Annotated in this window: 47 protein-coding genes and 1 pseudogene (1 of these 48 running past the window's edge); 16 read left to right on the plus strand and 32 right to left on the minus strand. The window is 66.9% G+C overall.

The window, feature by feature from the left end:
* Positions 1–81: 81 nt before the first annotated feature.
* The 3 genes from ABZ293_RS36595 to ABZ293_RS36605 form a co-directional block, all read right to left on the minus strand.
* A complete protein-coding gene (locus ABZ293_RS36595) occupies positions 82–996 on the minus strand; it encodes an arylamine N-acetyltransferase (protein ID WP_355188365.1) in 915 nt (304 codons plus the stop codon).
* A 69-nt stretch (positions 997–1,065) separates the two neighbouring features.
* Positions 1,066–2,067, minus strand: coding sequence for a prolyl oligopeptidase family serine peptidase (locus ABZ293_RS36600; protein ID WP_355188367.1), 1,002 nt, complete (start codon positions 2,065–2,067; stop codon positions 1,066–1,068).
* Positions 2,068–2,087: 20 nt separating this feature from the next.
* Positions 2,088–3,299, minus strand: coding sequence for an MFS transporter (locus tag ABZ293_RS36605; protein WP_355188369.1), 1,212 nt, complete (start codon positions 3,297–3,299; stop codon positions 2,088–2,090).
* A gap of 111 nt (positions 3,300–3,410) precedes the next feature.
* On the opposite strand from ABZ293_RS36605, the gene ABZ293_RS36610 reads away from it, so the two are divergent.
* Both ABZ293_RS36610 and ABZ293_RS36615 read left to right on the plus strand, forming a co-directional pair.
* Positions 3,411–3,746, plus strand: a complete 336-nt coding sequence (locus tag ABZ293_RS36610) for a helix-turn-helix domain-containing protein (protein WP_355188371.1) — start codon at positions 3,411–3,413, stop codon at positions 3,744–3,746.
* A 34-nt stretch (positions 3,747–3,780) separates the two neighbouring features.
* Positions 3,781–4,959, plus strand: coding sequence for a winged helix DNA-binding domain-containing protein (locus tag ABZ293_RS36615; protein WP_355188373.1), 1,179 nt, complete (start codon positions 3,781–3,783; stop codon positions 4,957–4,959).
* Positions 4,960–5,065: 106 nt separating this feature from the next.
* Here ABZ293_RS36615 and nadC read toward each other — a convergent pair whose 3' ends face one another.
* From nadC to nadA, 3 genes are all read right to left on the minus strand, one after another.
* The gene (gene nadC, locus ABZ293_RS36620; RefSeq protein ID WP_355188375.1) at positions 5,066–5,926 is read right to left on the minus strand and encodes a carboxylating nicotinate-nucleotide diphosphorylase; all 861 of its coding nucleotides are present in this window, start codon (positions 5,924–5,926) and stop codon (positions 5,066–5,068) included.
* Between the two features lie 142 nt (positions 5,927–6,068).
* Complete coding sequence (locus ABZ293_RS36625; RefSeq protein WP_355188454.1) at positions 6,069–7,871, minus strand: L-aspartate oxidase; 1,803 nt, start codon at positions 7,869–7,871, stop codon at positions 6,069–6,071.
* An 87-nt stretch (positions 7,872–7,958) separates the two neighbouring features.
* Complete coding sequence (gene nadA / locus ABZ293_RS36630) at positions 7,959–9,035, minus strand: quinolinate synthase NadA (RefSeq protein ID WP_355188376.1); 1,077 nt, start codon at positions 9,033–9,035, stop codon at positions 7,959–7,961.
* A 93-nt stretch (positions 9,036–9,128) separates the two neighbouring features.
* On the opposite strand from nadA, the gene ABZ293_RS36635 reads away from it, so the two are divergent.
* Positions 9,129–9,887 carry an NUDIX domain-containing protein gene (locus ABZ293_RS36635; RefSeq protein ID WP_355188377.1) on the plus strand — a complete coding sequence of 253 codons (759 nt, stop codon included), beginning with the start codon at positions 9,129–9,131 and terminating at the stop codon, positions 9,885–9,887.
* 733 nt (positions 9,888–10,620) lie between these two features.
* On the opposite strand, the gene ABZ293_RS36640 is transcribed toward ABZ293_RS36635, so the two are convergent.
* The 7 genes from ABZ293_RS36640 to bioB all read right to left on the minus strand — a co-directional run bounded on the left by ABZ293_RS36640 (position 10,621) and on the right by bioB (position 18,978).
* The gene (locus tag ABZ293_RS36640) at positions 10,621–10,806 is read right to left on the minus strand and encodes a hypothetical protein (protein WP_355188379.1); all 186 of its coding nucleotides are present in this window, start codon (positions 10,804–10,806) and stop codon (positions 10,621–10,623) included.
* A 76-nt stretch (positions 10,807–10,882) separates the two neighbouring features.
* A complete protein-coding gene (locus tag ABZ293_RS36645; protein WP_355188381.1) occupies positions 10,883–14,983 on the minus strand; it encodes a WD40 repeat domain-containing protein in 4,101 nt (1,366 codons plus the stop codon).
* A 350-nt stretch (positions 14,984–15,333) separates the two neighbouring features.
* Positions 15,334–15,936 carry a putative immunity protein gene (locus tag ABZ293_RS36650; protein WP_355188455.1) on the minus strand — a complete coding sequence of 201 codons (603 nt, stop codon included), beginning with the start codon at positions 15,934–15,936 and terminating at the stop codon, positions 15,334–15,336.
* 382 nt (positions 15,937–16,318) lie between these two features.
* Complete coding sequence (locus ABZ293_RS36655; protein WP_355188383.1) at positions 16,319–16,852, minus strand: DUF1353 domain-containing protein; 534 nt, start codon at positions 16,850–16,852, stop codon at positions 16,319–16,321.
* A gap of 94 nt (positions 16,853–16,946) precedes the next feature.
* Complete coding sequence (locus tag ABZ293_RS36660) at positions 16,947–17,684, minus strand: DUF2567 domain-containing protein (RefSeq protein WP_355188385.1); 738 nt, start codon at positions 17,682–17,684, stop codon at positions 16,947–16,949.
* A 2-nt stretch (positions 17,685–17,686) separates the two neighbouring features.
* The gene (locus ABZ293_RS36665) at positions 17,687–17,902 is read right to left on the minus strand and encodes a hypothetical protein (RefSeq protein WP_354957084.1); all 216 of its coding nucleotides are present in this window, start codon (positions 17,900–17,902) and stop codon (positions 17,687–17,689) included.
* Between the two features lie 62 nt (positions 17,903–17,964).
* Positions 17,965–18,978: a biotin synthase BioB gene (gene bioB, locus ABZ293_RS36670; protein WP_355188387.1), complete on the minus strand. Its 1,014-nt coding sequence runs from the start codon at positions 18,976–18,978 to the stop codon at positions 17,965–17,967.
* Positions 18,979–19,129: 151 nt separating this feature from the next.
* On the opposite strand from bioB, the gene ABZ293_RS36675 reads away from it, so the two are divergent.
* A complete protein-coding gene (locus tag ABZ293_RS36675; protein ID WP_355188389.1) occupies positions 19,130–19,714 on the plus strand; it encodes a TetR/AcrR family transcriptional regulator C-terminal domain-containing protein in 585 nt (194 codons plus the stop codon).
* 148 nt (positions 19,715–19,862) lie between these two features.
* Here ABZ293_RS36675 and ABZ293_RS36680 read toward each other — a convergent pair whose 3' ends face one another.
* A complete protein-coding gene (locus tag ABZ293_RS36680; RefSeq protein WP_355188391.1) occupies positions 19,863–21,284 on the minus strand; it encodes a DHA2 family efflux MFS transporter permease subunit in 1,422 nt (473 codons plus the stop codon).
* Positions 21,285–21,462: 178 nt separating this feature from the next.
* Between ABZ293_RS36680 and ABZ293_RS36685 the strand changes: the two genes are divergently transcribed.
* Positions 21,463–22,440, plus strand: coding sequence for a sigma-70 family RNA polymerase sigma factor (locus ABZ293_RS36685; RefSeq protein WP_355188393.1), 978 nt, complete (start codon positions 21,463–21,465; stop codon positions 22,438–22,440).
* The gene (locus ABZ293_RS36690; protein ID WP_355188395.1) at positions 22,437–22,985 is read left to right on the plus strand and encodes a hypothetical protein; all 549 of its coding nucleotides are present in this window, start codon (positions 22,437–22,439) and stop codon (positions 22,983–22,985) included. The genes ABZ293_RS36685 and ABZ293_RS36690 overlap by 4 nt, the downstream gene beginning before the upstream one ends.
* A gap of 211 nt (positions 22,986–23,196) precedes the next feature.
* Here ABZ293_RS36690 and ABZ293_RS36695 read toward each other — a convergent pair whose 3' ends face one another.
* The 10 genes from ABZ293_RS36695 to ABZ293_RS36740 form a co-directional block, all read right to left on the minus strand.
* Entirely contained in the window at positions 23,197–24,429 is a 1,233-nt protein-coding gene (locus tag ABZ293_RS36695) for an MFS transporter (RefSeq protein ID WP_355188397.1), read from the minus strand.
* 223 nt (positions 24,430–24,652) lie between these two features.
* Positions 24,653–25,996 (minus strand): LLM class flavin-dependent oxidoreductase, encoded by a 1,344-nt coding sequence (locus ABZ293_RS36700; RefSeq protein WP_355188399.1) that lies wholly within the window; start codon positions 25,994–25,996, stop codon positions 24,653–24,655.
* The gene (locus ABZ293_RS36705; RefSeq protein ID WP_355188401.1) at positions 25,993–26,742 is read right to left on the minus strand and encodes an ABC transporter ATP-binding protein; all 750 of its coding nucleotides are present in this window, start codon (positions 26,740–26,742) and stop codon (positions 25,993–25,995) included. The genes ABZ293_RS36700 and ABZ293_RS36705 overlap by 4 nt, the downstream gene beginning before the upstream one ends.
* Positions 26,718–27,584 carry an ABC transporter permease gene (locus ABZ293_RS36710; protein ID WP_354957068.1) on the minus strand — a complete coding sequence of 289 codons (867 nt, stop codon included), beginning with the start codon at positions 27,582–27,584 and terminating at the stop codon, positions 26,718–26,720. The genes ABZ293_RS36705 and ABZ293_RS36710 overlap by 25 nt, the downstream gene beginning before the upstream one ends.
* 2 nt (positions 27,585–27,586) lie before the next feature.
* A complete protein-coding gene (locus ABZ293_RS36715) occupies positions 27,587–28,675 on the minus strand; it encodes an ABC transporter substrate-binding protein (RefSeq protein WP_355188403.1) in 1,089 nt (362 codons plus the stop codon).
* A gap of 74 nt (positions 28,676–28,749) precedes the next feature.
* On the minus strand, positions 28,750–29,916 hold the full coding sequence (locus ABZ293_RS36720; protein ID WP_355188405.1) for an alpha/beta hydrolase: 1,167 nt from the start codon (positions 29,914–29,916) through the stop codon (positions 28,750–28,752).
* A 159-nt stretch (positions 29,917–30,075) separates the two neighbouring features.
* Positions 30,076–30,543: an SRPBCC family protein gene (locus ABZ293_RS36725; protein ID WP_355188407.1), complete on the minus strand. Its 468-nt coding sequence runs from the start codon at positions 30,541–30,543 to the stop codon at positions 30,076–30,078.
* Between the two features lie 43 nt (positions 30,544–30,586).
* Positions 30,587–31,261, minus strand: coding sequence for a dethiobiotin synthase (gene bioD / locus ABZ293_RS36730; protein WP_355188409.1), 675 nt, complete (start codon positions 31,259–31,261; stop codon positions 30,587–30,589).
* Between the two features lie 61 nt (positions 31,262–31,322).
* Positions 31,323–32,477 carry an 8-amino-7-oxononanoate synthase gene (locus ABZ293_RS36735; protein ID WP_355188411.1) on the minus strand — a complete coding sequence of 385 codons (1,155 nt, stop codon included), beginning with the start codon at positions 32,475–32,477 and terminating at the stop codon, positions 31,323–31,325.
* A 184-nt stretch (positions 32,478–32,661) separates the two neighbouring features.
* Positions 32,662–33,930, minus strand: a complete 1,269-nt coding sequence (locus tag ABZ293_RS36740) for an adenosylmethionine--8-amino-7-oxononanoate transaminase (protein WP_355188457.1) — start codon at positions 33,928–33,930, stop codon at positions 32,662–32,664.
* Between the two features lie 250 nt (positions 33,931–34,180).
* Here ABZ293_RS36740 and ABZ293_RS36745 point away from each other — a divergent pair, with 250 nt between their 5' ends.
* Complete coding sequence (locus ABZ293_RS36745; protein WP_355188413.1) at positions 34,181–35,113, plus strand: helix-turn-helix domain-containing GNAT family N-acetyltransferase; 933 nt, start codon at positions 34,181–34,183, stop codon at positions 35,111–35,113.
* Positions 35,114–35,116: 3 nt separating this feature from the next.
* Here ABZ293_RS36745 and ABZ293_RS36750 read toward each other — a convergent pair whose 3' ends face one another.
* Positions 35,117–35,554, minus strand: a complete 438-nt coding sequence (locus ABZ293_RS36750) for a MarR family transcriptional regulator (protein WP_355188415.1) — start codon at positions 35,552–35,554, stop codon at positions 35,117–35,119.
* Positions 35,555–35,584: 30 nt separating this feature from the next.
* Here ABZ293_RS36750 and ABZ293_RS36755 point away from each other — a divergent pair, with 30 nt between their 5' ends.
* The 3 genes and pseudogenes from ABZ293_RS36755 (at position 35,585) to treY (ending at position 40,760) form a co-directional block, all read left to right on the plus strand.
* On the plus strand, positions 35,585–36,130 hold the full coding sequence (locus tag ABZ293_RS36755) for a cupin domain-containing protein (RefSeq protein ID WP_355188417.1): 546 nt from the start codon (positions 35,585–35,587) through the stop codon (positions 36,128–36,130).
* A 104-nt stretch (positions 36,131–36,234) separates the two neighbouring features.
* A pseudogene (gene glgX, locus ABZ293_RS36760) lies at positions 36,235–38,310 on the plus strand (glycogen debranching protein GlgX); the annotation flags it as partial.
* 11 nt (positions 38,311–38,321) lie between these two features.
* A complete protein-coding gene (treY, locus tag ABZ293_RS36765; RefSeq protein WP_355188419.1) occupies positions 38,322–40,760 on the plus strand; it encodes a malto-oligosyltrehalose synthase in 2,439 nt (812 codons plus the stop codon).
* Here the strand turns inward: treY and ABZ293_RS36770 are convergent.
* Complete coding sequence (locus ABZ293_RS36770; protein WP_355188421.1) at positions 40,746–41,927, minus strand: DUF2235 domain-containing protein; 1,182 nt, start codon at positions 41,925–41,927, stop codon at positions 40,746–40,748. The two genes, treY and ABZ293_RS36770, sit on opposite strands and share 15 nt — an antisense overlap.
* Positions 41,928–42,077: 150 nt before the next feature.
* Complete coding sequence (locus ABZ293_RS36775) at positions 42,078–43,268, minus strand: MspA family porin (RefSeq protein ID WP_355188423.1); 1,191 nt, start codon at positions 43,266–43,268, stop codon at positions 42,078–42,080.
* A 38-nt stretch (positions 43,269–43,306) separates the two neighbouring features.
* On the opposite strand from ABZ293_RS36775, the gene ABZ293_RS36780 reads away from it, so the two are divergent.
* Positions 43,307–46,060 carry an AAA family ATPase gene (locus tag ABZ293_RS36780; RefSeq protein ID WP_355188425.1) on the plus strand — a complete coding sequence of 918 codons (2,754 nt, stop codon included), beginning with the start codon at positions 43,307–43,309 and terminating at the stop codon, positions 46,058–46,060.
* A 531-nt stretch (positions 46,061–46,591) separates the two neighbouring features.
* On the opposite strand, the gene ABZ293_RS36785 is transcribed toward ABZ293_RS36780, so the two are convergent.
* On the minus strand, positions 46,592–46,819 hold the full coding sequence (locus ABZ293_RS36785) for a hypothetical protein (protein WP_354961576.1): 228 nt from the start codon (positions 46,817–46,819) through the stop codon (positions 46,592–46,594).
* 85 nt (positions 46,820–46,904) lie between these two features.
* Here ABZ293_RS36785 and ABZ293_RS36790 point away from each other — a divergent pair, with 85 nt between their 5' ends.
* Together ABZ293_RS36790 and ilvA are read left to right on the plus strand one after the other, a co-directional pair.
* Complete coding sequence (locus tag ABZ293_RS36790; protein WP_355188427.1) at positions 46,905–47,339, plus strand: nitroreductase family deazaflavin-dependent oxidoreductase; 435 nt, start codon at positions 46,905–46,907, stop codon at positions 47,337–47,339.
* Between the two features lie 97 nt (positions 47,340–47,436).
* Positions 47,437–48,795, plus strand: coding sequence for a threonine ammonia-lyase IlvA (gene ilvA, locus ABZ293_RS36795; protein ID WP_355188429.1), 1,359 nt, complete (start codon positions 47,437–47,439; stop codon positions 48,793–48,795).
* Between the two features lie 73 nt (positions 48,796–48,868).
* Here ilvA and ABZ293_RS36800 read toward each other — a convergent pair whose 3' ends face one another.
* Positions 48,869–50,119, minus strand: coding sequence for a serine hydrolase (locus tag ABZ293_RS36800; protein ID WP_355188431.1), 1,251 nt, complete (start codon positions 50,117–50,119; stop codon positions 48,869–48,871).
* 100 nt (positions 50,120–50,219) lie between these two features.
* Positions 50,220–51,944: a malto-oligosyltrehalose trehalohydrolase gene (treZ, locus tag ABZ293_RS36805; RefSeq protein WP_355188432.1), complete on the minus strand. Its 1,725-nt coding sequence runs from the start codon at positions 51,942–51,944 to the stop codon at positions 50,220–50,222.
* Between the two features lie 96 nt (positions 51,945–52,040).
* Between treZ and ABZ293_RS36810 the strand changes: the two genes are divergently transcribed.
* Together ABZ293_RS36810 and ABZ293_RS36815 are read left to right on the plus strand one after the other, a co-directional pair.
* Positions 52,041–52,655, plus strand: a complete 615-nt coding sequence (locus ABZ293_RS36810; RefSeq protein ID WP_355188434.1) for a class I SAM-dependent methyltransferase — start codon at positions 52,041–52,043, stop codon at positions 52,653–52,655.
* Between the two features lie 24 nt (positions 52,656–52,679).
* On the plus strand, positions 52,680–52,829 hold the full coding sequence (locus tag ABZ293_RS36815) for a hypothetical protein (RefSeq protein ID WP_355188436.1): 150 nt from the start codon (positions 52,680–52,682) through the stop codon (positions 52,827–52,829).
* 54 nt (positions 52,830–52,883) lie between these two features.
* On the opposite strand, the gene dnaE is transcribed toward ABZ293_RS36815, so the two are convergent.
* Together dnaE and ABZ293_RS36825 are read right to left on the minus strand one after the other, a co-directional pair.
* Positions 52,884–56,435, minus strand: a complete 3,552-nt coding sequence (gene dnaE, locus ABZ293_RS36820; protein WP_355188438.1) for a DNA polymerase III subunit alpha — start codon at positions 56,433–56,435, stop codon at positions 52,884–52,886.
* Between the two features lie 215 nt (positions 56,436–56,650).
* Entirely contained in the window at positions 56,651–57,049 is a 399-nt protein-coding gene (locus tag ABZ293_RS36825; RefSeq protein ID WP_355188440.1) for a DUF3052 domain-containing protein, read from the minus strand.
* Between the two features lie 207 nt (positions 57,050–57,256).
* Between ABZ293_RS36825 and ABZ293_RS36830 the strand changes: the two genes are divergently transcribed.
* Positions 57,257–57,671 carry the start of a histidine kinase gene (locus tag ABZ293_RS36830; RefSeq protein ID WP_355188442.1) on the plus strand. 794 nt of this gene lie beyond the right edge of the window, so only the first 415 of its 1,209 coding nucleotides appear in the window; the start codon lies at positions 57,257–57,259; the stop codon falls past the right edge of the window.

Raw genomic sequence — 57,671 nt, forward strand, 5'->3', positions numbered from 1 at the left:
TTGGCCGGCCCCGAGGGCAGTGCGGAGAGTTCGGCGTGCGGGCCTTCGCACTGGGAGTGCGAAGGCCGACAAGAGTGCAGATCAGGCGAGCCAGGAAGCCTCGGCGAGCACGGCGGCGTCAGGTTCGGCCAGGTCGATATCGAAGACTTCAGCGAGGAGCTTCGGCAGTTCGGCGGGTTCGAGTTCGCGGGTTTCGCTGGAGCCGTCGGGGCGTTCGGTGCTGAGGGTGAGACCGTCCAGGACGTAGTGGACGTCCGGGAGGAATCGCTGCACGAACGGGCGCGTGGTGAACGGCGAGCGCGGGGATGTCGAGACGAAATGGCTGCCGATGGCGAAATCCATGCGGTACTGCGGGTTCAGCGTGAAGGTGTAGCGGTCGATCCAACCCTCGCGACCGAATTGGTGCAGCACCCACAGATCGCTGTCGAGTTCGCCGGTGGTGTGTTCGAGCCGGAATCGCCACTCGCCGAGCGCGAATTCGCCGCCCTCGACCAGTTCGTAGGGTGCGAGCGGGCCGGAGCCGAAACCTACATCGCAGAGCCAAACCCGGTCGTCGTCGCTGGTGATGACGCGCAGCAGAGCATGTGTCGCCGGACGCAGACCGCCCCGCGCACCCATGGTGACCCGGCCGCTGAGACCGGTGACGCCGAACCCGAGCCGTTCCAGTGCGGCGGCGAACAGGCCGACGTTCTCATAGCAGTAGCCGCCGCGACGCTGCCGGATCATCTTGTCCTGCAACGCCTCCAGGTCGAGCAGCACCGGGCGGCCGAGGATGGTCTCCAGGTTCTCGAACGGGATCGTCGTGGTGTGCGCGTAGACCAGGGCTCGCAGGGTGGCCAGTGTCGGCGAGCGGTCGCCCTCGTAGCCGATGCGGGCAAGGTAGGCGTCGAGGTCCAATTCCGCACTGTTCCAGTGGTATGCGGGGTCGTCCGGCTTATGCGGACCCTTCCCTAGGCCACTGTTGCCCATCGAATCGCTTCGCGATCCCGTCTCCATCGCACCTCTCCTCGTCTCGGTCTGCTCGAATGAACCACACCTGCCCGACGAGTGTTCCCATGGCCTGTTTCAGGCGGCGCATTTGGCGTACGGCGGGGCCGCGGGGGCGGTGTTTATGCCGCGAGCGACATCGACGAGATAGTCGCGGTCGGGTCCGTCGACGGGTTCGGTGCCGATGAGCAACCGCTCGACGACGCAGCCGCCCTCGAAGTACGCGGGCCCGATGCTGTGATCGCCGGGGACCACCGCACCGTACAGGTCGCGACCGCTGACGATGGTGTACATCGAGGTGGGTTTGCCCGCGGCGAGCAGTCCGGCTCGCATTTCCAGGGTCGACGAATACGGCACCACATCGTCGCTGGTGCCGTGGATGAGGAAGGCGCGTTTGATGCCCATCCGGGCGGCCAGCAGGGCGGGTGAGCGTTCGGCGTAGGCCTGCGGACACACCGTCGGGGCACAGCCGCCCGCGTCGCGTTCGATCTGAGCAGGTAGCGCGGGATCGATACCTGCCGAGGTGTGCCAGATCGCGAAATCGTCCGCGGGACCGTAGTTGTCGACCCAGTAATCGAACGCTCCCGGTGGGCCGTATGCCGCCGCGAGGCCGCTCATGGTGCCGCCCTGACTCCAGCCCCACAGCACGGTGCGGCCGATCGCGGGGTGTTCGTTCTTGTACCACTGCGTGGCGGTGACGATATCGCGCCAGCCCGCCCACAGATTCCAGTCGCCGGTCCGCCACACGCTGGTCTCGCTGCGTGCGTCCATCAACAGGATCGGGGTCGCGGTGCGGCTGGCGATCGAGGTCATATATCCGGCGAAGTCGGCGGAGCTGCCGCCGTGGCCGTGTACCGCGACGACCAGATCGTGCGGTGTCAGGTCGCCCGCCGCACAGCGGTACGGCTCGTATACGCGGCCGGTGGCGTCCTCACTGTCCACTGTCAGAGTCACCGGCCTGACTTCCACCTGGACCGCGCACTCGGGCTCGGCCGAAGCGGCCGGTGCGACCGGGCTTGTCGTCGACGCCCCGGTGAGCAGGGCACAGCAGGCCATCAGCAGTAGGTATCCGCGCCTCATGCTGGAATGATGGCATGCGGCTATCGCGGTCCGGTGGCAGCGGCGGCGCGCGTCGCGACGAATATCGCACCGGCCACCGCGGCGGCGCCGACCACACCCGCGAAGGTCGTCGAGCCTGCCGGTAAACCGATTGCGTCACTGAGGAATCCGGCCGACAGCGGGAGTACGGCGGCGGGCAGGTAGCCGCCGACATTCTGGGCGGCATTGGCCTCGGCGAGCCGATCGGCGGCCACATTCGTGCTGATGGCGGTGAGACCGCCGAACTGCCCCATGCCCTGACCGATTCCGGCGAGTATCGCGGCCGCGGCGAACAGCGCGATCGATGACAGTCGCAGCGCCGAGGCCAGGGCGACCATGCTGAGCAGGGTGGCCGCGGCGCTACCGAGCAGAATTGCGCGCAGCCGCAGCCGTCGCACCGCGAATTGAATTCCGGTGGCGCCGAGGAACATGACGAATGCCAGACCGCCCGCGAGCACTCGATTGGTGGCGCCCAACAGGTTCGACAGCAGCGAGGGTCCGAGCGAGAGCACGAACGACGTGGCGGTGATGCCCGGCGCGAAGACCGCGATGCCGAGCAGTACCGCGGTCCGGCCACCCGGTGCGACCGCCGGGATGCGAATCCACGGGCCGCGCCCGCCGGCACCCTTGGGCAGGTCCAGCCGAACCACCACCACGAATGCCGAGGCGAGCAGGACGATCTCGACGACGAAGATGGTTACGGTCGGGCCGGGAACGGTCTGCGACAGCACACCCGCCAGCAGCGGACCGAAGCCAGCGCCGAGCACCATGGCCGATGACGCCGCCAGTGCGGCAAGGCGTTTGCGGTGGCGGCCGCCGATATCGGTCACCGCCGCCATACCCGCCGATACGGCGGCACCGACCGCGATCCCGGTGAGCAGGCGCGCGATCGCCAGCACCGCGACCGAATTCGCGGTGGCGAACAGTACACAGGCGAGCATCGCGAGTATCACCGCGGGCAGCAGCACCGGTTTGCGCCCGACGCGATCCGAGACCACGCCCGCGACCAGCAGTGCGCCGAGCAAACCGGCTATGTAGCAGGCGAATACGGCGGTCAAGACGCCGGAGGAGAAGCCGAGTTGATGCTGCCACACCACATACAGCGGCGTCGGCGCGTTCGAGAGCACGAAGACCGCGAGCACGGGCCAGGCCGCCAGCCATACCGCGCCGTTGCGCTCGGTTATCTCGGCTTCGGACGCTACGAGTGTCGACATACCCAACCTCCATAAGTTCGAAATTTCTCGTACTAGTACGACGAGAGTCGAACTTAACATCTAGTACGATAGAAGTCGAACTAACGAATTCGAGATCCACAGGAGACCCTGATGCCCGCCACCGACACCGTCGCGACCACGCTGCCCGAGCCCGCGCGCGCGGAGTTGCGGCTGGAAGAGGTGCTCGGCGTGCTCAGCGATCCGCTGCGGCTGAGCATGGTGCAGAAGCTGCTGCTGGAATCCCCCGATACCGATCGCTCCTGCGGCTGGTTCGACATCGATCGGCCGAAATCGACACTGACGCACCACTTCCGGGTGCTGCGCGAGGCCGGTGTCACCCGCCAGCGGCAGTACGGACTCGAGCGGCGCAGCCGGGTCCGGATCGAGGACCTGGAAGCGCGCTTTCCCGGCCTGCTCGATCTGGTGCGCGCCTGGCAACCGGCATAACTCTGGATCGCCGGGCGCACGCTAATATTCGCCTATGCGTTCGATTGATGCGGCGGAGCGGCGAGCACGACTGGGGGTGCGGCATCGGCTGGCGCCATCGAATCGCACCGATGACGTGGCCGAGATCGTGCAATCGCTGGTAGTGCTGCATGCGACCGATCCGGCGACGGTGTACCTTTCCGTCGGCGCGCGCAGTCATGCCGCCGAGCCCGCGCATGTCGAGAAGGCGCTGTACGACGATCGGACGCTGCTGCGCATGCTGGCGATGCGGCGCACCATGTTCGTCGCGCCGATCGGATTGGTCCCGGTATTGCAGGCATCCTGCGCGGATGCGTTGGCGCACAAACAACGTCGCACCTACGGCCGATTCATCGAGCAGGCGGGTGTAGTGGACGGCGATGTGCGCACCTGGCTCGCCGAGGTCGAGGACGCCACGCACAAGGCGCTGCTGGCCAGGGGCGCGGCCACCGGCGCACAGCTGAGCAAGGATGTGCCGCTACTGCGTACCCAGGTGAATCCCGCTCCGGATAAGGCCTATTCGCGTCCGACCTCCATCACCACGTGGGTACTGGTGATCCTCGGCGTCGAGGGCCGCATCGTGCGTGGCCGTCCCAATGGCAGTTGGACCAGTAGCCAATACACCTGGGCGCCCGTGGAATCGTGGCTACCGCAAGGTGTTCCGACCATCCCCGCCGACGAAGCCCGCGCCGAACTCGTCCGGCAGTGGCTCTACGCCTTCGGACCCGCCCCCATTGCCGATATCAAGTGGTGGACGGGCTGGCCCCTCGGCGAGGTCCGCAAGGCCCTCGCCCAACTCGATGTGGTCGAGGTCGATCTGGACGGCGGCACCGGCCTGCTGCTCGCCGATGATCAGGACCCGACCCCCGAGCCCGAACCCTGGGCCGCCCTGCTCCCCGCGCTCGACCCCACCCCCATGGGCTGGCAATCTCGCGACTGGTATCTGGGCCCGCACGCCCCGAACCTGTTCGACCGCAACGGAAACGTCGGACCGACCATCTGGTGGAACGGCCGCATCGTCGGTGGCTGGGCCCAGCGCAAAGACGGCGAAATCGCCTACCGGCTACTGGAAGACGTCGGTTCGGATGCCGAAACCATGATCGCCGCCGAGGCCGCCCGCACCTCCGAATGGTTCGGCGAAGTCCGCGCCATCCCCCGCTTCCGCACGCCCCTGGAACGCGAACTCACCGCCTGATCGACACAAAGCCGCCGGAAGCTGCACAGCTTCCGGCCAGCGCACGGCACTGTCACCGACCCGCTCGCCGTTGGGAGATGCTGCTGGCGCAGTAGCGCTGACGGTCCTACATGTCGAGGCCGAGGTCGAGGACGCGGACGGAGTGGGTCAGGGCGCCGACGGCGAGGTAGTCGACGCCGGTGCGGGCGTAGTCGGCGGCTTTGTCGAGGGTGAGGCCGCCGGAGGATTCGAGTTTGGTATCGGGGGCGGTATTGTCGCGGCGTTGGACGGCGGCCTGGGTTTGCCAGAGGGGGAAGTTGTCCAGCAGGACGAGTTCGACGTGTTCGGCAAGGACGGCGTCGAGTTGTTCGAGACTGTCGACTTCCACCTCGCAGGCGATATCGGGCGCCAGGTCGCGGACGGCGCGCAGTGCGGCGACCACCGAACCGGCAGCGACAACGTGGTTGTCCTTGATCAACGCGGCGTCGCCGAGGCCCATGCGGTGGTTGACGCCGCCGCCGACGCGGACCGCGTACTTCTGCAGGGCGCGCAGGCCGGGCAGGGTTTTGCGGCTGTCGCGGATGCGGCAGTTGGTACCCGCCACCGCGTCGACCCAGGCCGAGGTGGCGGTGGCGATGCCGGAGAGGTGGCAGACCAGGTTGAGCATGGTGCGTTCGGCGGTGAGCAGGCCGCGCGTCGGTGCGACCAGCTCGAGCACGCTCTGTCCCGGCTCGACCCGGGTGCCGTCGGCGACTCGATCCGTGATTTCGTAGTTGCCCGCGCCGATCACCTCATCGAGAACGAGCAGTCCGACGTCAAGTCCGGCGACGGTGCCCGGCTGGCGCGAGACCACCGATGCCTTGACCGCCGCGTCGGCGGGAACCGTTGCGGCGGTGGTGATATCGGGGCCGTAGCGCAGATCTTCATCCAGCGCGGTGCGGATCAGCGCCAGCACCTCGTCACGATCCAGGCCGGTATCCAGACCCATCAGTGCACTCCTCGTCCTACTGCCCGCATTGTCGGCGAGCAAATCTCAAATCGCCGGGCCATCGTGTCGCCCGGACCTGGTCGCCCACCGAAAGCTCGTATCCTGCGTTGCCGCAGCGATGTCCCACCCGCCGATTCGGGCGTCATGAGGCGCTCGGAATGGCGTCTTGGTTCCAGTCACCGAGGTCGAGACCGTCGGGTGCCGGGACGGGATGGCCTTCGGGCCCCAGACGCACTGCGCGGCTGTGGCGTTGCTGCTCATCGGAGGTCGGGTGATCGGAGCGGGCATGGCAGCCGCGGCTTTCGGTGCGGGCCGCGGCGGAGAGCAGCAGCACCTGCGCGGTGAGGGTGAGCGCGGCATCCTCGAATGCGGTGATGCGCTGTGCCGCAGCAGTGCTGTTCAAGTCCCCGGTGCCGTCCGGCGCTCCGGTCCCATTCGGCGCTTCAGCGCCGTGCAGCGTGGCGATATCGCTGACCGCCGTGCCCGTCGTTCCAGCGATCCGATGCGCGGCACCGGTCAATTCGGCACGTAGCCGGGTCGCGGCGCTGTGTGACACCGCGTCTCGCAATCGCATCGCCGCATCCGCAAGCCCGGCGGCATCGCGAACGACCGAGGCATGCGATGTCATCGACTGCTGCACCAGGGCGCGCGCGGCACGCGGCACGGTGTGGAAGGACACCTCCGTCACATGCGCGTCCTCGCCGAGCCGTTCGGCCGCGGCCACCCCGGCCCGTCCGCCGACCACCAGACCCTCGAGCAGGCTGTTCGATCCCAGCCGGTTGGCGCCGTGCAGGCCGGTGCGCGCCACCTCACCCGCGGCGTACAAACCCGGAACCGCGGTCCGGCCGTGGGTATCGGTGACGATCCCGCCGCATTGATAGTGCGCGGCGGGCGCGACCGGGATGAGATCGGCGCGCGGGTCGATCCCCGCGGCCAGGCAGGACGCGGTGATCGTCGGAAAACGTTGCGGAAAGCCGTCGATCGCGCGGGCATCGAGGTAGACGTGATCGGTGCCGAGCGCACGCATCCGTGCGGCAATGGCACGCGACACCACATCGCGGGGTGCCAGATCGCCACGGGGGTGCACGCCCGCGGTTACCGAATTCCCTTCGGAATCCACCAGTGCCGCGCCCTCGCCGCGCACCGCCTCGCTGATCAGCGGCCTGCGGCCGAGCCCACCCGGGGTGTAGAGCACCGTCGGATGGAATTGCACGAATTCCAGATCGGCCACCGTCGCTCCGGCCCACAGCGCCAGCGCGATGCCGTCGGCGGTCGCACCCGGCGGATTCGTACTCAACGCGTACAGCTGGCCGAGCCCGCCGGTGGCCAGCAGCACCGCCGGTGCGTGCACGACCCCGAATCCGTTCTCCGACACCGTGATAACACCCTGCACACCGGTCCGGCCGGTGACGATCTCCAATGCTGCGGCACCGAACAGAACCGGCAGTCCGGCCGCATTCAGCGCGCGCTGCACCTCCGCGCCGGTGGCATCACCTCCGGCATGGATGATCCGCCGCGTACTGTGCCCGCCCTCGCGGGTGCGCGAAATCTGGCCGTCCCGACCGAGATCGAAGACCGCGCCGAGATCGGTCAGCGCGGCCACGGCCGCTTGACCGCCCGCCACGATCGATCGCACCGCCGACTCATCGCACAGCCCGGCACCGGCCTCGACCGTGTCGCGCACATGCGATTCGACCGAATCCTCATGTGGCGCCACGACGGCGATACCGCCCTGGGCGTACTGGGTTGCGGTATCCGTCGGCCCGCCTTTGCTGAGGATCAGCACCCGCAACCCGCGCAGCGATGCCGTACGCGCCGCGGTCAACCCGGCGACGCCGCCGCCGAGCACCACCAGATCGGCCTCGGCTTCCCAATCGATCCGCGGCGCGATACTCATGCGCCCCTGCCCTTCTCGATGAGCAACGGCGTCCGGATGATGCCGCAGGCGGCGCTATCGGCCGCCCTGGCGGTCATTCCGCACCGCCACTCCGGACGAGTGCACATATCGCACTCCGTTCACACCCGGGCGCGCTCATTCGCCACCGCCCGGGTTGCCGATTTCGATCATCCGCTGCACCGAATTGCGGGCCAGCGCAGCCGTTTCCAGGTCGACGTGCACCTCATCGGTGTTCTCGACGAGCGAGCGCAGCAGCGCCGCCGGGGTGATCATCTTCATGTACTTGCAGGACGCGCGGTCGTTGACGGCCTGGAAGTCGATGCCGGGGGCGGCCTTTCGCAGCTGGTGCAGCATGCCGACCTCGGTGGCGACCAGCACCTGGTTCGACGGCGCCTTCGGGTCACTGCGCAGGCTCCGCTCCCGCACGGCCCGCGCGGCATCGATCATGCCGCCGGTGGACAGAATGTGCACCCGGTCGGCCGGGAACGAGCCCTCGCCCGCGAGGTACAACGCCGAAGTGGCGCAACCGCATTCGGGGTGCACGAACAGTTCGGCATCCGGATGGGTGCGGGCCTGCTCGGTGAGCTCATCGCCGTTGATCCCGGCGTGGACATGGCATTCGCCCGCCCAGATGTGCATATTCTCGCGGCCGGTGACGCGCTTGACGTGTGCGCCGAGGAACTGGTCCGGCAGGAACAGCACCTCACGGTCGGGATCGATGGAGGCGACGACATCGACGGCATTCGACGAGGTGCAGCAGATATCGGTAAGCGCCTTCACCGCAGCCGTGGTGTTCACGTACGAGACGACCACCGCATTCGGGAATTCGGACTTCCAGGCCCGCAATTCGTCGGCGGTGATGGAATCGGCCAGCGAACAACCGGCCCGCTGATCCGGGATGAGCACCGTCTTCTCGGGGCTGAGGATCTTGGCCGTCTCGGCCATGAAGTGCACGCCACAGAACACGATGGTGTCCTCGGGGGCCTCGGCCGCGATGCGGGACAGCGCCAGCGAATCACCGACGTGGTCGGCGACATCCTGGATCTCGGGCAACTGATAGTTGTGCGCAAGAATCGTCGCGTTGCGCTCCCTGGCAAGTCGCTTGATCTCGGCCGCCCACTCCGGCGTGGCCTCGACACCGGCGAATCCGGTCGGACCGTCGAACACCTGCCCCATCAGCGGGGGCGCCAGCTTCGCACCCATCGTCGCCATGATGGCTCCTCTCCTCGTGCGATCGGAGCTTGTGCCTGTTCACATGGCAGCCGATTCACACCCAAACCAGGTTTTCGACTTATAATCGAAAACGTGCCCCATAGTAACACCATCCACGAAACGCTCACCGCGGTGTTCCAGGTTCGGCGCTTCCCCGAAGACATCAGCGCAGGTAGCAGCCCTGCATGGGTGACCGACGAGTTGATTCGCCCCTGTCCGCCCGGTCAGCGGACCGAACTGGCGGTGCTGCTGTGGGAGCGCGCCCTTGACCCGCAGATGGGCACCTGGTCGCTGCCCGGCGGCCGCCTGCGCGACGACGAGGACCTCAATATCTCGGCCCGCCGTCAGCTCGCCGAAAAGGTCGACGTGCGCGAGCTGGCACATCTGGAGCAGCTGTCGGTATTCAGCAATCCGGACCGAGTACCCGCGCCGCGCCGGATCGCCTCGGCCTATCTCGGCCTGGTGCCGCTGACCGCCGACCCGCGGCTGCCGTCCGACACCGCGTGGCATCCGGTATCGATGCTGCCGCTGATGTCGTTCGATCACGGCACCGTTGTCGAGCATGCGCGCACCCGACTCGCGGCGAAGCTGTCCTACACGAATATCGCCTTCGCGCTGGCACCGGAGCGGTTCACCATGTCGACGCTGCGCGAAATCTACTGCGCCGCACTGGGTTATGAGGTCGATACGACGAATCTGCAGCGAGTTCTCACACGCCGCAAGGTGATCACGCCGACCGGTGCGACCGCCTCCCCCGGCCGGGCGGGTGGACGGCCCGCGGCGGTCTATCGGTTCACCGACTCCGAACTCCGAGTCACCGACGAATTCGCCGCATTCCGCCCACCCACCTGACCCACTCGATCGCCTCCCCGCGATCGGCCCCCATTCGATGACCGGCCCCCGAACCGGTCGCCCAGCACAAAGTGGACTGTGCCGCGGCCACTGCCATAGGGGCCACTACATCCCGAGCGTGTCCCGATCACCGATGACCGGGACACTCCCCTTTTACTCGGACAGCCCGCCGGGCATACCCAGATGCCCGGAGCACAGGATCCATACGACCCAGTTGGACGGGACGCCGGTCTCGACCAGAGCCGCCCCTGCTGTAACCGATTTCCAGAACATTTGCCGCCCTCCCTATTCGGCTGCCGCTCCATCGGCGCTGCGCATTGGCGAAATCGACTGTCCGCCTCCGCTGTTCGATCGCTCGAACGATTTCGACGATAAGGGTCAGTGCGCCGCGACGGAACGGCCGAGCGTTCAGAGTCGCCGAATATGGCTGGTCACAGTCGGATACGAGTTATCCGGACCGGAAGCGGCAGTGCGCTCGATCGCCTGTCCGGCTTTCCGGACCGGACAGAAATGCGGTCCGATGCCTAGCGATCGCCGTGCGGCAGGCCAATATCCGGCATGGTCGACGAGGCCGCCGGACACTAGTTGCCCGGTGGCTGCTGGGTGCGGTAACCGAGTGCCATTGCGCCAGCCAGTAACCAACGTGCATGTCGAACCGGAGCATGGAAAAACCCCGCCTCCGCATACTTCACATGCGAAAACGGGGTCAACCCATAGCACTACCGGATCGGCGTCAATCCCCCACCCGACCCTTATGTTTCTCATTCCGCCGATACCGCCGCTTACTGGGAATCGGCTGCGCGGCACTGGACCGCCGCAGCGCATTCCGCCGCCGCCACGCCACCAGATCCGGTCGCTCCTGTTCCCCGGACGGAATCAATACCGCCTGCCCATGCCTGGTCAACATATCCTCGCTCATCGCCACCTCCTTCCATTCCGCGGCTCCACATGCGCGTCAACCGTAGCCACGCGACCGCACATGCGGCCACCGATTTTCATCCGCACGGCGGCGCGTATGCGAGCTGCGGCAGGTGTTCCCGCCACACCGTCGGGTTCAGTACGCCCTGAGCGATATCGCAGATGCGGGCGACGGCGTGCTGCGGGTCCAGATCCCACCATCGGATGCCACCCGGCGCACTCGCGGTCATCAGAAATCCGCCAGCCGGGTGGAATACCATCGCTCGCCCGTGATTCGGCACCGCGGTGGCGAGCGGATATCGCACCGGGGCAGCGGGAATGCCATTGCTGAAGTCCCATAAACGCAATTCCGAGTCGAGGTTCGCGGACGCGAGCAGGCGCCCATCGGGGCTGAAGGCCAACGAGGTCACCTCAACCGTGTTCCCCGCCAACGGCTCACCGGCGGAAACCGGAGCCGCCGGATCGCTGACGTCCCAGACTCGAATAGTCCAATCGTCGCTGGAGCTCGCCAGGAAACGTCCGTCCGGGCTGAACGCGGCGCGGGTCAATCTCTCAGCCCGACCGGTTGACAAGCGCCCGAGTCGGATCGGCAACGATGGGTTCGAGATATCCCAGAGCGTCACATCTTCGCCGATTGCGGCCAGCACCCGACCGTTCGGGCTCAGCATCAGATCTCGGCCGCCGGGAACGTCGACAGGCTCGCCGGCAGCGCGCGGTTTCGCTCGGTCACCCAGATCCCATATCCGAATTCGCGCCTCCGACAACGTCATATCCAGACTGAGCACGAATCTCGAATCAGGCGTGAAGGCCGCGGCGTTCGTCCCGTATGGAGTCCTCGGCAATTCGGCTAGGCGCTCCGGCGTCGACGGATCGGAGATGTCGTACAACGTCGCGCCCTCCTTCATTCCTCTGACAAATACGGTGCGTCCATCAGGGCTTATTACGGCGTCTGGGTACGGGCCGTCTGCCTGGATTCGGCCCACTGGATGTATCGCGTGTGGATTATCGGCACGCAGGATCTCGACGGTGCCGGACTCGGTGCCGAAGACCAGCAAATCCCCGGTGGCATCGGTTTTCAGCCCCGTAATGTGATCGGCAAAGCCCGGCATACCGGAGTGCAGATCGGGCAGTGACCATACTCTGATCACACCGTCCAGCCCCCCGGTCAGTAGTCGTCCCGCGGGGCCGAACGCGAGAGCGCGGACAACACCGATGCCCTTCATCGTCGGAGAACTCAGAACGACGGGCTTCTCCGGATTGTCGAGAGCCAGCATGGTTATCTTCGCGTCGGCGAACCCGATCGCCAGCTGTCTGCCATCTGGGCTGAATGCCTTTGGCGCGCCCACCAATGACGAACCCAGGACGATGGGTTTTCCGATCTGCCGCGGCGCCGCGGGGTCGGACAGGTCCCACAGCACGAGAGTTTGATCTTCGCCGCCACCTAGAGCGAGGGTTCGCCCATCGGGACTGAAGAGCGCGGAGCCCTCACCAGGCAGTCGACCGAGCGGTCGAACCTGGTTCAGGTCGGCAATGCTCCACAGCTGCACACTCCCTTGGCCATCGAAGGTGGTCATGAGCCGCCAATCCTGGCTGAACGCCCCAGGCTGAAATGTGCTGGCGAAGTCCGGAAGTCGCGTCTGGATGGGACGCGGGTCCATGGGATTCGCTATGTCCCAGACGACAACCGCATGATCGCGACCGGACGTCGCCAGCCTCTTCCCATCGGGACTGAAGGCGAGAACGCCACTGAATCCCGTCGGCAGCGGTGCGCCGACCGCCGTTGGATTCGCCGGTGTCCGCACATCCCACAAGCGCACCGTTCGGTCGCTACTCGCCGACGCGAGCAGGCCGCCATCCGGACTGAACGCAACCGAGCCAAAGTCGGACTGATGTCCGACCAGCGGTTGGCCCAACTCGACCGGGTGCCGCAGATCGGATGAGTCCCACAGGCGAACGGTCTTGTCACTGCCCACGGAGGCAAAGACCTGGCCGTCCGGTCGGAGGGCTAAGTCCCACACGACGCCCAGGTGTCCGACGAGCGAGGTCGCCAACGGCAGTGTCTGCGTATCGAGCAGGCGTGCCCGGGCTTCGAGATCATCCGGTCGAAGCTTGTTCGCCACCAGGACAAGCTGAGCCGAGAGCGCGGGATCTCGATCGTGTAGCCGGTCGGCCTCAGCGAGTACACCGAGGAAGATCGCATTGTCCCGTTGGGTTTTCGCGGTGCCACTCTGCACGAAAGCCACACCCGCGAGTACCAGCGCGATCACGCCGAGCAGGGCCAGGACGGCCACTCTGGCCGAGTAACGACGTTGGCTACGTCGCCGCGCAACCTGCGACGCCGCCAAGAACTCTTCGGCCACCGCGCCGATCGCGCCTTTGTCCGCATGCTCCTGCATGGTGATCAGTCGCGCGCCGCGATAGAGCAGGGCGGAGTCGCGCCCCTGAGTCGCCCAATCCGACGCATCCGCCTGCAGCCGTTGGCGTTCCAGATACCCGACGCGGTCCTCATCGATCCAGGTGCGCAAGCGGGGCCAGGCGTCCAGGACGATTTCGTGGGTGAGGTAGGCGGATTCGGCGTCGAGGGTGATCAATCGGGTGCGGGCCAGGACCTCCAGGGCAGTGTCGGCGGCGTCGACGGTCTGTTGGATAAGTTCGGTGCGGGTGACTTTGCGGCGGGTGTCGCGGGAGTCGTCGCCGACGGCGACCAGGCCGAGCAGGACCTGTTTGCCGATGCTCTGTTGGAAGTCGGTCAGTTCGCCCCAGGCTTTTTCGGCGGTCGCGGCAACCGAGCCGATCACACCACCCGCAGCTCGGTAGCCGTCGATGGTTAGGCGGGTGCCGTCGCGGCGTTGCCATACGGCCGCCATCACATGCGATACCAGGGGCAGTGCGCCGGGGTCATAAACTCGGCGGTCGCCGCCGAGTCCGCACAGCTCGCTGATGACGAGTTCTTCCAGCCCCGATTCCAGTTTGTAGCCGGCCAGTTCGGCGGGGCGGTTGATGGCTTCGGCGAGTTCGTCCAGGCGCATCGGGCCCAGGAGGTAGCTGCGGTGTTTGAGGGCGTCCTCCAGGACGGGGATGTCGAGGCAGCGGGCGTAGAAGTCGGCGCGGACGGCGACGACGACGGCGGTCGGTTCGCGTTCACCGCGGATGGCGAGGTGTTCAAGGGTGGCGAGGAAGTGCGCGCGCTCGTCTTCGTTGCGGCACAGCGTGAACAGTTCCTCGAGCTGGTCGATGATCAGGAGTCGACGCTTGCCCGCACCCCATGCCGCCAGCGCCACGGCGGTGGCTTCCGCAGCGCCGCCGGTCTTCTCGGATCTGAATTCGCGGCTGGGCCCAGCCGCGGATCCAGCGCTGTCTTCCAGCGCCGCACCGCTGCGGTCCGCAGGCTCCGTCGAACGAGATTCGGGTTCGGCGGGCTTCCGGTCGGATCCGGCGCAGACGGCGGCCAGCAATGCCTCGTCCGCGGGCCCGGTTACGTCCGTCGAAAGAGATCCGGGTTCAACGGGCTTCGTATCGAAATCCGCTCGGACAGCGGCCAGCAATGCCTCGACAGGCGCGCTGCCCGGAGTCATGGACGCGACCGCCCATTCCTCGACCGGATCCGCGAGCGCCGGAAGCAGCCCCGCGGCGAGCAGCGAGGATTTGCCCGCACCGGAGGCACCGACCAGCATCACAATGCCGCCGTGTCCCTCGGGACCCACTGTGGTGCAGACCAATTCGGCCAGCTCGGCCGTCGACCTGCTCCTGCCGAAGAACAACTCGGCGTCGTCACGGCCGTAGGAGGTCAGCCCGAGATACGGGCACTCGGTCGCATCGGCGGCCGGATCCCACGCATTCGACGCGGCCCACAACCGTTGCCACTCTTGCACATCCAGCAGTGCGGGCGGCACCGGCGCACTCGACTTGCGCGCCTCCTCGATCAGCGTAAGCAGCACGGGCAGCAAGGATTCGAACCGTGCCGGCACATTCCGTCCGGCCTTCCAGTCGCTGATGCGCTGAACCGATGCGCCGCCCTTCTGCCCGGGCGCCCGTGCCGCGCGCATCCGCGCCTGCGCCGCGGCCGCCACCCGACGCAATGTGGGATTGCCCGCGGATTCGAAGAGCGCGGCGAACTGTTGCGAGAAAATGGTTCGCGGCGAAGGTCGCAGCCGCGGTTCCCGGTGATCCGAATCCATCTGTCCTCCTGCACGTTCCGATGGCGGGAGCGACACCCCCCGGCGTGCAACGAGATTAGGACGGGCCAGCGCACACAGGCACCGACCGCATGCGAACATGCAGCTAGCAGGCCTGAAAAGAGCGTCCGGACCGGAACTTTCGAAGGGACCGCCGCACTCAGGCCGTCTTCATCTGCGGCTCGGGCGGCGGCGCCGGCCGTTCGGCGGGCCAGCCGCCCGAACCCCCAGAACACCAACTCCACCATCCAGAACAGCAGCAGGAATACCGTCAAGCTGCGGCAGGTGTTCCCACCACACCGTCGAAGCGACAACGCAGATGCGGGCAGCGGCGTCCTGCGGGTCCAGATCCCTCAATGCGAATCGTCGATGCCACGCTCCCGCTGGACAGGGCAACTACCGGTCGCCAACCGTCGCAATGATGCGTCCAGTTCCCGCCACAGCTCTCCCACACGACCGCGACCACCCGGGGCGGGTGGGTAACGCGTCAGGACGCTGACCACGATGGAGCTGGCCAGACCTGTTGCCTTCTCGACATAGCCGGCGCCGACGTTGCGGTCGGTGCCGGCATCGATTTCGAGTGCTCGAGCAGCGTGGGCGGCCGACATGAGGATGTGTCCGCCTTGGGTCGCCTTTGCCAGCGGGTGCAGGTATGCGGCTGCTCCCGCGTTACCGGCGGCGCGCGCCGCGTTCTCTGCGGCTGCATGTTCCATCTCCCCGGCAGCCCGTGCGGCCCTGTGCGCATCCAGTGCGGTCACGCGGAGCGCTTTCGTTCGCCTGCCCCCAGCGGCGAACCTGCGCGCCTCGTCGAGCACAGCCCGGGGACGCGAGTCATCGGGACAGTCACGCTCGAAAATCGCCAAAACAGGTTCAGCGCAGGCCACGGCATAGCGGGTAACCTCACGCAGTTCTGCCATGCTGAGTTCGATAACCAGATTCTCGTCAGCAGCATTCATGGCATGAACAGTATCGTTGAACCTTCGGTTGGAACTTCCCTGCAATGTCAGCAGGACATTGGGGCGAAACCTTCAAACTATGGTCCGCTCAGTCCGGTTGACTCGGCGCGCGAGCACAGTCGCTCACAAAGGCACCCCGGCTCGGCGGTCGGTCTGCTCCTGCCGAAGAACAACTCGGCGTCGTCACGGCCGTAGGAGATCAGCCCGAGATACGAGGACTCGGTCGCAGCCGCGGTTCCCGGTGATCCGAATCCATCTGTCCTCCTGCACGTTCCGATAGCTGGAGCGACACCCCCGGCGTGCAACGAGATCAGGACGGGCCAGCGCACCTGGCAGGCTGAAAAGAGCATCCGGACCGGAACTTTCGAAGGGACCGCCGCGCTCAGGCCGTCTTCATCTGCGGCTTGGGCGGCGGCGCGGCCGTTCGGCGGGCCAGCCGCCCGAACCCCCAGAACACCAACTCCACCAACCAGAACAGCAGCAGGAATACCGTCACCACGGTCACCGGGATCGCGAGGAAGACCAACGACGGGATGGCGATAACCACGACCAGTGCGATATCGCCGAGGTTCGCGCCGCGCAGCCGACTGCCCAAACGCACTGCGGCCCACATCATGTAGCGGCGCGGTATCGAGACACGGAACTCGCGCAGGCAGCGCCGGAAGATGCCGTCGGCGTCGGCCACACTCACCACATTCGAACTGCGCAGGTAGTCGTGCAGGATGGCGGCTCGGGTGTAGATGCCGTAACGGGGCACCAGCCAGACCAGCGCCCTCGGCACCGATGCGAAGTCGGTGCGGAAGCCGGCGGGGATGACGAATTCCGCTGTCGCACCGTGATAGACGAGCGGTTCGAGCACCCGCCAGAACTGTGCGTCGAGCTCCTCGACGACCGGCCCGCTACCGACGAACGCCACGATCCGTTCCTCTCTGAACGCACAGCGTATCCCATAATTCTAGGGTGTTCCGATACGGCTGTGCCGTCGCGCGGGCAACGGTTCGGACAATAGTTCAGCGAGTGCGACCCGAACCGGCCTCGCCGGGCGGTCCGAAGCCGTTGTAGGGCACACCGTAGGGCACCTGCCCACCGTTCGCAGCGCGGCCATCGGGCCCGGCGCCGTCGACCGACTCGAATGTGCTTGTCGCGAAAGAGGATCGCCGTCGATTGCCGAACGGCCCGCGAGATCCGGTGCCGAGATCCTCCGAAGGGCTCAGGGCCGCAAGGAACAGTACGGTCAGCGAGGCGAGCAGCGGCTGCACGATCAATGCCACCCAGCTGCCGACCTCCACCGGCAACTGCACGATCTGCCCGACCGGCGGGTCGTACGGCTTCGGATGCTGCCACCGCACGATCTGCTCGCCGACCTTCGACATGACATAGGCGCCCGCCACCGCGCCGATCAGCAGACCGATTTGCAGCAGCGGCCCGCGCGCGCGACGCCAGCGCCACGCGCCGACCGCGGTGAGCACCCCGAGCACCGCGCCGATGCATACGAAGATCGCCAACGCATCGAACTGATGCACGCTCTCCCCGGTCAGGGTCGCGCCCTTGGCCGGTTCCGCACCGGCGCGCGCCTTGACCACCAGATACTGCTGGGTGGGCGCCACAAAGGCCCACACCACACCGCCCAGCGCACTGAGCACCAACACGCCGACCGCGATCAGCGCCGCGGCCCGCAGCTCGCGGCGCACACCGAGCCGCCACGCCGATCTGGGCGGCGCGATGTGGATATCGCCGTATTCGGCCACCACTAGCGGTGTTCCAGATTCTTGGAGTCCAGGACACCGTGCCGCGAGCACTTCGCCCACCAGCCATCGGGGCTGACCTGCACGATCATCCGACGGCCGCACTGCTCACAGAAGCGCGGCGGTTCCAGTCCGAGCACCGCCGCGGCGGGGACCGGATCATCGAGCCCCGGCACAATGCGTTTGCCGGTGAACGGGTTGTAGCGCTCGTCCATATCCATGACAGTACTCACGGCGCCAGCCTCTTTCGTGATGCTTGCGTACTCAGTGTTTCGGCAGCGGATCAGAGCGTTTCGTTGAGGGCCTTGATCGGCATCTTGAGCTCGCCGAGCAAGTCCAGATCGGCTTCGGCGGGCCGACCGAGGGTGGTCAGGTAATTCCCGACGATGACGGCATTGATGCCGCCGAGAATGCCCTGCTTGGCGCCGAGGTCGCCGAGGGTGATCTCGCGGCCGCCCGCAAAGCGCAGCATGGTGCGCGGCAGTGCGAGCCGGAACGCGGCGACGGCGCGCAGTGCGTCGGCGGCGGGCAGCACCTCGAGGTCGCCGAAGGGGGTACCGGGGCGCGGGTTGAGGAAGTTCAACGGCACCTCGTCCGGTTCGAGCTCGGCCAGATCGGCCGCGAATTCCGCACGCTGTTCCAGGGTTTCGCCCATGCCGAGGATGCCGCCGCAGCAGACCTCCATGCCCGCCTCGCGGACCATGCGCAGGGTGTCCCAGCGCTCCTCCCAGGTGTGCGTGGTGACAACATTCGGGAAGTGCGAACGGGAGGTCTCCAGGTTGTGGTTGTAGCGGTGCACGCCCATGGCGGCCAGCTGGTCGACCTGCTCCTGGGTGAGCATGCCGAGCGAACACGCGACCTGGATGTCGACCTCATTGCGGATGGCCTCGACACCGGCGGCGACCTGCGCCATCAGCCGCTCGTCCGGACCGCGCACCGCGGCGACGATGCAGAATTCGGTGGCGCCGGTCTTGGCGGTCTGCTTGGCGGCCTCGACCAGGCTGGGGATATCGAGCCAGGCGGCGCGCACGGGCGACTGGAACAGGCCCGACTGCGAGCAGAAGTGGCAGTCCTCGGGGCAGCCGCCGGTCTTGAGGCTGATGATGCCCTCGACCTCGACCTCGGGACCGCACCACTTCATGCGCACCTCGTGCGCCAGGGCCAGCAGCTCCTCTAGCCGGTCGTCGCCGAGCCGCAAGACCTCGAGGGTCTGCTCCTGGGTCAGGCCTTCGCCGCGCTCGAGCACCTGCTCGCGGGCGGTCGCCAGAATATCGGTGTGGACGGGTGCCTGGGTCACTGCACGAATCCCTTCGTCCGGCCGAGGTGGCCGTGCAACTTGAACGGTGTTCAGGCTAGGGTAGCGGTAACAGTGAGTCAAAACACGCGCGGCATGAGCGACGGGCCGGCAGGCGGGAACGCCGCAATCGAATACAGCGGAGGAGAACCTCGTGCAACTGCACCGGGCGGACGTGGTCGACGGCGCCATCGCCATTCTCGACCAGTACGGTCTCGCCGACCTGACCATGCGCCGGCTCGCCGGGTCACTCCAGGTCCAGCCGGGCGCGCTGTACTGGCACTTCCCCAATAAACAGGCGCTGCTGGGCGCGGTCGCCGACCGGATACTGGCGCCGATGGAGGATCCCATCGAGGCCGAGGATTGGTCCGGCCAGATCACCGAATTGGCGCATCGGCTGCGCAGTTGTCTGCTCGCATATCGCGATGGGGCCGAATTGGTCTCGGCGACATACGCCTCCCGACTCACCACGAGCAAGGGCCGGGAACGACTCGTGGTGGCCGCGATCCGCGCCGGAATGCCGCGGTCGGAGGCCGAACTCGCGGCGTACACGCTGCTGTACTACGTGCTCGGGCAGACGGTGGACGAACAGTCCAGGATGCAGATGGATTCGGCCGGGGCGCTGACCGAGGACACCTCACCGCTCAACGACACCCCGGACGCGACCGCACGCTTCGACTTCGGGTTGCAGCTTTTCGTCGGCGGTGTGCGTCATCTGCTCGGCTCCCGCGTGCGCTGAGTCCGGCACGTCCGGCGTTCGGCGCATCAGCCCGTCCGGTCTTGCCCGGCGGCCGCACAGACCTGTGCCCCTCATATCAGGTGTGCAGCTGAGATGAGGGGTGCGCAGTGTCGCCTCTGCGGCCCGTTCGGGGGCGACAGGTCCGGACTCAGACGGATGCCGCCGTCGCCTCGAGATCAGAAGTCGCAACGCTCGCCCGACGCCCGGGCAGCGCGAGTGCCACCACCGCGCCCAAGAGCGCAAGTGCCGCACCGACTTCGATCGCCGGGCCGAATCCGGCGGTGAACTCCTCCACCGAGCCGTAGCCACCCGATCCGGCGAAAACCGCTACCGCGACGGCGATTCCGAAGACTCCGCCGAGTTCACGCATCATGCTGTTGGCACCGGCGGCCTTGCCGAGCATCGCGTGTTCCACCGCGCCGACCACCGAACTCTGCGCCGACGGCAGCACCATCGAGGTGCCGACGCCGGAGACGATGAACGGAATCACCAAGGAGCCGTAGGCCATTGCCGGATCGGCGACCATCGCGATCCAGAACATGCCGCCCGCCATCAATCCCAGGCCGGTCACCATCAGCGGCCGCTCCCCGATCCGGTCGGCCAGCGCACCGGCGAGCGGGGCGCAGAAGAACAGCGTGAGAGTCCATGGCAGCAGCCGCAATCCGGCGCCGAGCGGGCCGTAGTGCAGCACCGACTGCAGGAACTGTGCATAGAAGAACACCGCGCCGAACAGGGCGGCGAAGGTCAGAAAGATCGCGGTATTGCCCGCAGCGAAGCCGCGATTCATGAACAGCCGCATCGGAAACATCGGCTCGCGCGCCCGTGCCTCCCAGACCGCGAAGGCGATCAGCAGGGCGATCCCGCCGATCAACGCGATCAACACCTCCGAACTCGACCAGCTCGCGATATTGCCGCGCACCAGGCCCCACACCACACCGAACGCACCACCGGTGACCAGCGCCAATCCGATGCCGTCGAGCGCATTGTCGGGGCCGAAGCCTTCCGGAACCCGAGTCGCCACCAGCGGAATCGCGACCAGCCCGATCGGCACGTTCAGCCAGAAGATCCACTGCCAGGACAACCCCTCCGCGACGGCACCGCCGACCAGCGGACCGCAGGCGACCGCAAGGCCGGTTATGCCCTGCAGCAGACCCATCGCCATGCCCCGCCGCTCCGGCGGAAACGCCGCGCTGACCAGGGCCAGCGCCAGACTCATGATCAATGCCGCGCCGACCCCCTGCGCCACCCGCGCGACGATCAGGGTCGTGACGGAGGTCGATACCGCGCACGCGGCCGAGGCGACGACGAAAATGCCGAGCCCGACCGTGAACATCCGCTTGCGTCCGAAGCGGTCGCCGAGCACGGCCGCGGTCATCAAGAGGACGGCGAAGCTGAGGTTGTATCCGTTGACGGTCCATTCGAGCGTCTCGAGCGACGCCCCGAGGTCGTGGCGAATGGTGCTGAGCGCCGTGCTGACGACCAGGGTGTCCAATGCCGCCATCAGCGAGGCGACCGCGCCGAGTGCGAGCACCCAGCGCTGGGTCACCGCCGAAACAATCGGTGTGCTCACGATGGTCCTTCCTATGGGGTTTCGGCAGGTCCGGTGGTTTCGAACCCGCACAGATACCGACCGGCCCCGGACCGAAACTCATCGACTGCCTTGATTTCGCCGCGGACCGATGAATTCCGGGCGGTTCGGCGGTCGGTATTCGCAAGGACATGTTTCGGGGCACCCGGAAGGACAGCAGATGACCGACAGCGACGAATTCGTGGCCCGCACGACGCCGTATCGGCGCGAATTGCTCGCCCACTGCTATCGGATGCTCGGTTCGGTCGACGACGCCGAGGATCTGGTGCAGGAGACGATGTTGCGGGCCTGGCGCGCCTACGGCGACTTCGAAGGACGTGCTTCGATGCGGACCTGGCTCTACCGGATCGCCACGAACGCCTGTCTCAACGCACTCGAGCACAGCAGTCGACGTGTGCTACCCGCCGGATTGTCCGGCCCGACGGGCGATCCGAGACAGGACGTGCGCTTCGCCCCCGAAATCCCCTGGCTGCAGCCGATGCCGGATGTGCTCATCGCACCCGAGGCATCGGATCCGGCCGCCATTGTCGCGGCCCGTGACGATATGCGGCTGGCGCTCATCGCCGCGTGGCAGTATCTACCGCCGCGCCAGCGCGCGGTGCTGATTTTGCGGGATGTGCTGCACTGGAAGGCCGCCGAGGTCGCGGACCTGATCGGGACCAGTGTGGCGGCGGTCAACAGCATGCTGCAACGCGCCCACGCCACCCTCGATGAACTGGGTCCGGACAAGCCGGTGGCCCAGCCCGACGATCCCGAAATCCGTGCGCTGTTGGACCGATACGCGGCGGCGTTCGAGGCCGCCGACATGGATACGCTCATCACACTGTTGCGGTCGGATGCGGTCTGGGAGATGCCGCCGATGGCCGAATGGTTCCGCGGCGACAGCACGATCGTCGAACTGATCGCAGCGAAGTGCCCATATGCGCCGGGCGAGGCCCGCATGGTGCCGATCGCGGCGAACGGTCAGCCCGGATTCGCGTTCTATCTGCATGGTCATGCGCAGTCACTGCAGGTGCTCACGGTCACACCGGAAGGGATCTCGCAAGTCGTCTCCTACCACGACGCCGCGCTGTTCGAGGCATTCGGCCTGCCCACGTCCTTGGTCGAGACCGCGCCGCGCGAGCCGGTCCTGCCATGACCGACGATCTACTCGAGCGGGCGGTCGCCTATCTGCTGGCGGTCCTGCCCGCTATCGGCCCGGATCTGTCGGCCCCTACACCGTGCCGACTCTGGAATACGCGCATGCTGCTCGCGCACATCGACGAGTCGATCGCCGCATTGCGCGACGGCCTCGCGAACGGTCACGTTCGCCTGACACCTGGCGCACCGGTGGCGACCTGTGCGGGTACCGTACACATTCGCAGTCGCGCCGAAGCCCTGCTCGACGATTGGGCGAACGAGCATCCGGAATCGGTCGTGGTTTTCGACAAACCCGTATCAACCCGCGTCCTCGGCACGGTCGGCGCCCTCGAACTAACAATCCACGCATGGGATCTCACCGCCACCGCCCCAACCGCCCCGCCGATCCCAGATCACCTCGCCCGCGAACTACTCACCGTGGCCCCGAACCTGGTCCCCGCCGCAGACCGCTGGCCCCTCTTCGCTCCCCCGATCGAACCACCGACCACCACCCCAACCGACCGCCTACTCGCCTACCTCGGCCGCCTCCAACCACCCCCCTGACCGCCCCAGATCCACCCCTGTGCAATCCCGCACACTCAGCGAGCGCGTCGCACAAGGTGCAGAGCCTGTTGCCGAATTGGGGTGGTTGGTGGTTGTGGTGTGTCGTGGTCGGGGCAACAGCCTCTGCAACCTATGCGACGCACTCGTCAGATATGCAGCAGACGCAATCACCATCCGATGTCAGCCGACATCGGGCTCCCGAGTGCGGTGCTCAGGCCATCTTGGGAGAGTGGTCGCCGCTGCGCCGAGCGTGGTTGGCCCCTGGGAACCAGCGGTACATAGCGGCCGCGCCCGCGGAAGCGGCTGCGGCCAGGGTGAGTGCCGCGGCGCCGAGAACGGTTGCGGCGCTGATCAAGCCGATTGCGATGGGACCGGTGAACATACCCACGTCGTGGGTCAGGCGCCACGCGCCGAGGAATTCGGCGCGTTGCCCAGGGGGTGCGACATCGGCGCCGACGGTCATGATGATGCCGTTGCTGACGCCATTTGCGAGGCCGAGTAGCACCGCGACACCGGCAAGTTCGAGTGCCGAATTGGTGAGTGGCAGGGCCGCGAAACCCGTGGCGAACAGCAGCATGGACGGGATGCCGGTGGCGCGGCTGCCGTAGCGATCGAGCAGAATGCCGCCCGGGTAGGACAGCAGTACGTCCACTGCACCGGTAACGCCGAAAACCAGGCTCGTGGTGGCGGCACTCACGCCGATATGCGCGGCCCACAGCGGGAGCAGTGCGGTGCGCGCTGCCCGCGCACCGCCCATCAGCAGTGCCGCCACCCCGAGTGTGCCGAGCACCCTGCGGTTTTCGACGATCACCGAGCGCAGTGTGTGGTCGCTGGAGTCCGCGTCATCGCCGTCGGCCGAACGGATGGCGAGCATCGCCCCGCCCGCGAGCACGGTCGTGGCGAACTGCAGCCACAACGCGCCGCTCGGCCCCATCGCGTAGACCAATCCGGCACCGACGAACGGCCCGCAAAAGGATCCCAGCCGCGACGCACCCGCCAACGTCGAGAACGCGCGCCCACGCTCGGCCTGCGGCACCACTGCCACGATGTAGGACTGCCGCGCCAAACCCCATACCGCACTGGCGGTTCCATTGAGCAGCAGGCCCACCGCCAGCACCTCGGGATTCGGCGCGGAGATCGCGCACAGCACCCCGCCGAGCCCGATGCCCGAGCCCAGCGCGATCGCCCAGCGCTCCCCGATCCGCGCGATGATCCGCCCGGCAGGGAGATCGGCCAACACCATGCCCAACCCACTCAGCGCGACGACGATCCCCGCCACCCCGGCCGACGCACCCAGATCCAACGCCCGCAGCGCGTACATCGGTGCCGCGGCACCCGACCCGATGCCGTACAGCACCACCGGCACGAACACCGTCCACACCAACGCCCGCAGGCGAACCGATGGTGTTGCGGCGCGGTCGATGTCGAAAAGCTGCTCACTCACAACGCGAGCGCCGTGCGGCGGGCCAGTTCGTCCTTCGGCTTCGGCCACGAACTTCCACTGCGCAGGGGCGCGGATTCTCGACGATCTGTGGCTGCGCGATCTGCCCGAACGCGTTCGGCGACCACAGTTCGCCGCGATGGACGATCGGGCAGCGGGGCCATCGAATACCGCGCCGACCGACGGCTCGCAGCTCGACGACAGTCCGGCTCGGCGACCGCCGCGCTCACTGGGTGAGGGCCGGTCGGCGGGCGAACCGACTCTCGGGGCGCGAGAGGCCGAAGTGGTCGCGCAGGGTGGTGCCGGTGTATTCGGTCCGGAACAGTCCGCGCTCTTGCAGAATCGGCACCACGGTTTCGGCGAAGACCTCCAGCCCGCCCGGATAGTACGGCGGCATCACGTTGAAACCGTCGGCGGCGCCATTGCGGAACCATTCCTCGATCGTGTCGGCGATCTGCTCCGGAGTACCGGCGAAGACCCGATGCCCACGCGCACCGGCAAGGCGGTGCAGCAGCCCGCGCACGGTGGGCCGTTCCCGCTGCACGATCCCGGCCACCACCTGCCGACGGCTGCGGTCGTTATCGGTGACATCGCCCGCGTCGCTGAACAATTCGAGCGGTACCGGCTCATCCAGCGGCAGATGCCCCAGACGCTGACCTGCGATGCCCTCCAACTGCTTCAGACCGTACTCGGGCACGGTGAGCTCGTTGAACTCCCGCTCGAGTCGTTTGGCCGCCGCCTCGGTATCGCCGATGAACGGGCTGATACCCGGCAGAATCTTGACCTGGTCGGCGTCGCGGCCGAATTCGCCGGCCTTGGCCTTGATATCGGCGTAGAACGCCTGCGCGTCCTCGAGCCGCTGATGCGCGGTGAAGATGGCCTCGGCGTACTTGCCCGCGAATGCCCGGCCGTCATTGGACGCACCCGCCTGCACGAGCACCGGATGCCCCTGTGGGGTGCGCGGCGCATTGAACGGCCCACGCACACTGAGGTATTCGCCGACGAAGTCGATCGGGTGGATTTTGTCCGGATCGGCGTATACGCCCGCCTGCTGGTCGAGCACGATCGCATCGTCTTCCCAGCTGTCCCACAGCGCGACGACCGCGTCGACGAACTCTCTGGCCCGCGCGTACCGGGTCGGGTGATCGGGATGTTTGTCGAGCCCGAAATTGGCCGCGGCGAGGTCGGTTCCGGTGGTGACGATATTCCAGCCCGCCCGGCCGCCGGAGATGTGATCCAGTGTGGAGAACAGCCTGGCCAGGTTGTAGGGCTCGTAGTAGGTGGTGGACGCGGTGGCGATCAGGCCGAGATGGGTTGTGGCCGTGGCGATCGCGGTGAGCAGCGTGATCGGTTCCAGGCCCGATGCCGCGTTGTGCTCGACATTGGTGCGCAGCGCGGGCCCGTCGGCGAAGAACACCGCATCGAGTTTGGCGGCCTCGGCGGTGCGGCCGATCTCCTGGTAGTAGGCGACATCGTAGATCCGGTCGGGTCGGCTCTGCGGATGCCGCCAGGCCGCCTCATGGTGTCCGGAGGGGTAGATGAACGCATTGAGACTGAGTTGGCGGGTCATGAGGCCTTCTTCTCATCGGGTAGGGCCGCGACATCGACGCCGAGGCTGGCCAGCAGCAGTTCGCGCAGGCGGTTGAAGTCCGGATCGATATGGCGGCGTGGACGTTCCAGGTCGATGCGCTGATCGACGGCGATGCGCCCTTCGTCGAGGACGAGCACGCGGTCGGCGAGCAGCACCGCCTCGTCGACATCGTGGGTCACCAGCAGGACGGCAGGCTTATGTCGGGCGCACAGATCCTGTAGCAGCACATGCATTTTGATGCGGGTCAGGGCGTCCAGCGCGCCGAAGGGTTCGTCGGCCAGCAGCAGCTCCGGCTCCCGGACCAGCGAGCGTGCCAGTGCAACGCGCTGCTGCTCACCGCCGGAAAGCTCCTTGGGCCAGGCCCTTTCCCGCCCCGCCAGGCCGACCTCGGCCAGTGCGGTGCGGCCACGCTCGGCGGCGTCGGCACCCTTCAACCCGAGAGTCACATTGTCCAGCACCCGATGCCACGGCAGCAGTCGCGAATCCTGGAACACCACGGCACGTTCCGTGGGCACCCGCAGTTCCCCGGAGCCCGGCACGTCACGATCCAGCTCGGCCAGCGCACGCAACAGGGTGCTCTTGCCCGAACCGCTGCGCCCGAGCAGGGCGACGAATTCACCGCGCGCGATATCGAGGTCGATACCGTGCAGCACCACCCGATCGCCGAAACCCCGGCGCAACGCGCGGGTTCGGACCACGCTCAGTCCGCGATCGTCTGCCGCCATGACAGCGCCCTCCGTTCCGTCGCCCGCACGGCGATATCGCCGAACAGTCCGAGCAGGCCATAGATCACCAGGCCGACGACGATGACATCGATCTGGCCGTAGGTACGCGCCTGCGTCATCAGATAGCCGATGCCGCTGGTGGCATTGACCTGTTCGACCACGACCAGCGCCAGCCAGGAAATGGTGACCGCCAGCCGCAGCCCGGTGAAGAATCCGGGCAATGAACCGGGCAGCGCGATCCGGCGGATAAAGCCCCAGCGCGAAAGCCCCACCGTCGCGGCCAATTCCACATATCTGCTGTCGACGCCGCGCAGTTGCGCGTGGGTATTGATGTAGATCGGAATCGCGACACTGGTCGTAATGACGATGAGCTTCATCTCCTCGCCGATGCCGAACCACACGATGAACAGCGGAATCAGCGCCAGCGTCGGAATCGAGCGTTTGATCTGAATCGGGCCGTCCAGCAGGGCTTCCCCGATCCGGCTCAGCCCGGCGATCAAAGCCAGCACCACACCGATCACGACACCGAGTCCGAGACCCCAGGCGGCCCGCTTCAGGGAGGTGAGCAGATTCGATTGCAGTCTGCCGTCGGCCAGGAGATCACGTGCGGTCTCGGCGACCGTCCACGGCGCGGGCAGCGTCTGCTCATCCAGTGCGCCCGTGGCGGATCCGAGCACCCACGCCGCGATCAGCAGTACGGGTCCGATGGCGATGCCGAATGGGATCGGGCGGCCGGGGCCGAGCCGGGGTCGGGTCTGCCTGCGCCGGGCCAGCACCGGTTCGGGCGTGGTGGGTGAATTTCGACCGATCCGGCCGAGTACGCCGACTTCCAAGGTGGCCATTGCTATTTCGCCTTCGGTTCGAACGACGCGCCGCTTTCGGCGACGGCCTGGGTGATGACGGCGTCGAAGCGCAGATCGAAACCGTCTGCGGCGTGCACCTTCTTGGGCAGCTCACCCGCCTGGTCGATGGCGTCGATGGTGCCTTGCTGGCGATCGACGAGCTGCTGGTCCAGATGCGGGAAGGTGTAGGTGCCCAGCGAGTCGACAATGCGCTTGGCATCGTCGGCACTTACCTTCTGGCTCTCGATGTAATACTTGCGCGCCCACTCGTCCTGGTGGGTATTGGCCCACTGGAAGGCCCGCACGTAGGCGGCGGCCAGCGCCCTGGTGGCAGCCGCCTTGGCCGGATCCGTGACGGTGGCGCGACGCGCGTACAGGTAGGCGAGGCCGCCGTAGATGCCGGTGGTCTCCGAATCCGGAATCAGTGACGCGCCCTGGGTCCGCTGCAGCCGGGTGACATTCGGTTCGATCAGCGGCGCGATATCGACCTGGCCGGTTCGCACCGCGTCCAGAAACTCGGCGAGCTGCAGCCGAATCAGTTGCACATCACTGGGTTTCAGCCCCGCCCTGGCCAACGCTCGCAGTACGGCGGCCTGCTGTGCGGTGCCCTCGGCATAGGCGATCTTCTTACCCTTCAGATCGGCCAGGGTGGTGACGGTCTTGCCCGGCGCGACCGCGAGTTTCAGTGCGCTGGCGCTGGTTTGCGAGGCCGCGACGATCGGCACGTCCTGCCCGGCGACCAGCGCGTGAATCGGCGGGACATCGCCCACGGTCGCGACATCGGCGGCACCCGCCCGGAAGGCCTCCAGAATCGCCGGACCGCCGACGAAGTTGGCGAACTCCACCTTGAACGGCAGCTTGTCGAGCTCACCGGAGAACTGGAGCACCGCCTTCAACCGCTCGGCTTGGTCGCCGACCACGAGTTTGGTGCCCGCGGGGATTTCGGTGGGCAACGGTGCGTTGGCATTGCCGACCGGCTTGTCGTCGCTCGCGCAGCCGGTGAGTCCCAGACTCGCAACGGCCGCCACGGCGAGCAAACTGGCGGTTGTGCGGCCGAGCAGGCCGGTCAGGAGCGTACGTGGTCGAAGCATGCTGGCATTGAAGCAAGACAAAACCGGCGCGAATACGGTTTGTCTTAGCCTGATTCCAACTCCGGAGTCGGGTATCAGGGTGGCGAAGCCGACGAGACCGACTCCCGCACCTGCTGCTGGTACCGCTCGATGAACGGCAGGATCTGCTGGTCGATGATCTGGTTGTAGGCCTCGGGCCGCTGCATCGGATTGGCGTGCCCGGTATTTCGCGGCATGACGACCAGCAGCGAGCCGTCCACCCCGCCGACCCGCTCGATGAGCACCTGATGGGAGTATTCGACATCGACCACCCGATCGTCATCCGAATCCCGGGGACGGATGAACACGATGGCCGGACGTGGTTTGCCAGTGGCGGGATGCGATAGCGCGCGCAGGTCGTTGATCGCACCGCCCGCCACGATCGCCAGGAACTGTGTCTCGATCAGACCGTTGCTGGCCACATCGCGGGAAAAGACCTTCTCGCGCAACACTTCCGCGACCACATCGCGCAACGGCTCGAGCCGGACGCCGGGCAATCCGTTGCGCCCGCGATCGACGAATCGGTCGCGGCGCGCATAGGTTTCGACGGCCAGCCGCAACGTGCGGCTCTCGCGTGCACCGGGGAGCCAGCCCATCCAGCGCACCATATCCTCGCCAGCGCCGCGGCTCTCCGGGCGCACCGCGTTCAAATCCACCGGCGTGCAATCCAGGAGCACCCCCACCAGCCGCCGGTCGCTGCCGAGATGAATATGCCGGGCGACCTCGAGTGCAATGACCCCGCCCATGCTGTGCCCGACCAGCACGATGTTCTTCAGGCCCGACATCTGCGCGGCGCGGATGATCAGCTCGGCGATCACCTTGGTATCAATGCCTTGATTGTCGTATTTGATCGCCCAGACCACGCCCATCTCGCTGAGCGCGGGCAGCGCGGCCGCGGTATTGCTGGCATTCAGACCACCGAGACCGACCATATCGACGACGACGGTGTCCCAATCGCGCTCGTGCGCGGGCGTGGCGATCGGCAGCACCGCGGGTTCGGTGCGCGCGAGCCGATCGCGTTCCGGGGTCACGTCGTACTCCCAGTACTGGGCGAATACGGTCAGCCCAGCGAGCAACACCACGGCGACCCGCAGCAGCGCCTGTCTGGTCCGGCGCAACGTCTGCCATCCGTGCCCGAGACGAGTCTCCCGGAGCCGGGCTTTCCGTCGCGCGTCGTCCCAGTCCGAGACGGTGGACGGGTGCCGATCGTCCAACGGCGACATCTTCCCCAGGGTAGGTACGGTTCGCCGGTACTGCCAGACAACTCAGCGGATCCCGGCGCGTCCTGGAGCGGACCCCGATCGGATCGAACGGTGGAATCCGGTGCCCAGCTTCATCATTGAGCCGCGCCGATCAGGTGGTGCGCTGGCTCGATCAGCGCGTCAGGGCAGTTCGCCGGTCTCGGCGAGTGCGGCGAGCTTGCCCAGTGAGATGCGCCAGCCGAGTTCGTTGTCCTCGAGGGAAACCCCGTCGGGCAGCCCGTCGTGTACGGCACTGATCCGGGTGCCGCCATCGGCGTCGGCGAGGTCGATGGTGATGGTCATCTCGCCGGTCACCGCCGGATCGTCGGTTTCGAATTCGACGACCTCGACCACCTGCGCATCGGGGACCAGCCGCACGAAGCGACCGTGAAAGGTATCGGTCTGCGCGGTGGTCTTGCCGGTATCGGTCGGCTCGTCATAGGTGAGCGAAATCCGAAAGGCCCCGCCCTCGCGCGGATCGAACTCGTGCACCTGGCTGGTCATCCCGGTCGGCACCTGCCAGCGCGCCACCGCGTCGGCATCGAGCAGCAGCCGATAGACGGTCGCGCGCGGCGCTTTCACATGCCGTCCGATCCGAGTGGAAGCCACGGAGCAACGATACTCGAGCCACCGATCCGATCGGTCCCAACGCTCAGCCGAGCGGGGACCACCCCGGAGTGAACCAGCCGGGAGCGGCCGCGACGAAGCGATCGCGATCCCAGCCGCCCGCACCCGCTGGCACCGAACCGACCACGTCGACACCGGTAACCCGGGGCAGATCCGTGCGATTGCATTCGGCGGCCAGATCCGGTTCGGCGGGCCAGGAGCCGATCACCAGACCCGCACAGCGGACTCCAGCCGAAGACAGTGCGCGCGTGGTCAATTCGCTGTGGTTGAGGGTGCCGAGTCCGGCCGCGGCAACGAGCAGCACGGGCGCGTCGAGCTGCTGCGCCAGGTCGAGCAGCGTGAACTCGCCCAAACGGACCAGCAGTCCGCCGGCGCCCTCCACCAATGTCAGGTCGGCATCGGCGAGCGAGTCGATGGCGGCGGCGGTTTCGCTCAATGTCAGCTGCGGCTGCCCGCAGCGGCGCGCGGCGGTATCCGGTGCCAGCGGTTCGGGATAGCGAGCCAGCTCAATGGTTCGCGTAACCCCGGTCAGACGTTCGATTTCGGCGAGATCGCCGGGTTCCCCCGGGCCAACTCCGGTTTGGCCCGGTTTGCACACGGCCACGGTCCGACCGTCGGCCAGGGCGGCCGCGGCAAGTGCGGCAGTCACCACGGTCTTGCCGACCTCCGTCGACGTCCCGGTAACAAAGAGCACGCTCATGCCTGCGCCTCGCTGGCGCTCGCCAGCCTGCGCGTCGCGCACTGTGACACGATTCGCTCGCTCATGCGCCCACCACCTCCAGTCCACGCGCTCGCGCCAGTACCTCGGTGAGAACCGTTGCGATGGTGTCGATTTCAATAGAAGTCAAATTCGCCCGCGCGGTCAGCCGCAATCGCGACGTACCCTCGGGCACCGAAGGCGGACGGAAGCATCCGACATCCAGCCCGCGCTCGCGACAGGCCTGCGCGGCGTCGAATGCGACCTGCGCCTCGCCCAGCACGACCGAGACAACCGCCGAATCCGGTTCCGCCACACCGGCAATGCGCGCGATCTCGGCGGCCCGCTCCAGCACCCGCCCCGCCATCTCGGGTTCGCGACGCAACAATCGCAGCGCCGCCCGCGCCGCGCCGACCGCGGCCGGTGCGAGCCCGGTATCGAAGATGAACGTGCGCGCCGCATCGATCAAATGCGCACGCACGCGCGCGCTGGCCAGGACCACACCACCTTGCGCGGCAAGGGCTTTCGACAGAGTCGCGGTGATCACCAGATCCGGCTCCCCGGCCAGACCGACCTCGTGCACCAGCCCGCGTCCCCCCGTACCACGCACGCCGAGCCCGTGCGCCTCATCCACGATCAACACCGCACCGTTGGCCCTGGTGACCCGGTGCAATTCGGCCAGCGGAGCCAGATCACCGTCGGCACTGAATACCGAATCGGTGAGTACCAGCGCCCGCTCCTCGGTGCGCTCACCGAGCAGCCGCTCGACCGCAGCAATATCGCAGTGCGGGGCAATCGCCACCCGCGACCGCGAGAGTCGGCAGGCGTCCACCAGCGAGGCATGGCTGCCCGCATCGGAGACGACCAGCGCACCCCGCCCGGCGAGCGCGGTCACCACGCCGAGATTGGCCGCGTAACCGGAAGCGAAGACCAAACCGGCTTCGGCGCCGACGAATTCGGCGAGTTCGGTCTCGAGCTGTTCGTGTTCGGCGGTGGTCCCGGTGACGAGCCGGGACCCGGTCGATCCGGCACCCCAGCGTCGCACGGCATCGATCGCGCCCTCGATCACCTCGGGGTGGCGCACCAGCCCGAGGTAATCGTTGGAGGCCAGGTCGATCGACGGCGACTGTGGTGTGCGGGGCCGCAGCTCGCGACGCAACCCAGCGCTCACGCGCTCGGCGGCGCGTTCATCCAACCAGCCCAACGGATCGGTAGTCACAGCTCCGCAGCATACTTGAACACTGTTCAGGCCGCCTGCCCAGGGGCCGGTGCGGTGCCGTTGGGCCCATCGTTGAAGGGTCGCCACCGCCCAACGCTGGCGCGGCATTTCCGCCGGCGGGAGCAGGGCCGAATGCCACGGTGGGCGATGGTCGTCGAAACCGGAAAACACCGGCCAGCAGCGATCAGGCTTGGGCGGCGGCGACCATTGCGGCGGCGATGCGCTCGACGTCCTCGGTCGTGCTGATGAATGGGGGCATGGTGTAGATCAGATCGCGGAAGGGGCGCAACCACACTCCGGCCTCGACGGCCGCGTGAGTGGCCTTGCGCATATCCACCGGATGATCGAGCTGGACGACACCGATCGCGCCGAGCACCCGCACATCCACCACACCGGGCAGCGAAAGAGCCGGAGCCAGACCGGTCTTCAACTCCGATTCGATCCGGGTCACCTCACCGCGCCAATCCCGTTGCAGCAGCAGTTCGATCGAGGCCACCGCGACGGCGCAGGCCAGCGGGTTGCCCATGAAGGTCGGCCCGTGCATCAGCCCGCCATGTCCGGCGCTGATGGTTTCGGCGATGCGGGTGGTGCACAGTGCGGCAGCCAAGGTCAGATAGCCGCCGGTGAGCGCCTTGCCGACGCACATCACATCCGGGCTCACCCCGACGTGATCGGCCGCGAAAAGCGTTCCGGTGCGGCCGAATCCGGTCGCGATCTCGTCGAAGGCCAGCAGCACATCGTATTCATCGCACAGGCGGCGCAGATCGGTCAGATACCGCGGATCGTGCCAGCGCATGCCGCCCGCGCCCTGCACGACCGGTTCCACTATCACGGCGGCGATTTCGTCCGCATGCGCGGCCAACAGTCGCTCGAGTCCGGCCACATATTCCGCCGAGTACTCGCGCGGCGGCACCGGGGCGAAGATCTGCTCGGCGAGCACATCGGTCCACAGCGAATGCATACCGCCCTGCGGATCACACACGCTCATCGGCGTGAAGGTGTCACCGTGGTACCCGCCGCGCCAGGTGAGCAGCCGCCGCTTGTCCGGTCGCCCCGCCGCGCGCCAGTACTGCAGGCACATCTTCACCGCGACCTCGACCGATACCGATCCGGAGTCACACAGGAACACCTTGTCCAGGCCGGCGGGCGTCAGCTCGACGAGCAGTTCGGACAGCCGGGCCGCCGGTGCATGGGTCAGCCCGCCGAACATCACATGGCTCATCCGCTGCGACTGCGCCACCAGCGCGGCATCCAGCACCGGGTGCCGATATCCGTGGATGGCGGCCCACCAGGAGCTCATCCCGTCGACCAATTCCCGGCCATCGGCCAGTGTGAGCCGGGTGCCGCGAGCACCGGAAACCACCAGCGGTTCGGTTGTCGCGGGGAAGCCGCCGTAGGGATGCCAGACATGCTCGGCATCGATGGCGGTGATCTCTTCCTGGGTCAGGGGGATGGCAGCCGACGGAGTCGGCGGGGTGGGTGAACACAAGGGGATGGCAGCCGACGGAGTCGGCGGGGTGGGTGAACTCGGTGCCACAGCAATCCTCGGGGTCGCGCGACGGCCCCGGCCTCCCCGAGGCGCGCTTGAACGGTGTTCAAGTTACCACCCGAGCAGCGTGCGCACGATCCCGCATCGGCGAATTCTGCACCGACCCGACCGGCGCGGCGTATCCTTTGACTCAGTCAAAGATTGGGAAGCCGCCATGACCACCGTTGCCGCCACCGATATCGACGCCGTCCGCGAATTCAACCGCCGCTACACCCGAGTCATCGGCGTGTTGCGCGAGGGCCTGCTCGATAGCGAATACTCACTGACCGAAGTGCGAATCATGTTCGAACTGGCCAACTCCGGCTCCACCGAGGTCGTCACGCTGCGCCGCACGCTCGACCTCGATCCCGGATATCTGAGCCGCATTCTGACCCGCTTCGAGAAGGACCGACTGGTCCAGCGCAACCGCAGCGAGAGCGATGGGCGACGCCAGGAGGTCCGGCTGACCGCGCGCGGCCAGGAGATTTTCGCGGTACTCAACCAGCGCTCGAACAGCGAGGTCGGCCATCTGCTCAATGCGCACGCACCGGCCGAGCGCGCCCGGCTGGTCACCTCCATGCGCACCATCCAGCGCATTCTCGACGGCCAGGGATCGCGTGAGTTGGCGATCCGCGCCCCGCGCCCCGGCGACTACGGCTGGGTGATCCAGCGCAATGCCGCGCTCTACGCGGCCGAATACGGGTGGGACACCAGTTATGAAGCGCTCGTGGCCCGCATCGTCGCCGACTATCTGGACGCACACGACACCCGCCGCGAGCGCGCCTGGATCGCCGAATACGACGGTGAACCGGTGGGCTGTGTGTTCTGCGTGGCAGAGAACGAAACAACGGCCCGGCTGCGGCTGCTGCTGGTGGAGCCGAGCGCCCGCGGACTCGGGGTCGGCTCGGCACTGGTCGACCAGTGTCTGCGATTCGCCACCGAAGTGGGCTACCGCGAGATGGTGCTGTGGACCAATGACGTTCTCACCTCGGCGCGGCACATCTATCAACGCGCGGGTTTCGAACTGGTGGAATCGAATCCGCACCACAGCTTCGGCCACGATCTGGTGGGCCAGACCTGGCGACTGACCTTGCCGACGCGAGAGTGACCGCTAGTCGGCCAGCGCCTCGGGCACCCGCCCCAACCACTGCCGCAGCTCAGCCGACCCACGCTCGCCCAGACTCGTCGCGAGCCTGTGCTCGATCCGACGGATCTGCTCCGCCGCAATGCCGAGCGCCGCGCGCCCCTCGCTGGTCAGCACCACGAGCCGCGCCCGCCGATCGCTCGGATCGACCGTCCGCTCCACATATCCGCACCGCTCCATATGCGCGACCAACTCCCCCATCGACTGCTGAGTCATCCCGGCCTCCTGCGCCAATTCACTGATGCGTGAACCTTCCGGAGCCAGATAGCGGAACACCGCGTAGTGGGCGGGGCGTAGATCGTCGCGCAGTGCGGCCCGCAATTCCCGGTTCAGCTCCCGCTCGAAGGCGTGCGTCGCCTGGCCGAGCAGCTTCAGCAATGTGGTGTGCGGATCAACCATTGACATATTATGAAGGTTACCTTTATATCTGAAAATATGGGAGAAACGCTCACCTTTCGCAACGGACACCGCATCACCTTCATCGCACAAGATGAAGACGAACACGGCCCATACCTGCGCCTGGAACATCAACTGCCCGAGGCGGACCGGCAGGCGGGCCCGCACTGGCACCCCGAACTCAGCGAATCATGGACCGTGCGCCGCGGCCGACTGCGCTTCAGGATCGACGGCACGGAAACCGTTGTCGGCCCGGGCGACTCGCTCACCGCGCCCCCGCGCGTGGTACACGAATTCTGGAGCGAGGCGCCCGATACGGTCTTCGATCACGAGATCCGCCCGCCGCTACGGCACTGGGAGATGTTCCAGCTGTGGCACGCACTGGACGCCGCGGGCAAGACCACCGTCCGGTCCCGAATGCCACGCAACCCGTTGGCCCTGGCATTGCTGTGGGATTACCAGGACGGCTATATCGCGGGCATCCCGGTCCGACCGCAGCGCGCGATACTCGGCGGACTCGCCCGGCTGGCCACCCGAATCGGCTACCGGCGGCGCTACTTGGCAACCGGCCCCGACCTGGACTGACTCGCCCAGCCGCAACCACCCACACGGAGCGCGCTCCGGCTGACGCTAGTGTCGTTGACATGGCTCAGCCCGACGCAGCGACCGGTGAGGTGACACCCCTCGGTGTCTGGCCCGGCACGGCCTACCCCCTCGGCGCGACCTACGACGGCGCCGGAACCAATTTCTCGGTGTTCTCCGAGGTTGCCGACGCGGTCGAACTGTGCCTGATCGCCAGGGACGGCACCGAAACCCGGGTGCCGCTGGAAGAGGTCGACACCTACGTCTGGCATGCGTATCTCCCGACCATCGGACCGGGGCAGCGCTACGGCTTCCGGGTGCACGGACCCTACGATCCCGAGCACGGATTGCGCTGCGATCCAAGCAAATTGCTGCTCGATCCGTACGGTAAGGCCTTCGACGGCGAATTCGACAACGACTCCTCGCTCTACACCTACGGCCAGGATTCGCTGGGGCACACCATGACCGGTGTGGTGATCAACCCGTTCTTCGACTGGGGCGCCGACCGCCCGCCGAATCGTCCCTACCACGAGACGGTCATCTACGAGGCGCACGTCAAGGGCATGACCATGACGCATCCAGATATTCCGGAGGAACTGCGCGGCACCTACGCCGGTATCGCGCACCCGGCGATCGTGGAACATCTGAAGGCCCTCGGCATTACCGCGATCGAACTGATGCCCGTGCACCAATTCCTGCACGACCGCGTCCTTTTGGATCAGGGACTGCGAAACTACTGGGGCTACAACAGTTTCGGCTACCTGGCCCCACACAACGAATACGCCGCCAGCCCGCGCGGCGGTGCCGCGGTCACCGAATTCAAGGCCATGGTGCGGGCCCTGCACGCGGAGGGCATCGAGGTAATCCTCGACGTCGTCTACAACCACACCGGCGAGGGCAATCACCTCGGGCCGACCCTGGCCTTCCGCGGTATCGACAACGCCGCCTACTATCGCCTGATCGATGACGACCCGTCGCACTACATGGATTACACCGGCACCGGCAACAGCCTCAACGTGCGCCACCCGCATACGCTGCAGCTGATCATGGACTCGCTGCGCTATTGGATCCTGGATATGCACGTCGACGGCTTCCGCTTCGATCTGGCCGCCACCTTGGCCAGGGAACTGCACGATGTGGACCGCCTGTCGACGTTCTTCGATCTGGTGCAGCAGGATCCGGTGGTCAGCCAGGTGAAGCTGATCGCGGAGCCGTGGGATGTCGGCGAGGGCGGCTACCAGGTCGGCAATTTCCCGGGCCAGTGGACCGAATGGAACGGCAAGTACCGCGACACCGTTCGCGACTACTGGCGCGGCGAACCGGCCACCCTCGGCGAATTCGCCTCCCGCCTCACCGGATCCTCGGATCTGTACGAGGCCACCGGCCGTCGCCCGAGTGCCAGCATCAACTTCATTACCGCGCACGACGGTTTCACGCTGCGGGACCTGGTGTCCTACAACGAGAAACACAATGAGGCCAATGGCGAGGGCAATCGCGATGGCGAGAGCTACAACCGCTCGTGGAACTGTGGGGTGGAGGGACCGACCGACGATCCGGAGATTCTCGCGTTGCGCGCCGGGCAGAGTCGCAATCTGCTCGCCACGCTGGTACTCAGTCAGGGCACCCCGATGCTCGCGCACGGTGACGAGATGGGCCGAACACAGCAGGGCAATAACAATGTCTACTGCCAGGACTCGCCGCTGGCCTGGATGGATTGGTCACTGATGCGAACGAATTCGGATCTGCTCGAGTTCACCAAGCGAGTGATCGCATTGCGTACAACGCATCCCGTGTTCCGTCGCCGCCGCTTCCTGGCGGGCCGGCCGATCCGTGCCAAAGACCACGCCCGCGATATCGCCTGGCTCACCCCGGCCGGTGCGGAGATGACGCCCGCGGACTGGGACAGCGGATTCGGCAAATCGCTGATGGTGTATCTCAACGGCCTCGGCATCAATGAGCCGGGCCCGCGCGGCGAGCGCATCACCGACGATTCCTTTCTGCTGTGCTTCAACGCGCACCACACCGGCCTCGACTTCGGACTCCCCGGCCCCGATTACGGCGCCGAATGGTCTGTCGCACTGGATTGTTCGGTGCCGGACGGCCGCGCCGAGGCCACCTATCCGGCGGCGAGTGTCATTGCCGTCCCCGCTCGTTGTCTGCTCGTCCTCCATTGCCCCGCATAACCGAAACGCCGATGACCGAGACCCCCAAGATCGAGACGCACACCCATCACACCGATCCCATCTCCCGCGGCCGCGCCAAGGCCCGGCAGACCCCGGTCCGCAGCACCTACCGACTCCAGCTGCGCCCGGACGCGTTGACCTTCACCGATGCCCGCGCGATCGCGGAATACCTACAGCAGCTGGGGATTTCGCATCTGTACCTGTCGCCGATCCTCACCGCGGCGGCCGGATCGACGCACGGCTACGACGTCACCGACCCGACGACGGTCTCGGCGGCTCTGGGCGGCCCGGGCGGACTCAAGGCGCTCGCCGATGAAGTGCGCAGCCGCGGTATGGGTCTGATCGTGGACCTGGTGCCCAACCACGTCGGCGTCGCCGATCCCCGGCAGAACCCATGGTGGTGGGATGTGCTGCGCAACGGCCGCGAATCGAAGTTCGCGCACTTCTTCGATATCGATTGGAGCGCGGGCAACGGCGCGGGCGGGCGCCTGGCGCTGCCCGTACTGCAGAGCGAGAACGATCCGGCCGCGCTGACCGTCGACCGATCCGGTTCGGAACCGATGCTGGCACTGCACGATCTGCGCTTCCCCATCGCGGCGGGCACCGACGGCGACAATGCGCTGCGCATCCACGACAAACAGCACTACCGGCTGGTCAGCTGGAAGGCCGGGCTGTGCACCTACCGACGCTTCTTCGCGGTCAGCAGCCTGGCCGCGATACGTCAGGAGGATCCCGAGGTCTTCGAGATCACCCATCGGGAACTGGCCGCCTGGTGCGAGCACGACCTGATCGACGGCGTCCGGATCGACCATCCGGACGGATTGTCCTATCCCGCCGCGTATCTGGCGCAGCTGCGTCGGCTCATCGGCCCGCACCGGCTACTACTTGTCGAAAAGATCCTCGCCAATCGCGAACCGCTGGACGCCACCCTGCCGGTCGACGGCACCACCGGTTACGACGCCCTGTCCGACTACGGCGGCGTGCTCATCCACCCCGACGGCGAACAGGCGCTGACCGAACTGTCCCGCAAACTCGCCGGACACGGCAGCGATCGCGCCTGGATCGGCGAAACCGAACATCGGATCAAACGCGCGGTGGCGGAGAACATTCTGGCCCCGGAGATCCGCCGGCTGGTCGCGGCGATCAAGCGCGATGCCAGAGCCGAGAGCTTCGACACCATGGCATTGACCAACGCCACCATCGAGGTGCTGGCCTTCATGCCGGTCTATCGGGTGGATTACGCACCGCTCGCGGGGATGACCGGCGCGGTGGTCGCCGAGGTGGAGAAGCGCAATAGCGAACTGACGGTGCCGCTGAGCGTGCTGGTGGCCGCGCTGGCCACCGATGGCGAGGCGGCCGTGCGGTTCAGCCAGGTCTGCGGCGCGATCACCGCCAAGGCCGTCGAGGACACCATGTTCTATCAGGCGGCGCGACTGGTCTCCCTACAGGAGGTGGGCGGCAACCCGGCACGATTCGGCCACTCGCTCAACGAATTCCACCTCTCCAATAGCGAACGCGCGCAGCGTTGGCCCGCCACCATGACCACGCTGTCCACCCACGACACCAAGCGCGGCGAGGATGTGCGGGCCCGGATCGGGGTGCTGTCCCAGGCCGCGGAGACCTGGGCGCGCGCCGTCGAATCCTGGCAGGACATCGCCCCGGGCCCCGACGGCGCGACCACGCTGTTCCTATTGCAGAACATGTTCGGCATCTGGCCCGCCGACGGCCGCCCCGCATCCTCGGTGGCCGGACTGCGCGAGCGACTGCATCTGTTCGCGGAGAAGGCCATTCGCGAGGCCGGAGTCCATACCTCCTGGGAGGAACCGGATGCCGAATTCGAGACAAAGGTGCACGCCTGGCTGGACGCGGTGATCGACGGACCCGTCGGCTCCGAAATCGGCGATCTGGTACACGAACTCGCGCCACACGCCTGGTCGGATTCGCTGTCGCAGAAGCTGCTGCAACTGTGCGGGCCCGGGATCCCCGATATCTATCAGGGCTGCGAGCTGTGGGAGGACTCCCTCGTCGATCCGGACAACCGGCGTCCGGTCGACTTTGCGGCGCGCGCGGGCCTGCTGCAATCGCTCACCGGCACACCGGCATTGGACACCACGGGTGCGGCGAAGATGTGGATAGTCGCCTATGCGCTGTGGCTGCGCCGCGAACGTCCGGACTGCTTCGTCGGCGGCACCTATCTGCCGCTGTTCGCCACCGGCGAGCAGGAGAGCAGACTGGTCGCCTACGCACGCGGCCGGGTCGGTGAGATGCCCGAGGTGGTCGTCGCCGCCACCCGGCACAGCCTAGCGCTGGCCGAAACCGGCTGGGGCGATACCACCTTGGAGCTGCCGCAGGGCAGCTGGACCGACCGGCTGACCGGCCACACCTTCCAGGGCCGGGCCCGATTGGAGAAACTGTTCGCCCGACTGCCCGTGGCGCTACTGGTGCGCTGAGGCCTCCTCCGGCGCGATCGTGGTGACCGGGCCGGTCTTCTCGATCAGCATCTCGGGCACCATCCCGTCGTGCTCGCGCAGCCAGCGCCGCAGATTCACGGGCCGATAGTCGTCGGCGTCGTGCACGGTGGAGGCCAGGCGCACGCTCCGGTCCCCGTTGCTGTAGAGCCGCCGCCAGGAATCCCAATAGAACCGCGGGTTCCTCGGCTGGCGAATGGTGCGCAGCACATTGAGGATTCGGTATCCGATGCTCAGCGAACCGTGCAGCTCCATATGGTTGTCCTCGGCTCGGCAGCGCTCTGCCAGACCCTCCAGCCGCTCCCGGTCGAAGACCAGCCCGACGGCTTCCGCCTCACCCACCATCCAGCGCAGCGTGATGTCGGACAGCCCGCACTGCTGGTAACCGCCACCGATATCGCTGTGCACGCCCTCGAACCACACCTGCTTGACGCGGTCGTAGTCGTGGGAGTACTTCACATCCGGCTCGATCGGCACCTCCCAGAGGCACGGTTCGAAATTGCGGCGCCGCTCATCGAGGGCGAGGGCCTGACGCGCGCAGTAGACATTGCGCCCGAGCCTCACATCGTGGAATCGGTGCCGCAGCGAGGTCAGTCCGGGCACGCCGAGCGCGCCGACGGTATCGAAGACCCCGATGAAGTCGATCTTGGCGGGGCCGTCCCAGCAGTTCGCCTTGCGGAAGTCGATCCACTCCTGCGGCTCCTTGGGATCCGGATTCTGCGGTGTTCGCTGCGGCGCGGGTTGATGGTGAATCCGCAAGGCCTCCGGGTACTTTCCGTCGATCATGGCATCCGGTGTCATGATCCCGATGCGGCCGATCAGACCGGCCAGGCTACGTGCGGTGAACGCGCCACGGCTGAAACCGAAGATGTAGATCTCATCGCCCGGTTGCCAGTTCAATGCCAGATGCCAGTATGCCGAGGACAGATTCGCCTCGAGTCCGAGTCCGAATGCGCCGCCCATCAGGCGGTCGGCCAGGAAGCCGCGGGCGCCCGGCCCGGAAACATAGCTGACCCACTGCTGGATCGGCTCCCCCGACGGTCCCGGCGCCTCGTACCGGATCGTCTGCGCGATCTTGATGATATTCGATACCGTGCTGCTCGATTCGGCCTTCCAAGTGCCGTCGCAGCAGACCACCAGTCGTTTCATAGGTAAAAATCCTCCGCCCCGAATACCGTCGAAACCTGCGTACTCGACTACCCGAATCATCGGCGGCCCAAGCGGAGACGTTAATGAAAACCTCACCTTTCAATTGAAAGGACGGGTATCGGAGGGATTTTCGCGAGTACCCTGGCGCGGCTACAACCAGGTGGGGTCGCCGAAGACCGCACCCGAATCGTCGACCTCGGGTGAGAAGGCGTAGACATAGGCGAATTGCCGCAGAGTAACCGGACCGGTGCAGGAATCGACCTTGATGTGGAAGTCCCGGACCACCGTCTGGATGAGCGTGCCGGGGATCATCTCCTTCTCCGCCAGCGGAACCTCCGCGATCTCACCCGCGTTGAGGTTCAACGTGACCACCGGGTTGGGATTGACCAAGATGGGGACGTCCAACCCGCCACCGTCACTGATCTCGGTCCCGCTCATCCCGTTCCCGCTGATCTCGTTCCCGTTACTCCCGTGCCCGTTGCTCCCGTGCCCATTCCAGTTGGCCCAGTTGGGCACGTTCGGCCTGTTGGGCCCGTTCGGTGTGATCGGCGTGATCGGCACGTTCTGCGTGATGGGCACAATGGGCACATTCGGCGCGTTCGGCGCAGTCGGCATGTTCGGCACATTTGGCGCAGTCGGCATGTTCGGCACATTCGGCTCGTTCCGCGCGATCGGCGCAATCGGTGTGGTCGACACGTTCGGCGGGATCGGCAGGCTCGGCGGGATCGGCAGGCTCGGTGGGATCGGCAGGGTCGGCGTGATCGGCACGCTCGGGTGGGTCGGCGTGATCGGCACGCTCGGGTGGGTCGGCGTGATCGGCACGCTCGGGTGGGTCAGCGTGATCGGCACGCTCGGCAGGGTCGGCAGGGTCGGCGTGATCGGCACGCTCGGCAGGGTCGGCGTGATCGGCAGGCTCGGCAGGGTCGGCGTGATCGGCAGGCTCGGCGTGGTCGGCGTGGTCGTGTCGGTCTGGTTGTTCCAGGGCAGAGGTATAGGGATGATGAGGTCGGGTGTCGCGCCGAGGGTGCCCGTACCGATCGTCACCGCACAGCCGACGTGGTAGCCAACCTTCAGCCTGCCCACTGCCGCCGCATCGACCTGACCGTAGACAGTGGTGGTGACCAGCGCCTCCCGAGTAGTTCCCACCTGATTCAGCGGCGCGATCCGGTTGATGGTCTCGTCCCTGCTGCCCACCATGATGTTTCCGCCGATCGGCGAGGCGAAGGTCTTCTCGTGCGGCGCCATCGAGACGACCTCGGCCGGTGCGGACGCCATCGACGACATTGCGGCGATGAAGACGCTGCCGCCCACCAGCGCTATCTCCGTCAACTTCGAGGGCATAACCGCACTGTAGTAGCACACGGCTATGGAAATAGGCTGTGACACGGCTCTGCATCCGATCGAACATCGTCGTCGCCAACGGCTACGGTGGGCAGATGCTCCATGGAAGAGAAGCCGAACAAGCACAGATCGATCGGCTTCTCGACCAGGCACGGGCGGGCCGCAGTGGGGCGCTGGTGCTGCGTGGGGAGCCGGGGATCGGCAAGACGGCGCTCTTGGATTATGCGGCGGCGCAGGGGATCACCTCGGTGCGCAGTGCCGGGATCGAGTCCGAGGCGGAGTTGCCGTTCGCGGGGCTGCATCTGCTGATCAAGCCGGGGATGGCGCTGGTCGACGGGCTGCCCGCACCGCAGCGCGATGCGCTGCGCGGGGCATTCGGGCTAGCACACCATGATCCGGCGGATCGGATGCTGATCGGGTTGGCGGTGTTATCCCTGCTGGCCGAGGAGGAGGGGCCGCTGCTGTGTCTGATCGATGACGCGCACTGGCTGGATCGGGCGACGGCGGACACGCTGCTGTTCGCGGCGCGGCGCCTCGATGCCGAGGGGGTGGTGATCATCTTCGCGACGCGGACCGGCGACCAGGATTTTCCCGCACCCGGACTGCCCGAACTCGTGCTGACCGGTTTGCCGCAGGAGTCGGCCGCCGCACTGGTGGACAGCCGCGCTCCGGAGCTGACACCCGCCATGCGCTATCGACTGCTCGCCGAGGCGGGCGGTAATCCACTCGCGCTGCAAGAGCTGCCCGCCGTATTGGCCGCCGAGGCAACGGGATCGGGCCATACCAGCGGGCCGAATCCGCTGCCGTTGACACAGCGACTCCAGGTCGCCTTCCACGGCCAGGTGACCAGACTCCCCGCCGCCACCCGGACATTGCTGCTGGTGGCCGCCGCCGCGGGCACAGACGATCTGACCACGATGCTGCGCGCCGCCGACGGACTCGGCGCACGGCTGCCGGACCTGCAACCCGCCGCCGACGCCGGACTCGTCCACAGCGACGGACAGACCATGCGGTTCCGTCATCCGCTGCTGCGCTCGGCCGTCTACCAGGGTGCGGCACTGACCCAACGCCTCACCGCCCACGCCGCCCTGGCCGCCGCACTGACCGAACCCGAGAACGCCGACCTGCGCGCCTGGCATCTGGCCTCGGCAGCGACCGGACCGGACGAAACCACCGCCGCCGCCCTCGAGGACACCGCCGATCGCGCCCGCCGCCGCAGCGGCTACTCGGGCGCCGTCGCCGCCTACGAGCGCGCGGCGGGTTTGAGCACCGATGCGGCGGCCCGCGTCCGCCGATTGGTATCGGCCGCCGAAACCGCCGGTGAGGCCGGACAATTGGACCGCGCCAGCCGCTTGGCCGAACGCGCGGCCACCCAGACCACCGACCCACTGCTCTGCGCCCGACTGGACCTGGTCCGGGCCACTGCGGAATTCGGTGCGGGCAAACCACTTTCGGCACATCGGCTGCTACTGACCGGCACCGATCTGGTACGCACCGACGATCCGGCACGCGCCGCCCGCATCCTCATGCAGGCGGTGCATACGGCCTGGTACCTCGGCGCACCGGAACTCGCGGAGGTGGCCCAGCACATCAATGCGCTGCCCCTGCCCGAATCCGAGTCGATGACCCCCATCGCCCGCTACACGGTCGCCGGCATCGATGGCCGATTCACCGTCGACCTCCGCGAAGCGGCCGCCGCGGCCCGGCGCAACGGTGCGGACAGCCCACGCGATCTGGTGCAGATGTGCGGCATCGGGATGGTCGTCGGCCAAGATGAACAGGCCGCGGAACTGGCCAAAACCCTCATCGCCGAATGCCGCGACCAGGGTCGCATCGCCCTGCTGCCGACGCTGCTATTCTTCCGCGCCGAGACCGAACTGTTCCTCGGCCGTCCCCGCGAGGGCCGCATCGCCGCGACCGAGGGCCTGCGGATCGCCCAGGACATCGGACAGCGGCACTGGATCAGCCAGATGTCGAGCTATCTGGCCTATCTGGCCGCCATCGAAGGTCGCGAACAGGACTGCCGAGAATTGGTCGACCGAGCACTCGCCGAAGAACTCGGCGGCGCCACCGCACCCGGCGCACCATGGACACTGGCGGCGCTCGGCGTACTCGATCTCGGCCAAGGCAAGGTCGACAGCGCACTCTCGCGACTGGAACTGCTCACCGTGGAACCCGCCCGCCACCACGTGATCGGTCTGCGCGCTCTGCCCGACCTGATCGAGGCGGCGGTGCGCCTCGGCAGCCCCGAGCGCGCCGGTGACGCGCTGCAGCGACTGAAGAACTGGGCCAAGGCGTCGCGACAAGAGTGGATTGCCGCCCTGGTCCAGCGGTGTATGGCATTGGTAGCGCCGGAAGCCAAGGCGGAGAAGCACTTTCAAGCCGCGCTCGAGCAGGGCGGTCGCCCCTTCGAACAGGCGCGAACCCAATTGCTCTTCGGCGAATGGCTACGCCGCAGCCGCCGAAAGACCGAGGCGCGCAACCAACTCCAACCCGCCCTGGAAACCTTCGACCGCCTCGACGCCGCCCCCTGGGCCGCGCGCGCCCGCACCGAACTCGCCGCCCTCGGCGTCGGCACCGCCACCCGCCCGACCACCGGCATCCTGGCCCGCCTGACCCCGCAGGAACTCCAGATCGTCCGCCTCGCCGCCCAGGGCATGTCCAACCGAGATATCGCCGCCCAACTCTTCCTAAGCCCCCGCACCATAGGCCACCACCTCTACAAGGCCTACCCCAAACTAGGCGTCCTCTCCCGCACCGAACTCACCAACCTCCCCCTACACACCGCCTAACCCACACCCTCGGGGCACCAACCCACTGGACAAGCGATCACCATGCACTCACGCAGGTAAACGCCGAGAGCACCCCTGCACCAGCGCATTCTCGCGGGGTGGGAGGGGCTTTGGGGGTGGGCCGTGCTTGGTTGTTCGGTGGTTGCCCGAGATTTCTCGCCGCGCCCACATCCACGCCCGCACGCCCGTCGGGCAACCCGAACGCTCAGCGCGCAGACCACCGTGCTCGATCTGGGATATTCGATGTTCGCCCGAGATTTCTCCCTGCGCCGACACCCCGAACTCCCCGGCACTCCAAACGCTCAGCGTGCGGATGACCATGCTCTGTCTGGGACGTCCGATGCTTGCCCAAGATCTTTCCCCGGCGCCCACACCCTCGCCCCCATGCCCGCCCGGCACCCCGAACGCTCAGCGCGCGGACGACCATGTTCGGTCTGGGACGTAAGAGTGCTCGCCCGAGATTTCTCCCCCGCCCACACCCCCGCGCCTACACACCCCCGGCACCCCCTGAACCCCCGGCACCCCGAACGCTCAGTGCCCGCGCTCACCCCGGTCTCGCGCTCCAACCTGCCCGATGACCCAGCGGCCAGCACCGACCGCGGCCGCGGCCAGCACCGCAACCTGGAGCGATCCCGTGATCAGGGCGAGTACGAGGCAGACGACCAAGCCGAGGGCGAGTGCCTCGAGCTTGTACATCGGCCATGCGCTGCCCGCGATTTCCACCGCCGGGGGGCGGGTCGAGGGGTGAACCACTGCCATGGCGTCAGGCTACACGGATGCGGAAGTTCGGGCCACCTAACATTGGGGCGGGAACACTGCCGCGTCCGGCGGTGTTGTCGGTGTCATGCCATTGACAGGTGAATACGCACCGAGCACCTCCGACTGGGCTCGTGAGCAGGCCGAACAGATCGAGAACTCCGGCGGCGCGGAGGGCACGACGTTGCAGGGCACGCCCGTCATCGTGCTGACCAGCAGGGGCGCGAAGACCGGCCTGCTGCGCAAGACCGCACTGATGCGGGTCGAGCACGACGGCGAGTACGCGATCGTCGCCTCGCTGGGCGGCGCGCCGAAGCATCCCGTCTGGTACTGGAACATCAAGGCCGAGCCGCATGTCGAGCTGCGCGACGGGGCCGTGAACAAGGACTACACCGCACGCGAGGTCTTCGGCGAGGAGAAGGCGCTGTGGTGGGAGCGGGCGGTCGAGGTCTGGCCCGATTACGCGAACTATCAGACCAAGACGACCCGCGAAATCCCGGTTTTCGTCCTGACGCCTCGGTAGATCCGACCCGGCTAGCGGCCAGGAAACCGACCGTTTGCCCTCCTCAGACGCCCACCCGCCGCGCCCGGCCGACGCGGCGGGTGGCAGCATGTTTCGGGTGTCCAATCCGCTTGAACTCCTCGACGACCAGTCCACTTCTCGTCCCACGCTGAGCGCGGACGAGATCGACGCCGCCGCCAAGCGAATTGCCGACATTATCGAGCCGACCCCGCTGCAGCACAGCCCACGGCTTTCCGCGCTGACCGGCGCGCAGGTCTACCTCAAGCGCGAGGACCTGACGGCCGTGCGTTCCTATAAGCTGCGCGGCGCCTACAACCTGATCGTCCAGCTCACCGAGTCCGAGCGGGCCGCGGGCGTGGTCGCGGCCAGCGCGGGCAATCACGCCCAGGGCGTGGCCTTCGCCTGCAATGCGATGGGTATCAAGGGCCGTATCTACGTGCCGACCACCACACCGAAGCAGAAGCGCGACCGCATCCGGGTGCACGGCGGCGATTACGTCGAACTGATCGCGGTCGGGGAAACCTATGACGCCGCCGCGGCGGCCGCCGCCGAGGATGTCGAGCGCACCGGCGCCACCATGGTGCCGCCGTTCGACGATCCGCGCACCGCGGCCGGACAGGGCACCATCGCCCCGGAGATCCTGGAGCAGCTCGGCGGCCGAACCCCTGATCTGGTAGTAATCCCGGTCGGCGGCGGCGGCTGCCTGGCGGGCATCGGCACCTATCTGCGCGAGCGCTCGCCGAGCACCGGCATCCTCGGCGCCGAACCGGCGGGCGCGGCCTCGATGACCGCCGCACTGGTCGCGGGCGGCCCGGTGACACTGCCGGAGATCGATCCGTTCGTCGACGGCGCCGCGGTGCGCCGGGTCGGCCAGCTGCCCTATACGGCGATTTCCGCATTCGGCGGCCGGGTGGTCTCACACGGGTCGCTGCCCTTGCTGACCGCGACCGAATCACCGAGGGGTGCTGGCGCTTTCCAGATGATGCACATCGACGAGGGCGCACTCTGCACGACGATGCTCGAGCTCTACCAGAACGAGGGCATCATCGCCGAACCCGCGGGCGCGCTGTCGGTGGCGGCGCTGGCCGAAATCGAGGTCGAGCCGGGTTCCACGGTGGTGTGCCTGGTCTCCGGCGGCAATAACGATGTGTCGCGCTACGGCGAGATCATCGAGCGCTCGCTGGTCCATCGCGGCCTGAAACACTATTTCCTGGTGGACTTTCCGCAGGAGCCGGGCGCATTGCGGCGGTTCCTCAATGAGGTGCTCGGCCCCGATGACGACATCACCCTGTTCGAGTACGTCAAGCGCAACAACCGGGAGACCGGTGCCGCGCTGGTCGGCATCGAACTCGGCGCACCGGACGGACTCGGCCCCCTGCTGGAGCGCATGGACGATTCGCCGATCCAGTGCGAACGGCTCGAGCCGGATTCACCGGCCTACCGCTACCTCACCTGAGCAACCACCAGCAGCACGAATACGAACCGGCCGCATGGACATTGGTCCCCGCGGCCGGTTTCGCATTCCCCGACTACGCCGCCTTGGGCGTCTCCACCACGGCGGTGGCCCGCCGGGTCGTGCGCAGGCCCGCCATGACCATCGGCAACAGCCATGCGGCCGAGGTCTGATCGAAACTCAGCTGCCCCGCCGAAAGCCGGTTGTGCACGAACCCGACCGACAGCCCGAGGCGCGGCTCGGCCCAGCCGAAGGACCCGCCTAGGCCGATATGGCCGAAGCCGCCGCGCGCGCCGGGCATCGGCAGCGAGTGGTAACCCAAATGCCAGAGCATCGGCGCGTAGAACAATGTGTGGTCGAGACGGAAGGTCCGAATCTGGCTCAGCGCCTTGATGGTTCGCGGTGACAGGTACTGAACACCGTCGGCCACACCGCCATTGGCCAGCGCACCGTACATGGTGGCCAATGCGGGGGCGGTGCACACACCGTTGCCCGCACCGAGTTCGGTATCGAGGATGGGCGGCAGCTCACCCTCCAGAATGGTCTCCAGCCCGGGCAGGAACAGACACCGGGCGGCCGCGCCGAGCGCACCGGGCAGACCATAGCTGCGGCCCAAAACCTTTGTGCTGATCGGCTTTCCGATCAGACTCAGCTGGGTACCCGCCAGCGGCGCATAGGTCGTCGTCGCGTGCGCGGGCGGCTTGCCGAGGTGGATGCCGTCGATGCCGAGCGGATCGGCGACCTCGGTGCGGAACAACTCGCCCATCCCGTAGCCGGTGACGGCGCGGGCCAGTCCGGCGAGCAGCCAGCCGAAGGTGAGCGCGTGATAGGCCGGAATGCCGAGCAGGTGGTCGGGTTTCGCGGCGGCGAGGCGTTCCTCCATCAGCTGGTGGTCGAGCACGTCCTCGAGTCCGGCGGCGATCGGGTTGAGACCACCGAGTCCGGCACTGTGGGTCATGACCTGACGAATGGTGATGTCGCCCTTGCCGTTCTGGCCGAACTCCGGCCAGTACTCGGCCATCGGGGCCGCGTAGTCGAGCAGACCGCGATCGGCCAGTCGGTGGATGACCGTGGCGGTGACACCCTTGGTCGCGGAGAAGACGATCGACCCGGTGTCCTGGGTCCAGGGCCTATCGCCCGCACTGCCGGTCCAGATGTCGACCAGCGGCTCGCCGCGCAGATGCACGGCCAGTGCGCCGCCCGCCCCCTGGCGGTGCCCGAAGACCTTCGCGAATGCGCGTGCCAATGGTGCGAATTCGGCGGTGGCGCTGCCACCGACCCCATCGGGGAGATCTGCTAGGCCCCCGGGTGCAGCCACGTTGCTCATACACCAACGGTAATGGCGCCGAACGGCCTCGGCAATGATCCTGTCTCGGACAGTTAATTCAGCGATTTTCCGGTAATCGCACTGCGGGCACGGGGTTTCGCTATCCGGTCTCGAGTATCGCGAACGAGTGGCCCGGAATCTCCGTCGCGGCAATGCCTTCGGTCGCCGGCTCCCACGACAACAGGGAATAACCGGCAATGGGCACGGTGACCTGGTCTTCGGCGAAATTGCACAGCAAGGTCAACGGGCCGCGGCGGACCGCGATCCAGCGGGCGTTCTCGTCATAGTCGACGGATACGCGGGTCAGCCATGGGTCGGTGATCTCGGCTCGTTCGCGCCGCAAATCGATCAGCTTTCGATAGCAGGAAACTAGCCGAGCATGCCGATCCCGCGCCGGCTCGGACCAGTCGAGCTTCGAACGCAGGAACGTTTCGGGGTCCTGCGGGTCCGGTACTTCGTCGGTGTCCCAGCCATGTTCGGCGAATTCGGCCTTGCGCCCGCGCGCGGTGGCCGCCCCGAGCACCGGATCGGTGTGCGAGGTGAAGTACTGGAACGGGGTGCGCGCGCCCCATTCCTCTCCCATGAACAGCATGGGCGTGTACGCCGAGAACAGCACAAGGGCGGCCTTGATCGCGAGCTGGCCGTCGGTGAGATAGGCGCTCGGGCGGTCTCCGAGCGCGCGGTTGCCGATCTGATCGTGGGTGCAGGTGTAGGCCAATAGCGCACTCGCCGGGACCAGCCGGGTATCGATGGGGCGGCCGTGGATTCGGCCGCGGAAGCTGGAATACGTTCCAGCGTGGAAGAAGCCGTGCGTCAATGTGTGTGCCAGACAGCGCAGCGTGCCGAAATCGGCATAGTAGCCCTGGCGTTCACCCGAGACCGCCGTATGCACGGCGTGGTGCAGGTCGTCGTTCCACTGGCCGGTCAGCCCGTAGCCGCCCGCCGCACGCGGGGTGATGAGTCGTGGATCATTGAGGTCGCTCTCCGCGATCAGCGACAGCGGCCTGCGCACGTGTGCGGCAAGGCATTCGGTCTCGGTGGCCAGCTCGGCCAGTATGTGGGTCGCGGTGCGGTCGACCAGCGCGTGCACCGCATCCAGCCGCAGTGCATCGATGTGGAAGTCGCGCAGCCAGCGCAGTGCGTTATCGATAATGAAGCGGCGCACCGGATCCGAGGCCGGTCCATCCAGATTGAGACTCTGCCCCCAAGTGTTGCGGCCCTCGGTCAGATAGGGCGCAAAGCGGGGCAGGTAGTTGCCGGACGGGCCGAGATGGTTATAGACGACATCGAGTGCGACCGCCAAACCCCTTGTGTGACAGGCGTTCACGAAGCGCTGCAACCCATCCGGGCCGCCATAGGGCTCGTGCACCGCATACCAGAGCACGCCGTCGTAGCCCCAGTTGTGGATGCCGTCGAAGGCATTGACCGGCATCAACTCGACCATGGTGACACCGAGTTCGACGAGGTGGTCGAGGCGTTCGATGGCGGCGTCGAAGGTGCCATCGGGGGTGAAGGTGCCCAGATGCAGTTCGTAGACGATCGCGCCCGCCAGCGGGCGGCCGGTCCAGCCCGCATCGGTCCACCCGGCCGGATCGAGAGTGTGCACCGCCGAGCGGCCGTGCACGCCGTCGGGCTGTCTGGCCGAGCGCGGATCCGGCAGGACGGTCGGATCGTCGTCGAGCAGGTAGCCGTAGCGCGCGCCGGACCCGGCGGGGATCTCGGCCCGCCACCAGCTGTCGGCGGACCTCGTCATCGGATGCACGCTGCCGTCGACCTCGACCCGCACCCGTTCCGGTCGCGGGGCCCACACCTCGAACAACGTCACCGAGCCAGCATCGCATGCCGCCCGCCGTGCGGCCCGCTGACATCGGCCGCACAGCTGACCATTGCCGGCGCCGCGACCCCCTGACACAGTGAAGGAGTGGGAATCTACAGCGATCAGGTCGTACCGCGCCTGGTGAATCTGGCCTGCGGAGCCAAATTCAACAATCCGCAGCGCAAGCGCGCCTGCGCCGGACTGCACGGGCGGGTGATGGAGATCGGCTTCGGTTCCGGGCTGAATATCCCGTTCTATCCGGCAAGCGTCGAGTCGGTCAGCGCGGTCGAACCCGCTGACCTCGGGTGGCAACTGGCGGGCAAGCGGCTCGCGAAGGCCACCGTGCCGGTCGAACGCGCCGGACTCGACGGCCAATCGTTGCCGTTTGCCAATAAGAGCTTCGACTCCGCCCTCTCCACCTGGACGATGTGCACGATTCCGGATATCGCGGCCGCGCTGGCCGAGGTGCGCCGGGTGCTCGTCCCCGGCGGAACCCTGCACTTCGTCGAACACGGGCTGGCCCCGAATCCGAGCGTCCAGGTGTGGCAGCACCGGCTGAATCCGATCCAGAAGGCCATTGCGGGCGGCTGCAATCTCGACCGGAATATCCGCGGCATAGTCGAGGATGCCGGATTCGAGATCCGCGACCTCGACGAGTTCTACGCCGACGGAGCCAAGTTCATCGCCGCACTCTCGTTGGGTGTGGCGGTCTCGCCGTAGCCCAACCGCCTCTCCCTCGATGCAGTGGCCGGAGCCTCGAGCACGATCGCGCTCTCCGCCGGCGCACCACTGGTCACCTTCGCCTACTTCGGCGCGCTACTGGCCCGCACGACCGGCATCGCGGAGGGCCGAAATCAGCGCCTGAACACGAACCGCCGCAACACCTCTCGATGACGCATGCCCGAACCCTGCACGCGGGCCCGGGCATTCGGCTGTTACAGGTGTGAGCTAACCCGCGAGGCAGCCGGGGCCGAGCAGGGCCTTGAGGTCGCCCATCAGCGCCGAGGACGGCGAAACGCGCAGGCTGTCGGCCAATTTCCACAGCGACGTATTGTCGCGGGCGCCCACATGGCGGATGTGGACGTCGGCGGTGCCCGGATGTCTCGACAGGATGCGCTTGAGTTCGCCGATCTTGTCGGGTGTGCACAGGCGCGTCGGCATGACCACCGCGAGCGGCTTGGCCACACCGATCGAGGACAGGTCGGGGACGGCGAGATCGTTGGCGATCAATGAGATTCGATCGTCACGCACCGACACCCTGGCCTTCACCAGGACGACCGCATCCTCCACCACATCCGCGCCGTACACCGAATAGGCCTGCGGGAAGAACAGCACCTCGATACCACCGGTCAGATCCTCGATCTGCGCCGAGGCCCAGGCCAGGCCGTTCTTATTGATGCGGCGGTTGACCGAGGCGAGGATGCCGCCGATGGTCACCTGGGCGCCGTCCTTGATATCGCCCTCGAGAATGGCCGGAATCGGCGTATCCGCCTGTGCCGCGAGCACATGTTCGACGCCGTTGAGCGGATGCCCCGACACGTACAGGCCGAGCATTTCGCGCTCGAGCGCCAGCTTGTGCTTGGTCTCCCACTCATCGTCGGGCACCTTGACATTGAAGACCGAGGCCACCGAGTCGTCGCCATCGTCCAGCCCGCCGAACAGGTCGAACTGGCCGATTGCCTCGGCCTTCTTAGTGGACATCACCGCATCGATGGCATCGGAGTGGATCAGCAGCAGACCCTTGCGCGGATGTCCGAGCGAATCGAATCCGCCTGCCTTGATGAGGGATTCGGTGACCTTCTTGGTGCAGGCAATGGCGTCGATCTTGTTCAGATAGTCGGAGAAGTCGGTGAACTTCGACTTGTCCTTGCGCGCCTGGAGGATCGAGGTGACGACGTTTGCGCCGACATTGCGCACCGCGCCGAGACCGAACCGGATGTCCTTGCCCACCGAGGCGAAGTTCAGCTCGGATTCATTGACATCCGGCGGCAGCACGGTGATGCCGAGGCGGCGGCAATCGGACAGATAGACCGCGGCCTTGTCCTTATCGTCACCGACGGAGGTGAGCAGGGCCGCCATATATTCGGCGGGATAGTTCGCCTTGAGATAGGCGGTCCAGTAGGAGATCAGGCCGTAGGCGGCGGCGTGCGATTTGTTGAACGCGTAACCGGCGAACGGCAGGATGGTGTCCCACAGCGCCTTGATCGCGGGCTTGGAGAAGCCGCTCGCCTGCATGCCCGCCTCGAAGCCCTCGAACTCCGCGGCCAGCACCTCGGCCTTCTTCTTACCCATCGCGCGGCGCAGAATATCGGCTCGGCCGAGCGAGTATCCGGCCACCTTCTGCGCGACGTGCATGATCTGCTCTTGGTAGACGATCAGACCGTAGGTCTCGCCGAGAATCTCCTTGAGCGGCTCCTCCAGCTCTGGATGGATCGGCTTGACCTCTTGCCGGTCGTTCTTGCGGTCGGCGTAGTCGTTGTGCGCGTTCATGCCCATCGGGCCGGGGCGGTACAGCGCGCCGACGGCGACGATGTCCTCGAACGCGGTCGGCTGCATGCGGCGCAGCAGATCGCGCATGGGTCCACCATCGAGCTGGAATACGCCGAGAGTGTCACCGCGCGAAAGCAATTCGTAGGTGCGCTGATCGTCCAGCGGCAACCGGTCCATATCGAGATCGATGCCGCGGTTGGCCTGGATGTTCTCCAGCGCGTCACCGATCACCGTCAGGTTGCGCAGACCGAGGAAGTCCATCTTGAGCAGGCCGATGGCCTCACATGACGGATAGTCCCAGCCGGTGATCAGCGCACCGTCCTGGGGCCGCTTCCACACCGGGATGGCGTCGGTGAGCGGATCGCAGGACATGATGACCGCGCAGGCGTGCACACCCGCGTTGCGGATCAGCCCCTCGAGGCCGCGCGCGGTCTCGTAGATCTTCGCGACATCCGGATTGCTGCCGATGAGCTCGCGGACCTCGGCGGCCTCCTTGTACCGCTCGTGCTCCGGATCGGTGATGCCGGAGACCGAGATGTCCTTGGCCATGATCGGCGGCGGCAGCGCCTTGGTGATCTGGTCGGCAATGGCGAAACCGGGCTGGCCGAACAGCACTCGCGCCGAGTCCTTGATGGCGGCCTTGGTCTTGATGGTGCCGAAGGTGATGACCTGGGCGACCCGGTCGGTGCCCCACTTCTCACTTGCGTAGCGGACCATCTCACCGCGACGGCGATCGTCGAAGTCGATATCGATATCGGGCATCGAGACGCGCTCCGGATTGAGGAAGCGCTCGAAGAGCAGACCGTGCGGAATCGGGTCGATATTGGTGATGCCCAGCGCGTAGGCGACCAGCGAACCGGCCGCGGAACCACGGCCGGGACCGACGCGAATGCCGACGTCGCGCGCGTGGTTGATCAGGTCGCCGACGACGAGGAAGTAGGCCGGGAAGCCCATCTCCAGGATGACGCCGATCTCGTACTGGGCCCGGTCCAGATATTCCTGGGGCGCGCCGTCCGGGAAACGGCGCTGCAGCCCGAGGTCGACCTCGCGGCGCAGCCAGCTGGCCTGGTCGTGGCCCTCCGGCACCGGGAAGATCGGCATCCGGTCGCGGTGCTGCCACACCTCGTCGTAGGACTGCACCCGCTCGGCGATCAGGAGGGTCGAATCGCAGGCGCCGGGCACCTCCATATCCCAGATCGCCCGCATCTCCTCCGCGGACTTCAGGTAGTAGCCGTCCCCGTCGAACTTGAAACGCGTTGGATCGCTGAGGGTTTTACCGGTCTGGATGCACAACAGCGCCTCGTGGTTGGTCGAGGCGTCCTTGGTGACGTAGTGGCAGTCGTTGGTGGCCAGCGGCCGGATCCCGAGCTTTTTGCCGATCTCGAGCAGTCCCTCACGGACCCGGCGCTCGATGGACAGCCCGTGGTCCATGATCTCCAGGAAGAAATTGTCCGGCCCGAAGATCTCCTGCCATTTGGCCGCCGCCTCCAGGGCCTCGCGGTCGTGGCCGAGGCGCAGGCGGGTCTGCACCTCGCCCGATGGGCAGCCGGTGGTGGCGATGATGCCCGCGGCGTGCTCGGCAATGATCTCCTCGTCCATGCGCGCCCACTTGCCGAGCTGGCCCTCCAGCGAGGCGAGCGAGGACAGCTTGAACAGGTTGTGCAGGCCGGTCGCGTTCTCCGCGACCATGGTCATGTGCGTGTACGCACCGGAACCGGAGACATCGTCACCCTTCTGGCTCGGATCACCCCACTGCACGCGCTTGGTGTCGAACCGGGAACCCGGTGCGATGTAGGCCTCGATCCCAATGATCGGCTTGATATCGGCCTTCTTGGCGGAGTTGTAGAACTCCGAGGCGCCGTACATATTGCCGTGGTCGGTCATGCCGACCGCGTTCATTCCCAGCCGTTTTGCCTCGGCGAAGAGCGGAGAGATTTTGGCCGCACCATCGAGCATGGAGTACTCGGTGTGATTGTGCAGGTGAACGAACGATCCGGACGAGGCGGCCAAGACGGTCCTTCCTCCCAAGGTCTCGACGGGGGTTGGTGTAGCGATTCTAGGGGTCCCCACCGACGAGTTCAGACCTGCCGCGCCGGGCTCACGCAGGTGCCCGGCGTGTCGGTGGTGAAGATCACCGGCGCGTCTGGCGACCCACTATTACGGCTGTCCGATTTCCGCGACAGTGGGGTGATCCGCGGATCGCTCGACACTACGCGAGCCCGCGATCATGTGCGCTTGCGCCAGACGAATTTCAAACCGGACCAATCGTTGTCGAGCGCGGCCACCTTCACATCGACGACGCCGATGGGGATCAGCAACTCGCGCAGATCGTTCTCGGCGATATCGCTGACGCACCCGCCCGCCTTGCGCGGCCAAGCGATCCACAGCATCGCGCCCGGCGTCAGCCCGGCGGCGAGTTGCGGTGCCTCGGCCGCCAGGTCGCCATGTTCGCGATAGAACGCGAGGACGACGTCCGCGCCCTCCGGATCGTCGGTGGCGATCACGATATCCGGTGGCAGATCGGGAATGCGCCAGCCCGCTGGGGCATGACATAGCACCACCCGGTGACCGGGTTTGATACCGATCTTCTTGGCCATAGGAGTCCCGGAGTAGCCCGCGGTCACGGGCAAGACTGTATCCGGCACCCGAACCCCGGCCCCACGAATCGACGATCTGCACTGTTGCCCCAGCATTTGGTTCGGAGCTGTTTCTTGGCCAACCCTGCCGGAGCAATCCCGCAGGTCACGGAAAAGATCTGCACATTCCGCGAACGGTCACGACGATAATCGGGCGATGAGCTGGCAGCGACAGACGCGTTCGATGGGTCCGCGATGACGACCGCCGTCATTGCGGTCGTCGCCGGTGCGGTGTTGATCGTCGGCGCGCTGCTGATCTGGTCGCGAACCCGGCGGATGGTGACGACTCCGGCCGAGCGGGCGGTGTACACCGCGCTGCATACGGCGTCGCTGGCCGCGCGGCCGTTGCGGCAGGGGTTGACCGACCGGTCCGCCCAGGACGCCGCACCGCATCTGCGGGCGCTCACTGGGGCCGATGCGCTGGGGGTGGCCGATGCCGACGGCACGCTGCTGGCGTGGGACGGGCCGCATTCGGATCTGGCCGAACCCTTCGCCGACGCGGCCCGGCGGGCGGTGGCGACCGAGCGGCCGGTGCTGGTTTCGGGGCCCGGTCGGGGCGAACATGCCGGGCGCACGCTGATCGCGCAGCCACTGCTCATCGAAAATGCCG

It is taken from the genome of Nocardia sp. NPDC005998, from assembly GCF_040614395.1.
GTDB lineage: Bacteria > Actinomycetota > Actinomycetes > Mycobacteriales > Mycobacteriaceae > Nocardia.

Bases quoted from the DNA above. Each gene is read 5' to 3' on its own strand.
- ABZ293_RS36645 (WP_355188381.1), bottom strand. From the start codon at position 14,983: ATGGATTCGGATCACCGGGAACCGCGGCTGCGACCTTCGCCGCGAACC.
- ABZ293_RS36785 (WP_354961576.1), bottom strand. From the start codon at position 46,819: ATGGCAGTGGTTCACCCCTCGACCCGCCCCCCGGCGGTGGAAATCGCG.
- ABZ293_RS36700 (WP_355188399.1), bottom strand. From the start codon at position 25,996: ATGACCCGCCAACTCAGTCTCAATGCGTTCATCTACCCCTCCGGACAC.
- ABZ293_RS36745 (WP_355188413.1), top strand. From the start codon at position 34,181: ATGACCACCGTTGCCGCCACCGATATCGACGCCGTCCGCGAATTCAAC.
- ABZ293_RS36690 (WP_355188395.1), top strand. From the start codon at position 22,437: ATGACCGACGATCTACTCGAGCGGGCGGTCGCCTATCTGCTGGCGGTC.
- bioD (WP_355188409.1), bottom strand. From the start codon at position 31,261: ATGAGCGTGCTCTTTGTTACCGGGACGTCGACGGAGGTCGGCAAGACC.
- ABZ293_RS36685 (WP_355188393.1), top strand. From the start codon at position 21,463: ATGACCGACAGCGACGAATTCGTGGCCCGCACGACGCCGTATCGGCGC.
- treY (WP_355188419.1), top strand. From the start codon at position 38,322: ATGACCGAGACCCCCAAGATCGAGACGCACACCCATCACACCGATCCC.
- ABZ293_RS36615 (WP_355188373.1), top strand. From the start codon at position 3,781: ATGCGTTCGATTGATGCGGCGGAGCGGCGAGCACGACTGGGGGTGCGG.
- ABZ293_RS36800 (WP_355188431.1), bottom strand. From the start codon at position 50,119: ATGAGCAACGTGGCTGCACCCGGGGGCCTAGCAGATCTCCCCGATGGG.
- ABZ293_RS36790 (WP_355188427.1), top strand. From the start codon at position 46,905: ATGCCATTGACAGGTGAATACGCACCGAGCACCTCCGACTGGGCTCGT.
- ABZ293_RS36665 (WP_354957084.1), bottom strand. From the start codon at position 17,902: ATGGATATGGACGAGCGCTACAACCCGTTCACCGGCAAACGCATTGTG.
- ABZ293_RS36720 (WP_355188405.1), bottom strand. From the start codon at position 29,916: ATGTCGCCGTTGGACGATCGGCACCCGTCCACCGTCTCGGACTGGGAC.
- ABZ293_RS36595 (WP_355188365.1), bottom strand. From the start codon at position 996: ATGGAGACGGGATCGCGAAGCGATTCGATGGGCAACAGTGGCCTAGGG.
- ABZ293_RS36640 (WP_355188379.1), bottom strand. From the start codon at position 10,806: ATGAGCGAGGATATGTTGACCAGGCATGGGCAGGCGGTATTGATTCCG.
- ABZ293_RS36770 (WP_355188421.1), bottom strand. From the start codon at position 41,927: ATGAAACGACTGGTGGTCTGCTGCGACGGCACTTGGAAGGCCGAATCG.
- ABZ293_RS36650 (WP_355188455.1), bottom strand. From the start codon at position 15,936: ATGAATGCTGCTGACGAGAATCTGGTTATCGAACTCAGCATGGCAGAA.
- ABZ293_RS36715 (WP_355188403.1), bottom strand. From the start codon at position 28,675: ATGCTTCGACCACGTACGCTCCTGACCGGCCTGCTCGGCCGCACAACC.
- ABZ293_RS36710 (WP_354957068.1), bottom strand. From the start codon at position 27,584: ATGGCCACCTTGGAAGTCGGCGTACTCGGCCGGATCGGTCGAAATTCA.
- ABZ293_RS36775 (WP_355188423.1), bottom strand. From the start codon at position 43,268: ATGCCCTCGAAGTTGACGGAGATAGCGCTGGTGGGCGGCAGCGTCTTC.
- ABZ293_RS36750 (WP_355188415.1), bottom strand. From the start codon at position 35,554: ATGTCAATGGTTGATCCGCACACCACATTGCTGAAGCTGCTCGGCCAG.
- nadA (WP_355188376.1), bottom strand. From the start codon at position 9,035: ATGGCGACGATGGGTGCGAAGCTGGCGCCCCCGCTGATGGGGCAGGTG.
- ABZ293_RS36705 (WP_355188401.1), bottom strand. From the start codon at position 26,742: ATGGCGGCAGACGATCGCGGACTGAGCGTGGTCCGAACCCGCGCGTTG.
- ABZ293_RS36605 (WP_355188369.1), bottom strand. From the start codon at position 3,299: ATGTCGACACTCGTAGCGTCCGAAGCCGAGATAACCGAGCGCAACGGC.
- ABZ293_RS36610 (WP_355188371.1), top strand. From the start codon at position 3,411: ATGCCCGCCACCGACACCGTCGCGACCACGCTGCCCGAGCCCGCGCGC.
- nadC (WP_355188375.1), bottom strand. From the start codon at position 5,926: ATGGGTCTGGATACCGGCCTGGATCGTGACGAGGTGCTGGCGCTGATC.
- ABZ293_RS36600 (WP_355188367.1), bottom strand. From the start codon at position 2,067: ATGAGGCGCGGATACCTACTGCTGATGGCCTGCTGTGCCCTGCTCACC.
- ABZ293_RS36755 (WP_355188417.1), top strand. From the start codon at position 35,585: ATGGGAGAAACGCTCACCTTTCGCAACGGACACCGCATCACCTTCATC.